Origin of the sequence: Kitasatospora sp. NPDC088160 (assembly GCF_044741445.1) — a bacterium.
In the GTDB taxonomy this organism is placed as follows: Bacteria; Actinomycetota; Actinomycetes; order Streptomycetales; family Streptomycetaceae; genus Kitasatospora.
The window spans coordinates 1-57,671 of sequence record NZ_JBIUSS010000018.1; the positions used below are offsets into that span (position 1 = coordinate 1).

The 57,671-nt window shown below is 72.7% G+C and carries 43 protein-coding genes and 3 pseudogenes (1 of these 46 running past the window's edge); 18 read left to right on the plus strand and 28 right to left on the minus strand.

What is annotated here, in order from left to right:
* The first annotated feature begins 319 nt into the window (after nucleotides 1–319).
* The 4 genes from ACIOGZ_RS26270 (at nucleotide 320) to ACIOGZ_RS26285 (ending at nucleotide 1,335) form a co-directional block, all read left to right on the plus strand.
* Nucleotides 320–529 (plus strand): hypothetical protein, encoded by a 210-nt coding sequence (locus tag ACIOGZ_RS26270; RefSeq protein ID WP_363589683.1) that lies wholly within the window; start codon nucleotides 320–322, stop codon nucleotides 527–529.
* A 25-nt stretch (nucleotides 530–554) separates the two neighbouring features.
* Nucleotides 555–794, plus strand: coding sequence for a hypothetical protein (locus ACIOGZ_RS26275; RefSeq protein WP_400987570.1), 240 nt, complete (start codon nucleotides 555–557; stop codon nucleotides 792–794).
* 20 nt (nucleotides 795–814) lie between these two features.
* Nucleotides 815–955: a hypothetical protein gene (locus tag ACIOGZ_RS26280; protein ID WP_363589687.1), complete on the plus strand. Its 141-nt coding sequence runs from the start codon at nucleotides 815–817 to the stop codon at nucleotides 953–955.
* Between the two features lie 89 nt (nucleotides 956–1,044).
* Nucleotides 1,045–1,335 (plus strand): hypothetical protein, encoded by a 291-nt coding sequence (locus ACIOGZ_RS26285; protein WP_363589689.1) that lies wholly within the window; start codon nucleotides 1,045–1,047, stop codon nucleotides 1,333–1,335.
* Nucleotides 1,336–1,497: 162 nt separating this feature from the next.
* Here the strand turns inward: ACIOGZ_RS26285 and ACIOGZ_RS26290 are convergent, their stop codons facing one another.
* From ACIOGZ_RS26290 to ACIOGZ_RS26315, 6 genes and pseudogenes are all read right to left on the minus strand, one after another.
* A complete protein-coding gene (locus ACIOGZ_RS26290) occupies nucleotides 1,498–3,054 on the minus strand; it encodes a lipase family alpha/beta hydrolase (RefSeq protein ID WP_400987754.1) in 1,557 nt (518 codons plus the stop codon).
* Between the two features lie 283 nt (nucleotides 3,055–3,337).
* Nucleotides 3,338–3,808: a hypothetical protein gene (locus ACIOGZ_RS26295; RefSeq protein WP_400987571.1), complete on the minus strand. Its 471-nt coding sequence runs from the start codon at nucleotides 3,806–3,808 to the stop codon at nucleotides 3,338–3,340.
* 7 nt (nucleotides 3,809–3,815) lie between these two features.
* Nucleotides 3,816–4,236, minus strand: a pseudogene (locus ACIOGZ_RS26300) (precorrin-6A/cobalt-precorrin-6A reductase).
* Between the two features lie 5 nt (nucleotides 4,237–4,241).
* Nucleotides 4,242–4,721: pseudogene (locus ACIOGZ_RS26305) on the minus strand (SAM-dependent methyltransferase); the annotation flags it as partial.
* Between the two features lie 201 nt (nucleotides 4,722–4,922).
* Nucleotides 4,923–5,585 (minus strand): hypothetical protein, encoded by a 663-nt coding sequence (locus tag ACIOGZ_RS26310; protein ID WP_400987572.1) that lies wholly within the window; start codon nucleotides 5,583–5,585, stop codon nucleotides 4,923–4,925.
* Nucleotides 5,586–5,777: 192 nt separating this feature from the next.
* Nucleotides 5,778–6,155: a hypothetical protein gene (locus ACIOGZ_RS26315; protein ID WP_400987573.1), complete on the minus strand. Its 378-nt coding sequence runs from the start codon at nucleotides 6,153–6,155 to the stop codon at nucleotides 5,778–5,780.
* A gap of 168 nt (nucleotides 6,156–6,323) precedes the next feature.
* Here ACIOGZ_RS26315 and ACIOGZ_RS26320 point away from each other — a divergent pair, with 168 nt between their 5' ends.
* Nucleotides 6,324–6,740, plus strand: coding sequence for a hypothetical protein (locus ACIOGZ_RS26320; protein WP_400987766.1), 417 nt, complete (start codon nucleotides 6,324–6,326; stop codon nucleotides 6,738–6,740).
* A gap of 258 nt (nucleotides 6,741–6,998) precedes the next feature.
* Here ACIOGZ_RS26320 and ACIOGZ_RS26325 read toward each other — a convergent pair.
* Nucleotides 6,999–7,345 (minus strand): annotated as a pseudogene (locus ACIOGZ_RS26325) (transposase); the annotation flags it as partial.
* Nucleotides 7,346–7,668: 323 nt separating this feature from the next.
* On the opposite strand from ACIOGZ_RS26325, the gene ACIOGZ_RS26330 reads away from it, so the two are divergent.
* Nucleotides 7,669–7,854 (plus strand): hypothetical protein, encoded by a 186-nt coding sequence (locus ACIOGZ_RS26330; protein ID WP_363620788.1) that lies wholly within the window; start codon nucleotides 7,669–7,671, stop codon nucleotides 7,852–7,854.
* A gap of 774 nt (nucleotides 7,855–8,628) precedes the next feature.
* Here ACIOGZ_RS26330 and ACIOGZ_RS26335 read toward each other — a convergent pair.
* The 10 genes from ACIOGZ_RS26335 to ACIOGZ_RS26380 form a co-directional block, all read right to left on the minus strand.
* On the minus strand, nucleotides 8,629–9,885 hold the full coding sequence (locus tag ACIOGZ_RS26335; RefSeq protein ID WP_363633430.1) for an MFS transporter: 1,257 nt from the start codon (nucleotides 9,883–9,885) through the stop codon (nucleotides 8,629–8,631).
* 90 nt (nucleotides 9,886–9,975) lie between these two features.
* The gene (locus ACIOGZ_RS26340) at nucleotides 9,976–10,737 is read right to left on the minus strand and encodes a glucose 1-dehydrogenase (RefSeq protein ID WP_363589296.1); all 762 of its coding nucleotides are present in this window, start codon (nucleotides 10,735–10,737) and stop codon (nucleotides 9,976–9,978) included.
* A gap of 52 nt (nucleotides 10,738–10,789) precedes the next feature.
* On the minus strand, nucleotides 10,790–11,032 hold the full coding sequence (locus ACIOGZ_RS26345) for an acyl carrier protein (protein WP_363589294.1): 243 nt from the start codon (nucleotides 11,030–11,032) through the stop codon (nucleotides 10,790–10,792).
* 83 nt (nucleotides 11,033–11,115) lie between these two features.
* Nucleotides 11,116–12,363 (minus strand): aminotransferase class I/II-fold pyridoxal phosphate-dependent enzyme, encoded by a 1,248-nt coding sequence (locus ACIOGZ_RS26350; protein ID WP_363620784.1) that lies wholly within the window; start codon nucleotides 12,361–12,363, stop codon nucleotides 11,116–11,118.
* The gene (locus ACIOGZ_RS26355; RefSeq protein WP_400987577.1) at nucleotides 12,360–14,333 is read right to left on the minus strand and encodes a condensation domain-containing protein; all 1,974 of its coding nucleotides are present in this window, start codon (nucleotides 14,331–14,333) and stop codon (nucleotides 12,360–12,362) included. Before ACIOGZ_RS26355 ends, ACIOGZ_RS26350 begins: the two co-directional genes overlap by 4 nt.
* A gap of 10 nt (nucleotides 14,334–14,343) precedes the next feature.
* The gene (fabF, locus tag ACIOGZ_RS26360; protein ID WP_363589288.1) at nucleotides 14,344–15,621 is read right to left on the minus strand and encodes a beta-ketoacyl-ACP synthase II; all 1,278 of its coding nucleotides are present in this window, start codon (nucleotides 15,619–15,621) and stop codon (nucleotides 14,344–14,346) included.
* The gene (locus ACIOGZ_RS26365; RefSeq protein ID WP_400987579.1) at nucleotides 15,618–17,333 is read right to left on the minus strand and encodes a thiamine pyrophosphate-binding protein; all 1,716 of its coding nucleotides are present in this window, start codon (nucleotides 17,331–17,333) and stop codon (nucleotides 15,618–15,620) included. Before ACIOGZ_RS26365 ends, fabF begins: the two co-directional genes overlap by 4 nt.
* A 5-nt stretch (nucleotides 17,334–17,338) precedes the next feature.
* Nucleotides 17,339–20,008, minus strand: a complete 2,670-nt coding sequence (locus tag ACIOGZ_RS26370) for an aldehyde dehydrogenase family protein (RefSeq protein ID WP_400987581.1) — start codon at nucleotides 20,006–20,008, stop codon at nucleotides 17,339–17,341.
* A gap of 223 nt (nucleotides 20,009–20,231) precedes the next feature.
* Nucleotides 20,232–21,143: a phosphotransferase gene (locus ACIOGZ_RS26375; RefSeq protein WP_363633424.1), complete on the minus strand. Its 912-nt coding sequence runs from the start codon at nucleotides 21,141–21,143 to the stop codon at nucleotides 20,232–20,234.
* A gap of 108 nt (nucleotides 21,144–21,251) precedes the next feature.
* Nucleotides 21,252–22,292, minus strand: coding sequence for a TetR/AcrR family transcriptional regulator C-terminal domain-containing protein (locus tag ACIOGZ_RS26380; protein WP_400987583.1), 1,041 nt, complete (start codon nucleotides 22,290–22,292; stop codon nucleotides 21,252–21,254).
* Nucleotides 22,293–22,457: 165 nt separating this feature from the next.
* Between ACIOGZ_RS26380 and ACIOGZ_RS26385 the strand changes: the two genes are divergently transcribed.
* Complete coding sequence (locus tag ACIOGZ_RS26385) at nucleotides 22,458–23,567, plus strand: FAD-dependent monooxygenase (RefSeq protein ID WP_400987585.1); 1,110 nt, start codon at nucleotides 22,458–22,460, stop codon at nucleotides 23,565–23,567.
* 516 nt (nucleotides 23,568–24,083) lie between these two features.
* Here the strand turns inward: ACIOGZ_RS26385 and ACIOGZ_RS26390 are convergent.
* Nucleotides 24,084–24,557: a MarR family winged helix-turn-helix transcriptional regulator gene (locus tag ACIOGZ_RS26390; RefSeq protein WP_400987587.1), complete on the minus strand. Its 474-nt coding sequence runs from the start codon at nucleotides 24,555–24,557 to the stop codon at nucleotides 24,084–24,086.
* A gap of 42 nt (nucleotides 24,558–24,599) precedes the next feature.
* Between ACIOGZ_RS26390 and ACIOGZ_RS26395 the strand changes: the two genes are divergently transcribed.
* Entirely contained in the window at nucleotides 24,600–25,502 is a 903-nt protein-coding gene (locus ACIOGZ_RS26395) for an alpha/beta hydrolase (RefSeq protein WP_400987589.1), read from the plus strand.
* Between the two features lie 51 nt (nucleotides 25,503–25,553).
* Here ACIOGZ_RS26395 and ACIOGZ_RS26400 read toward each other — a convergent pair whose 3' ends face one another.
* The gene (locus ACIOGZ_RS26400) at nucleotides 25,554–26,390 is read right to left on the minus strand and encodes an amidohydrolase family protein (RefSeq protein ID WP_400987591.1); all 837 of its coding nucleotides are present in this window, start codon (nucleotides 26,388–26,390) and stop codon (nucleotides 25,554–25,556) included.
* Between the two features lie 68 nt (nucleotides 26,391–26,458).
* On the opposite strand from ACIOGZ_RS26400, the gene ACIOGZ_RS26405 reads away from it, so the two are divergent.
* On the plus strand, nucleotides 26,459–27,271 hold the full coding sequence (locus ACIOGZ_RS26405; protein WP_400987593.1) for an MFS transporter: 813 nt from the start codon (nucleotides 26,459–26,461) through the stop codon (nucleotides 27,269–27,271).
* Between the two features lie 180 nt (nucleotides 27,272–27,451).
* On the opposite strand, the gene ACIOGZ_RS26410 is transcribed toward ACIOGZ_RS26405, so the two are convergent.
* Complete coding sequence (locus ACIOGZ_RS26410) at nucleotides 27,452–28,018, minus strand: hypothetical protein (RefSeq protein ID WP_363586658.1); 567 nt, start codon at nucleotides 28,016–28,018, stop codon at nucleotides 27,452–27,454.
* A gap of 369 nt (nucleotides 28,019–28,387) precedes the next feature.
* Nucleotides 28,388–28,882, minus strand: a complete 495-nt coding sequence (locus ACIOGZ_RS26415; protein WP_400844852.1) for an FBP domain-containing protein — start codon at nucleotides 28,880–28,882, stop codon at nucleotides 28,388–28,390.
* Between the two features lie 71 nt (nucleotides 28,883–28,953).
* Here ACIOGZ_RS26415 and ACIOGZ_RS26420 point away from each other — a divergent pair, with 71 nt between their 5' ends.
* From ACIOGZ_RS26420 to ACIOGZ_RS26435, 4 genes are all read left to right on the plus strand, one after another.
* Nucleotides 28,954–29,523, plus strand: a complete 570-nt coding sequence (locus ACIOGZ_RS26420; protein ID WP_063351909.1) for a TetR/AcrR family transcriptional regulator — start codon at nucleotides 28,954–28,956, stop codon at nucleotides 29,521–29,523.
* A 236-nt stretch (nucleotides 29,524–29,759) separates the two neighbouring features.
* Entirely contained in the window at nucleotides 29,760–29,888 is a 129-nt protein-coding gene (locus tag ACIOGZ_RS26425; RefSeq protein WP_363586656.1) for a hypothetical protein, read from the plus strand.
* Between the two features lie 2 nt (nucleotides 29,889–29,890).
* Complete coding sequence (locus tag ACIOGZ_RS26430) at nucleotides 29,891–30,331, plus strand: nuclear transport factor 2 family protein (protein WP_363586655.1); 441 nt, start codon at nucleotides 29,891–29,893, stop codon at nucleotides 30,329–30,331.
* A 268-nt stretch (nucleotides 30,332–30,599) separates the two neighbouring features.
* On the plus strand, nucleotides 30,600–31,343 hold the full coding sequence (locus tag ACIOGZ_RS26435; RefSeq protein WP_400987595.1) for a GAP family protein: 744 nt from the start codon (nucleotides 30,600–30,602) through the stop codon (nucleotides 31,341–31,343).
* Nucleotides 31,344–31,361: 18 nt separating this feature from the next.
* On the opposite strand, the gene ACIOGZ_RS26440 is transcribed toward ACIOGZ_RS26435, so the two are convergent.
* From ACIOGZ_RS26440 to ACIOGZ_RS26450, 3 genes are all read right to left on the minus strand, one after another.
* On the minus strand, nucleotides 31,362–32,342 hold the full coding sequence (locus tag ACIOGZ_RS26440) for an aldo/keto reductase (protein WP_363586653.1): 981 nt from the start codon (nucleotides 32,340–32,342) through the stop codon (nucleotides 31,362–31,364).
* A gap of 393 nt (nucleotides 32,343–32,735) precedes the next feature.
* A complete protein-coding gene (locus ACIOGZ_RS26445; protein ID WP_400987597.1) occupies nucleotides 32,736–33,608 on the minus strand; it encodes a universal stress protein in 873 nt (290 codons plus the stop codon).
* 270 nt (nucleotides 33,609–33,878) lie between these two features.
* Nucleotides 33,879–34,535 carry a 1,4-alpha-glucan branching protein gene (locus ACIOGZ_RS26450; protein WP_400810669.1) on the minus strand — a complete coding sequence of 219 codons (657 nt, stop codon included), beginning with the start codon at nucleotides 34,533–34,535 and terminating at the stop codon, nucleotides 33,879–33,881.
* A gap of 373 nt (nucleotides 34,536–34,908) precedes the next feature.
* Between ACIOGZ_RS26450 and ACIOGZ_RS26455 the strand changes: the two genes are divergently transcribed.
* The 3 genes from ACIOGZ_RS26455 to ACIOGZ_RS26465 all read left to right on the plus strand — a co-directional run bounded on the left by ACIOGZ_RS26455 (nucleotide 34,909) and on the right by ACIOGZ_RS26465 (nucleotide 51,333).
* Nucleotides 34,909–36,180, plus strand: a complete 1,272-nt coding sequence (locus tag ACIOGZ_RS26455) for an MFS transporter (protein WP_400987599.1) — start codon at nucleotides 34,909–34,911, stop codon at nucleotides 36,178–36,180.
* A gap of 169 nt (nucleotides 36,181–36,349) precedes the next feature.
* Nucleotides 36,350–49,864, plus strand: a complete 13,515-nt coding sequence (locus tag ACIOGZ_RS26460; protein ID WP_400987601.1) for a MupA/Atu3671 family FMN-dependent luciferase-like monooxygenase — start codon at nucleotides 36,350–36,352, stop codon at nucleotides 49,862–49,864.
* A complete protein-coding gene (locus tag ACIOGZ_RS26465; protein ID WP_400987603.1) occupies nucleotides 49,861–51,333 on the plus strand; it encodes a condensation domain-containing protein in 1,473 nt (490 codons plus the stop codon). The genes ACIOGZ_RS26460 and ACIOGZ_RS26465 overlap by 4 nt, the downstream gene beginning before the upstream one ends.
* Before the next feature lie 206 nt (nucleotides 51,334–51,539).
* On the opposite strand, the gene ACIOGZ_RS26470 is transcribed toward ACIOGZ_RS26465, so the two are convergent.
* The gene (locus tag ACIOGZ_RS26470) at nucleotides 51,540–52,466 is read right to left on the minus strand and encodes a DUF4232 domain-containing protein (protein ID WP_363632191.1); all 927 of its coding nucleotides are present in this window, start codon (nucleotides 52,464–52,466) and stop codon (nucleotides 51,540–51,542) included.
* 267 nt (nucleotides 52,467–52,733) lie between these two features.
* On the opposite strand from ACIOGZ_RS26470, the gene ACIOGZ_RS26475 reads away from it, so the two are divergent.
* Nucleotides 52,734–53,639 (plus strand): hypothetical protein, encoded by a 906-nt coding sequence (locus ACIOGZ_RS26475; RefSeq protein ID WP_400987605.1) that lies wholly within the window; start codon nucleotides 52,734–52,736, stop codon nucleotides 53,637–53,639.
* Nucleotides 53,640–53,723: 84 nt separating this feature from the next.
* On the opposite strand, the gene ACIOGZ_RS26480 is transcribed toward ACIOGZ_RS26475, so the two are convergent.
* From ACIOGZ_RS26480 to ACIOGZ_RS26490, 3 genes are all read right to left on the minus strand, one after another.
* Nucleotides 53,724–54,848, minus strand: coding sequence for a catalase family protein (locus tag ACIOGZ_RS26480; protein ID WP_400810679.1), 1,125 nt, complete (start codon nucleotides 54,846–54,848; stop codon nucleotides 53,724–53,726).
* Between the two features lie 55 nt (nucleotides 54,849–54,903).
* Nucleotides 54,904–56,256 (minus strand): Dyp-type peroxidase, encoded by a 1,353-nt coding sequence (locus ACIOGZ_RS26485; protein ID WP_400987607.1) that lies wholly within the window; start codon nucleotides 56,254–56,256, stop codon nucleotides 54,904–54,906.
* Nucleotides 56,257–56,411: 155 nt separating this feature from the next.
* Entirely contained in the window at nucleotides 56,412–57,002 is a 591-nt protein-coding gene (locus ACIOGZ_RS26490; RefSeq protein WP_400987609.1) for a hypothetical protein, read from the minus strand.
* Between the two features lie 240 nt (nucleotides 57,003–57,242).
* On the opposite strand from ACIOGZ_RS26490, the gene ACIOGZ_RS26495 reads away from it, so the two are divergent.
* Nucleotides 57,243–57,671: the 5' portion of a GAP family protein gene (locus ACIOGZ_RS26495; RefSeq protein ID WP_363620737.1), read on the plus strand. 249 nt of this gene lie beyond the right edge of the window; 429 of the gene's 678 nt are visible here — the first part of the coding sequence; its start codon is at nucleotides 57,243–57,245; the stop codon falls past the right edge of the window.

Sequence of the window (57,671 nt, forward strand, 5' to 3'; positions counted from 1 at the left end):
CGGGCCGCCCGGTCCGGAAGCCAGCCCCGTCGCCGTCCTGCACCTGCCTGGCTTCGGAACTCCACTGCCGGACCGAACTGCGAACTTCTGTCAAACAACCCCGGCCAGTTCGTGTCTGGCCGGTATCGCCGACTTGCTGTCTACGAGAGAAACGTTAGACCCACCCACGAGCAATGTCTACTCCGGCGCACACAGATTTTGCGACGCTCTGGGGTGAGGTAACCTTCCGCTGCGCGGCGGCGGCAACCCCCCGAGCCGCCGCCGCGCGCGGCCTTGGCCGCTGGGGCCACTCTTTCTCGACAAGCGGAGCCGCCCCCGTGTGGGCAACGACTACACCGCGTGGAAGCTGTTGCGGAAGGCGGCGTCCGACTGGACCGTCATCGACCTGCCTGCCATCGCGGGCAGCCCCGACGATGCCGTCGGCCGCAAGGTCGGCGAGTCGCTGTGGCTGGCCCGGTACGGCTGCAAGGCGCTGGTCGGTATCTGGCACGCCGTCGGCGAGCGGCTGTGGTGGTTGTTGTTCATGTAGAAGCCGCGCCCCGTCGAGGGGTGGGGTGTGGCGGCGGGCGTGGATCGACACGGCCCGGATCGTCCCCGTCGAGTTCTCGGGCCGAGGGCATCACGTCGGGCACTACCCGGAGCTGGAAGGACAGATGCTGGCCTGGGTCACCGGGATGGACAGCCCCGACAGGATGGACGCCGCGGTGTACGGCCCGACCGAGCTGGCCGGCGCCGGGCAGCTCGACGTACTCGCGCAGGGCATGGACGACAACCGCCTGTCCGGACGCCGCTGACCAACCCGGATGGGAATGGGGTGCGGGGGTGCAGCCCCAGGGCCGCACCCCAGACTGTCAACGCCGAGGTCGAGACCCTGCTCGCCGCCCAGAGGAACGGCGACGTCGTGATGGTGGCCGCTGCCCTGCAGTCGTCGGTGCTGCGGGAGCTGGACCAGTAGCAGAAGGGGCTCGGCAACCTCAACCTCGCCTATGCCTTCGCCGCGCTACTGACCCAGGAGTGCCCCCAGAGGGGTGCGACGTCCTCGGCGTGCCGGACCTGCGCCGGTTGGTGCGGGCGGCGACCGACGAGACCCTTCACGCCCGACTGGAGATCGCCGACGAGATCGGGATGCCGTTCGGCATCGCGGATGCCAAGGCCGAAAACGCCCGGTTCATCGCCGCCGTGCCGCTCGCGCAGGAGTTCGTGAAGCTCTGCCGCCTTCAGCCTGACGCCACCGCCGAGTTCGTGCGGCAGGCCCGCCGGTCCGCCGTGATGGTCGACGAGGTGTGGGCTGTGCTGTACGAGGCATGCGCCACGGTGCGCGGCCACTGCCTGTAAGCGGGATAGCGGACTTCGTCGCGGCGTGGAGGATTTCATCTCAGAAGTGCCTTGTCGATTGTGCGTGCTGGAAGCGTGAAGAACTCCCATCATCGCATGTCACAAGGCACTTCCTCGTTTCTGAGGGAACTATCCACGGGCATCAGGCCGGTGGATCCGGGTTCAGTGGACCGTCACGCTCGGCCCTTCGACAAGGGGGTCCAGGGTCGTGTAGTTGTCACTATCATCCCACGGTTGAACTTTCACGGTAATCCTGGGCGAACCATTGGGATTGTTCAGGGTCGGAGTGTAGAGTTGATAATCACCTGGACCATGAAGGGAGAGTGTGTCGACCTTTACTTCACCGGCCCGGGTGTTAAATTCCGCTTTATGATAGCCGGGCTCCTTTTTTATGCGACTACCCTTTTTCCTGAGTGAGAGGCCATCGCGACCCATGACGCACTCCACGTTGTCCCCCCACCCTTCGGGCGTATAGTACCAAAGGGCTTTCCCGGAAGGACTTCGATAGTGCCCGCATCCGCGGATCCTGAGGACCGGGGCAACCTCTTTTTCGGGGGTGACTTGCAGGCAGGACTGTAGCCATGCTTGAACCCAATTATCGCGGTAATGGGTCCTTGTCAGTTCATTGCACTTTGTCCTGTTTCGCGCCCTGGGGGCGTACTTGTCTTCTTCTCCGATGGTCGTTTCGGCGAGTGTGTCCAGGGTTTTCTCTTGCGTCCATGGGTCGTTATAGTATTCGCCATGGGGCAAGCATGTCGTGACGATATTTTCTGCCCCTCGGAGGGTGGAGGTCTTTCCGCCTCGCACATTCGGGCCCTTTCCTTCGTACGCCCAGGCGCCCTGTTCGGTAATTCCGAATACGACACCGTCGCACAGGCCAATCTGGGGCTTAAATTTGTTTCTGGTATTGAGGTAGACCGCCGGCTCGTCGTCTATGTTGGAGCGGAAGGTTGTGTACCTGGGGTACCCATCAGCCCCATGTGGCGCCTCGTCTCCCGAGTTCAGCGACCGCAGGAAAGCTGACCCGCTTGCCATGTCATGGCATTGAAAATCGCAATTCTCGGCAAGTTCCTTTGCGTAGCCAACCAGGATATTATGGTCCCCCAGGAATGCCCCGATTGCACGGACGGCTTCGGATGCTCCAACTCCCACGTCGGCCACGATTGTTCCATGGTGGGGGCTTCCCATGGATACGAAGTGTTTCACTTTTTCTGCTCCGCCCAAATTCTTGATATAGGCGCGTGCTACGAGACCTCCCATCGAGTGGGCCACAATATCGACCTTGCCGTCCGGTGACGTCTTTGCGATCTCGTTGACTTCCCTGGCGAAGCCTGCGGCGATGTGGTCGATTCCAGGATTGGGAGGATTGGTCTGGCCGGGCTTTGTCATCTTGCTGTAATCGTAGACGTGCAGTTCGCTTTCTTTGTATCCCTGTGTTTCGGCGTATCCTTTCATCCCGTTCCAGACCGCACCTTCGGAGTGCCAGCCATGGACGAAGATGATGGGCCGGTGTGGCCCGCTGGCGTATGCGCTCCGCTGGGCCTGATTCGGGGCGGCAGGCGCTGGTAGTGCGCTAGCGGGTGTGGCCGTCGCCATCGAAAGGCAAAGGGCGCCGGCTGTCACCGCGGTCCACGCGGGGCTCGGCCGCCTCCTCTGCTGGACGGTGATATTGTTCAGGCTGGCCGGCAGGAGCCGGGCCTTCAGTTCACTGTGGATCATGTTCAGCAACCTTTCGCTGTAGCTTGGGTCGGAACTTTCACCGTGCACACTGAAGATGCCAACACGCGACCGCCCCGACAGCGGCCGCGCATAATGAAGCACGCTTCATGAAACTCCCTTTCCTTCATTGATGTAGGCCAGCTTCCAAATACTCCTCAATGTGGACGAAAATTCCTCACATGCGGAATGGTGTCGCGCATGATGGTGCGGCCAAACAGTGATCATCAGGCCGAGATCCACTTTCGCAACGTGCCCTCGGCGGTGGGGTGGGACGTCTGGCGCACTACCTGGACGCCGCCGCAACGCTGTCCCGCAGCACCTTGATGGCGGGCGTCCACGTGTTCACCCCGTCCAGGGCGTGCAGCCAGTGGCCTTGTGGGGTTGGTGGGCAGCTGCTGGGCCGGTCGCCTCCGGGGGTGCCGTAGGCGAGGGCGGCGACCGTGCGCAGGTCGACCTGGGATCCGCGTGCGCGGGTGGCGTCGTGGACCAGCCGGGACATCGCCTGCCGGCCGGAGCGGCCGAGTTCCCGCATCGTGGCCCGCACGGTGGTCTCGTGGATGCCGCCGCGTCGGGTGAGGTTGCCGAGGACCGTGCCGATGCTGGGGCCGCCGACACGGTGGGCCTGTCGGTCGGGTGCGGTGACGGTGAGTGCGGCGTGGACGGCGAGGGCGACGGCGAGGGCGTTCTCCTCGGCGAGGACCTGATCGCGGTGTTCGCTAAGTGGAACATAAATGCACCATCCTGGATCTGGCAAGGCGAGATCAGCCGAGTGCGGCAGGGACCGGCGGACGCCGCACGATGATCACGGGCAGGTGGAGTTCGCGTGCGGCGGTGAGTTTGGGTGCGGTCGCGGCGCCGCCGCTGTCCTTGGTGACCACGACGTCGATGCGGTGCTCGCGCAGGAGTGCCCGTTCGCCGTCGAGCGTGAACGGCCCCCGGTCCAGCAGGACTTCGAAGGACGGTGGCAACGGGGGCTCGGGCGGGTCGACTGACCGGGCGAGGAAGTGGACCCCGTCGAGGTGGGCGAAGGCCGCCGATCCTCACCTCTCCGGCGGGCAGCCGGGGTTGGGCGACCCGGCCGGCCAGCGAACTGGTGACCCGCAGGGACGGCGGCTCGGCGAGTGCGGCGGCCAGCGCCCGCCCCTCCGTCGTCCCGCCGAGGATCAGGACGTGCCGGGTCATGGGGTTCACGCCCCGCAGGGCTCGTGCGGGCGTTCGCGCTCCGCCGAGTAGAGGTGGCTGTCGCGGAACTGCTCGGCGGCCAGCGTCCGTCCGACCAGGATGACGGCGGTGCGCACCACGCCCGAGGCCTTGACCTGCCCGGCGATGTCGGCGAGGGTGCCGCGCAGCACCAGCTCGTCCGGGCGGCTGGCCATCGCGACGACGGCGGCCGGGCAGTCGGCGCCGTAGTGCGGGAGCAGTTGCTCGACGACGTCGTCCACGTATCCGGCGGCCAGGTGCAGTACCAGCAGGGCGCCGCTGCGGCCGAGGGTGGCCAGGTCCTCGCCCTCGGGCATCGGGGTGGCGCGCTTGGCGATCCGGGTGAGGATGACGGTCTGGCCGACGGTCGGGACGGTCAGCTCCCGCTTGAGCGCGGCCGCTGCGGCGGCGAAGGCGGGCACGCCGGGGACGATCTCGTACGGCACGCCGGCCGCGTCGAGGGACCGTCATCGCCGCGAAGGAACCGACCGCCGGCACTGTCGGCCGGACCTGGCAGGCCCTCGATCCGGGCGGGGCCAGCACCGTGGAAGTCGCACGGATGACCAGGCTGGACGAAGTAGTTCTGTCCTGACCGGTCCAGGTGCGGTCTCGGTCTCCGGTGGGGCCGGTTCACAGAGCGGTCCCACCGGACGTCGTCGTGGTGTCGGTTACCCGATGCTCTCCGCGACGTGGATGAGTTCCTCGTTGGTGAGTCGTGGGGGGCCGCCGGTGGTGACGACGAAGGTGTAGGTGCCGTCGGACCAAGTCAGCGAGTGGGGGTCGCCTTGGGAATCCGAGTGCGTGATGGTCGCGGGGTGGCCCTTGACGGTGGCGGCCTTGCCGGGTGGTGGTGTGCTGCTCCGGAGGGTCTGGCTGATGATCAGAGAGCCTGCTTCGGGACCGGTGCCCAGCCGGTAACCGACGGCCCAGGCCGGGGTGTCGGTCGGGATCGCTTCCAGGCCGGGCAGGAAGACCATCCTGCCCGCGGGGTAGGGGTAGTAGTTCTCCGGCAGGGACGCGGGCCGGAGAAGGTCGCGCTCGTCGAAGTGGACGGCGGGCTTGCCCGTGGCGTCGTTCAGGGTCCTGGTGCCGAGTGGTTTGTTCAGGTGAGTGGTGATCTGCGCGAAGCCGCCCGGGTCGCAGAACCCCGGACGGACCGTGTGCCGCAGGGAGACCTTCACCACGCCGGTGGACTCACGGGTCACGAGCTCCGGTCGGTCCTCGCAACCCCAGCCGATGTTGAGTGTCAGGGTTTGGCCGTCGGAACTGACCAGTAGCGGGTAGCCGGCCACGGCGCCTTCGTGGACCTTGCTCTCCGGGCCCCGGTTCATCCATGCAGTGATTGCGAACCCGCTACCGAGAACGGCTATCGCAGCCACGGCGGTCAAGCGATTCCGTCGCCCGCGCTTCGACTTCTGGCGGACGGTACTTGGCGTCACGGGCCCTCCCCGGCAGTCATGGCCATGCTTGCGGTAGGTCGCGCCTGCCGGATGCAAGCCCGGCAGGCGCGACCACTCCGGCCTTCACCAGAGGTACAGGAAGGTCCGGATGTCGTCGCAGCCGTCGAGGGCCCGTCCGTCCACGTCCGCCGGGTCGGCGGCGGCCCGCTGCGCCAGGGAGCGCGCCAGGTCGAGGGCTTCGTCGCTGAGGCGGCCGAAGCGGCGGGCGATGTGGCTCAGGCACAGGACGGTCAGCCCCAGCAGGGGACTGCCCGGTGCGGCCCGTGTGCCGGTCTGCACGCAGCAGTGTTCGGCGAAGTCGCGGTCGTCTCCGTGCAGGGCGATCCCGACCAGGGCCTCAGCCGTGTGGTCAGCTGCGGATCGGCCGTCCAGAGCCCCTTCCAGGGCTTCCGTCACCACCTCGCGAGCCGGCGCGGGCGGGTTCTCCAGGGTCCTGTGCATGCCGCGAGACTACGGCCTCCGCCACGGTCGCGTTGCCCAACAACCAGTGGTGAGCGATGGGTTGGGCGGAGTGGCGCTGGAGTGCGAAGCCGGCGGCGCCTGGGCGTGCGCGCCGGGCCGCGGTCGGGAACGGCCGTCGTGTCCGTCGAGGCTCCTGGGCTCGCGACCATGACCCCCACCACCAACCCCCCTGAGCAGCGGCACGTCCGTATCCAGGCGACCGGCCCGACCGCGCGTCTGGAGATCGACGGCCAGGACCTCGCCGACCAGGTCCGCTCGTACGAGCTGCGGCACACCGTCGGGCAGCTCCCCGAACTCCAGTTGCTGCTGCGCCCGACCGCCAACCCCGTGTGGGAGGGCGCCGCCCGCGTCGTGGTCGGCGAGGACCCGGACCCGGACCCGGATCCGGCGGACGCGGCGTTCCTGGCCGCCCTCGGCCCCGCCGAGACCGAGCGGGCGCTCCTCGCCCGGCACGACCTCCTCGACGGCGGCGCGCACGAATTCACGAGGGCGCTGCTCACCCAGCTGGGCGAGTGGGCGCTCGGTGTGCGGCAGCCCGGCGAGCACGGGGCGGTGGACGGCTGATGGCGCAGGTGACCAGCAACGCCGGGGTCCTGGCCGTGCAGCTGGAGTCGAGGGCCGCCGTCGCGGTGCCGGCGGCCACGGCGGTGGTGCGGCACCACGCGATGATCCTGGAGACCGCGATCCGTGCCGGCGCATCGGGCCGTCCTGGGCCCGGCGTTCAGAGCGGCGAGTACCGGAGGTCGTGGACCACGGAGGTCCACGCCACCGCCACCGGCGTGGAAGCGATCGTGGGGACCAGCCGCCCGCAGGCCGCGCGCCGTCGATGCGGACCATGTCCGCCAGCGCGTGGGCGTCGCCCTTGTCGCTCTTGGCCCCCGAGGTGCCGTACCTCTCCTTGAACCGGGCAGCCTGGCGGGGGTTGGCCGCGTGGACGCGGTAGCCGGCGGCGATCAGGGCCTGCACCCACGGGCCCCGGTCGGTCTCGATGCAGACCGTCACCTGTGCGGGCTCCAGGTCCTGGCCACCGTGGCGGGCGACGAGGCGTGCAGCTTCGCGATGCCCTCGGAGCCCTCCGGTAGTCGTGCGCTCGCCAGCTTCCGGCCCGTCTCGTTCTGCAGCTCCACGTCGTGGTGGTCTTCGGCCCAGTCGTCGCCGATGAACAGCACTGGTCTTCTCCAGCTTCTCTTGGCGTTCTGTGTGTGCAGCCTGCGGAAGGCGCGGCTCGCGTTCTCATGGATCAAGTGCTCACGCCCAACCTTCCTGGCGGGTACGTGATCCCATCAGCAGTCAGGCCCCCCGGCCGACCAGAAGCGGCACGGTCTGACCTCAGAGCTCACGATGGCTCCGAAGAAGGAAGTGCTCACCTGCTGGCGGCTACGGGCCGAAGTCTCTCCTACGGCCCGACGGGGCCCATTAGAAGGAGCTGCTGCTTCCGGCGAAGGGGCTGGGCTCCTCCGGGGGACTGAGCTCGCCCGGGTGGCTGGGTGCAGTGAAGAAGCTGGGTTCCCCCGAGGGGCTGAGCTCGCCCGGAGGGCTGGGTGCGGCCGGGGAAGCGGGCGTGGCCGAGCGGCTGGGCGCGGCGGAGGGGCTGAGCTCGTCGGAGGGGCTGGGTGCGGCCGGGGAACCGGGCGTGGCGGAGGGGCTGAGCTCGTCCGAGCGGCTCGGGTACGGCTGAGGGGCCGGCTGTGGGCGAGCGCCGCTGGGTGCGGCGGAGAGGCTGAGCCCGTTCGAGGGGCTGGGCGTGGCGGAGGGACTGGGTGCGGCCGGGGAACCGGACTTGGCGGAGGGGCTGGGCGTGGCCGAGGCGCTCGACGTGGCGGAGGGACTGGCCGTGGCGGAGGGGCTCGGGCGGGGGTCGTGGGGGCAGAGTACGGCAGGGTCTTTGAACCCGTAGCTCAGGCCCCAGTCCCTGTCGCAGCCGCCCCAGTAGGTCCTCACCCAGCCGCAGTAGGGTCCGCCGTAGCTGAAGCAACGGGGCACCGAGTCCTCCGAGTCCTCCGAGTCCGGATTCGTGGAGGGAGACCAGGATGATTCGGCTTCGCTCTGCGAGGTGCCGAGGGCGTTGACCGCGCGGACCTGCGTGGCATCGGAACTCTGGGACGTCCCGCCCGTGAAGAGGACGGCCAGGCCAAAGGCTGAGGCGGAAGCCGCCACGATTGAAGCGGCGAGAACGCGGCGGGTGGAGCGCATGGCTGGTCCTCTTGGCTGCGTGGTCTGTGGCACGTGGGAATGCACTCCGGGCACGGGCACCGCCGCTGTGAGCGCCGGAGTTAAACATATGGTCGGAAGACCTTTTCATCGCCGACGAAGCGCCAGTCAGGCGGCCTTGCTCCGGTTTTTCACTCGAAGAGGCTCGCCTCGACCCACGTGCCGCGACCGCGCGCAGATCTTCGCCCACGGGGGCCTCGGCCGGGCCCGGTGATCGGCGGACGACCGGCGATCGACACGGTCAGCGCAGGGAGCGGACCGCCGGGCTCGTGGCGACCAGGCCGGCGCAGGCCAGGACGGCGCTGCCGCAGACCAGGAACAGCGTGGTCGTGCCGTAGGGGAGCAGGGCGCCGGCGATCACGTAGGAGAACGGGTCGAACGCCACCGTGGCCAGCACGACGAGGCTGAGTACCCGGCCCAGCAGTTGCTCGGGCACCCGCTCCTGCAGAGTGGCCACGACCACCACTCCGAGGAACCCGGATCCGAGGCCGATGAGCGAGACGACCGCCGTCGCGGCGACGACATGGGTGACGGCGGCGAGTCCGGCCATGCCTGCGCCGATCGCCGCGACACCGCCGACCACGGTCCGGCCGCGCCGGGCGGGCGGCCGCCACCCGGCCATCAGTGATCCGGCCAGCGAGCCGGCACCGAAACCGGAGAGCACGACGCCCAGAGATCCCGCGCCGCCGAGGCGTTGATCGGCGAGCACCGCGCCGCCCACGAGCACGGGGCCCACGACCGCGATGTTGATCAGGGCGATGGCTGCCAGCATCCCTCGCACCAGCGGTTCGTGCCAGGCGTACCTCAAGCCCACGCCGAGGGCACGCGCACTGCTGAACTGCTCGCCGTCGACGGTGGCCGGACCGGCGTCGTCCCCGGCACCTCCGCCGCGTCGTACCACGCGGATCAGCGTGCTGAGGACGACGGCGGCCAACGCGGCCATCGCCACGATCCCACCGAGCGTCGCGGCGAAGCCGACTGCGGCGATGCATCCGGCGGCCACCGCCGGGCCGACCAGGTCGCCCCCCGACTCCGCGCCCTGCACCAGCCCGTTGACCCGGGAGAGCTTGTCGGTCGGCACGACGGCGGGTAGCAACGCCAGGGCCGCCGGGAAGTAGGCGGCGTCGGCGGCGCCGAGCAGCCCGCCGAGCAGCGCGACCGTCGTCAACGACGGTGAGGTGAAGGTGACCAGGGCGCCGAGGGCGAGCAGGACGGCGACCCGGAGCCAGGCGGCACTGGCCACGACACGGGCGGGACCGAGGCGGTCGACCAGTACTCCCGCAGGAGGCAGGAGCACCGCTCGCGGCAGCGCCACGGCCACGAGCACCAACCCCGTGGCGATTCCGGGTTCCGACAGGTCGAGCACGAAGAGCGTGAGCCAGACGATGAACAGGGCGTCGACCACGGCCGCCAGCCCTTGACCCACGATCAGGCGGCGCAGGTGCGAATCGCCGAGCGGTTCGCGCGGAAGGGGCGGGGCGGTCGGCTCCGTCGTCATCGGTGGCTCTCCGGGGCTCGGGTACGGGGCGTCAGCCATGGCGTGGCGGCGGCCCACCGGCGACGCCGGCGGGTCCGGCGCCGGGTGTCACTATGCGATGTGGGTGCCCCCGTCGACCGTCAGGGTGGTGCCGGTGATGTAGGACGCCGCGTCGGAGACGAGGAAGACCAGAGCCGCAGCGAGCTCCTCGGGACGCCCGATGCGGCCTGAGAGCACCCGCGGCATCATCGCCTCCAGGTAACCCTCGGCGTAGCCGTCGGTCATCGCGGAGGTGAAGAGGCCCGGCGCGAGGGCGTTCACGCGAATGCCCTTGCCGGGGGTCCACTGCTGGGCGAGATCGCGGGTGAGTCCGAGGATCCCGGCCTTCGACGCCGAGTAGGCGGCCTGCGGCAGCCCGCCCGTGACCAGGGCGAGGATGCTGGAGACGTTGACGATGGAACTGCCGGGCAGCATCACCGCGCCCGCGGCCTGGGCCATCCAGTAGGAGCCGTTCAGATTGATGTCGATGACCTCGCGGAACTGCTCCGGGGTCTCCTCCGCCGCGGGTTGCTCACTGCTGATCCCGGCGTTGTTGACGAGAATGTCCACCCGCCCGAATGCCCGTACGGCCGCGTCGACCAGCCTGCGGCAGTCCTCCGGCTCGGCGACGTCGGTGCGCACGGCGACGGCCCGGCGGCCGAGCTTCTCGACGGCCGCGCGCACGGTCTCCAGCCGCTCGGTGCGCCGCGCCCCGAGCACGACGTCGGCGCCGGCCTCCGCCACCGCGGTGGCGAAGGCGACGCCCAGCCCGGAGGAGGCGCCGGTGACCACGGCGACGCGACCGTCGAGCCGGAAGCGATCGAGGACGCTCATGGCTGCCCGACCTCCTGGGGAGCCTCGTGGGGAAGGGTCGTCCCGGCGGAGGTCACCGGTGCTCGGCGACGTAGTTCACCGCGTCGCCGACGGTCCTCAACCCCGTGACCCGGTCGTCCGGGATCTTCACCTCGAACCTGTCCTCGACCGCCACGGCGATCTCCATCATGGCCAGGGAGTCGACGTCGAGGTCGTCGGTGAACGACGTCTCGGCGCTCACCTCGGCGGAGTCGATGCCGAGGACCTCTTCGACGATCTCGGCAATGGCGTTGAGGATGTCGATGTTGTCCACCACGGGTTCCTTCCTCTGGGGATGGGGTCGGCGTCGGTCATCGGTCGGTGGGGCGAGCCTCGGTGCGGCGAGCGTCGGTGGGGACGTCAGAGCCCGAGGCGTCGTCGGTAGGCGAGGAGGGTGTGCAGGAAGCCGTCCATCTGCTCCTCGGTGTGGCCCGCGTGCGGGAACAGGCGCAGGAGCGCCTGGTTGCGCGAGACGGCCGGGTAGGAGAAGACGGGTACGAGGTAGCCGTCCTCGACGAACCACTCCCGCATCTGCAGGGCGGCGGCGTCGCTTCCGATCGGCACCGAGAGCATGTACGACTCGGTCGGCGTCGTCGCCGTGCCGGCCTCGTGCATCTGTCGGCGAAGGCGGGCGGCATGCGCCAGGTAGTCGTCGACGATCCCCGGATCGCCGGCGAGGACGCCGATCGTGCGGTCGGCGGCGTAAGCGGTCGGCGGCTGGATGGCGGCGGTGAACATCGAGGTGCCGGAGAGCAGTTCGAAGGCGTCGATGGCCGCCGCCGGCCCGGCGATCGCGCCGCCTTCCAGACCGATGGCCTTCGACAGTGACACCATGACGAAGTCGGCCCGCTCCCGGATCGCGGCGGCCTCCCGGGCGTAGGGACGGTTCTCGGGTCCGTAGACCATGAAGCCGTTCGCGTCGTCGATCATGCTGACGGCGCCGTGACGGTCGCACTCGTCGAGGATCTCCACGATCGGTCCCATGGTGCCGTCGGCCGAATAGATGCTCTCGGCGATCACCACGGTTTTGTGGGTGCGGACCCGCTCCAGGACGCGGGCCAGGTCGGAGACGTCGTTGTGCCGGAACGCGTGGACGTTGCGGCCGTAGCCGAGCCCCTGGAGGCCCTTCCAGATGCTCCAGTGGACGTCGCGGTCGACGACGAACACGGTGTCGTGGTTGCGCACCTCGATCCCGGCGTCGAAGTGCGCGGAACTGCTCATGGCGTGGACGAACCCGATGTTGGCCAGGAGCCCCGTGGCGAAGCTGATGGCTCGCTCCTTGCCGGTGTGACGGGCGATCGTCTCCTCCAGCACCTGGTGCGGGCGGCAGATCCCCTGGGTCATCCTGGATCCGCTGGTGCTCAGGCCGTGGGCGAGCGCCCCCTCCGCGAAATGACGCCGTACGGGGACGTGGCGCTCCAGATCGAGGAAGCTGATGCTGGCGAAGTTCACCAGCTCGCGGCCGTTGCGGACGATGGTCGGCCCGACGGGACCGTCCACCACCGGCGGGCGGTAGGCCGTGTCGTGGGTGTTCGCCTCGACGAAGGCGGCGAAGGCCCACGGGGCCAGGCGGTCCGCGGACGGGCCGGCGGTGCGGGACGCGGTCATGGCGAGGTTTCTCCTCCACGATGGGCGCGGGGCGGTGAGGGCTCCAGGGCTGTGGCGAGGTGGCCGAGCGAGGCCGTTCCGGCCAGTTCGTCCGACGCGATCCCGGTGAAGCCGAACCGGTGGAGCAGCGCCAGCAGACGGGGGACGGCGACCAGGGTGACGCCGTGGTCGGCGAGGCAACGGTTCATGTCCACCGCGTCAGGGCTGTCGGAGGAGCCGTCCGGCGGATCGCCGGGTGCGACAGCGGCCACGGCGGCGGCCAGCGCCCGTTCGGCGCCCGTCGCGGGCGGGCGCGACGGGACCCGCGGCGTTCCCGCGCCGGTGGTGGCGGTGCGGGACCGGTCGGACCCGGGGCCGGCCGGGGACAGGACGTAGCGGCCCGGGGCCGCGATGCCGGGCACTTCGTCGAGGTGGTCCAGGACGTGGCGGTGCAAGTCGTCGGGGGTGACACCGGGGGCGGTGCGAGCGCGTGCGACGAGGTGCGGTTCGCCTTCCCCCGCTGCGTCCCCGCTGGGCGCCACCGTCACGTCGAGCACTCCGGGGTGGCCGCGCAACACGGCCTCGACCCTGGCCGGGCACACCCATCCCTGCGGGGAGCGCCACCATCCGGCGGCGGCCGGTGTCGGCGGGCGCGCCGGAACCGGGCACTCGGCACCGTCGGCGAGCGCGCGCAGGAAGGCGCACAGACGGACGGGCAACGCCACGGCCTGCCCGGCGTCGAGCAGGTGGTCCCCGACGGTGACATCGAGGGTGACGACCCCCGCGTCGAGGCTGAGGTCGACGTACAGCGTGTCGCAGGGCTCGTCGGGTGCGCTACGGATCCAGGTTGCGGACCCGTCCGGCGGAGCGTACTGCGCGGGGACCAGGTACCCGGGGACCAGGTAGTCGCGCGGCCACGAGTAGCAGTTGTACTCGATGGTCGGTACGGTCACGACACCCCGGCGACGGTGCATCCGCGCCTCGGCGGCGACCAGTTCCGCGGGGCGCCACTGACCGTGCCGGTAGGCGGCGGAGGAGGCGGCGGCGACCGAGGCGACCACCTCGCCGAACGCCGCGCCCGGGCGGAGGTCGATCTGCACCGGAACCGTCAGGGCCCGGACGCCGACGCTGTTCCGCAGAGCGGCCCGGGCCCGGTTGGAGACGACCACGGACGCGAGGAACCGGTGCTCACCGGTGCGGGTGGCGACGTCGTGGGCCAGCGCCGCGAGCACGACGACCTCCGGACCGACCCGATGGCGCCGGGCGACGCGGTGGAGGTCGTCGTACGCACCCGCCGAGCGGTGCTGGAGGCGGTGGCGCCCAGCGCCGTCGTCGGTCCCGCCGAACGGGGCCAGCACACCGGTCGGGTTGCTCGCGAGCCGCGTGAGCCACTCGCGCTCCGCCGCGCGGGCGCGTTCCACGGGCTGGGCGGCGACCGTGTCGAGGGGATGCTGCACGCGTGCCTCCGCCGGTGCGCCGACGCCGCGCAGTTGGTCGTGCAGCTGGTTGATCAGCACCGCCAGCCCCCACCCGTCGATCACGACGTGATGGGCGGCCAGCAGGACCGCACGCGGCCTCCCCGCCTCCAGCAGCACCCTGGCGCGCCAGGGCGGGTTCCGCTCGGGATCGATCGGACGGGCGGCCAGCGCGGCGGTGGCGGCGTCCAGGGTGTCGGCATCGACGGCGCGGACGTCGACGTGGTCGACCGGCAGCGGCGCCCAGTCCGCACGGTGGACGTGTTGGACCGGGCGGAGCGGGTCGACCGTGGTGCGCAGCGCCTCATGGCGGGCGGTGAGGGCCGCGAGTGCCGCGTGGACGTCGGCGACGGTGGCCGGGGGCGGGACGTGGCAGTGGTCGGCGAGGGGCGTCGGGTTCACCCGCCGTGGTGCGGGAACGGTGCGCTCGAACCAGTGCCACTGCTGGACCCAGGTCAGCGGCCCGCTGCGGTTGACGGTGGCGGCGCTCGGGGGCGGCTCCGGGAGGCGGTTCACGGCCGGGCCCTCATACCGCTCGGACCACGAGAGCGGCATTGTGGCCGCCGAAGCCGAACGAGTTGCTGAGAGCGATCCGCATCCGCTCGTGGTGCTGCGCCCGGTGCGGCACGAAGTTGATGTCCGGGTCGATCGGGTCGTCGCAGTTGATGGTCGGCGGGACGTCACCCGTGCGCAGGACCTGGATCGAAGCCACCAGCTCGACCGCTCCGGCGGCACCGATCATGTGCCCGGTCATCGACTTGGTGGAGCTGACCGGGATCCGGGTGACACGGTCGCCCAGCACCGTGCGCAGGACGGCCGTCTCGGTGGCGTCGTTCAGCAGCGTTCCGGTGCCGTGCGCGTTGACGTAGTCCACGTCCGCCCCCGTGATGCCCGCGTCGCGCAGCGCCGCCTCGACGGCGAGGCACGCGCCGCGTCCCTGCGGGTGCGGGGCGGTCCAGTGATGAGCGTCGGAACTCGCTCCGTAACCCGCGAGTTCGGCCAAAGCCGTGGCCCCTCGCCGGTCGGCCACCTCGGCGGCCTCCAACACCACCACGGCGGCCCCCTCGCTCATCACGAACCCGTCGCGGTGCGCGTCGAACGGCCGGCACGCCGCGGTCGGGTCGTCGTTGCGCGTGGACAGCGCGCGGGCGTTGCCGCTGCCCGCGAGGTCGACGGTGGTGACGCAGGCGTCGGCGCCGCCGACCAGGACGACGTCGGCCTCCCCGTTGCCGATCATGCGCATCCCCGCGCCCACCGCGTCCGCGCCGCTGGCGCACGCCGTGCTCTGGGCCCGGCTGGGCCCCTGCGTGCCGAGACGCATGCTGATCTCGCAGGCGGCGCTGTCCATGGCGGTGGTGACCTGGGTGAACGGGCTGATGCCCCGGGGCCCTTTGTCGCGCAGCGTGTTGGCGGCGCGGTAGATCGACCCGACCGGGCCGTAGCCACTGCCGATGATCACGGCGACCCGCGGCGCCAGGCGGTCGTCGACGACGAGTCCGGCGTGCTCGCACGCCTCCAGTGCCGCGGCGAGGGCGTACTGCGCGTACGGGTCGGCGCGGCGGCTGACCGTCGGCGGCATGTAGCGGCCGGGTGTGAAGCCGCGCACCTGGCCGCCGATCCGGACTCCGAGACCGGTCACGTCGATCGCGTCCACGGTGGCGATGCCGCTGCGGCCGGCGAGCATCGCCGCCCAGGTCTCGCCGACACTGTGGCCGAGCGGCGTCACCGCCCCGTACCCGGTGACCACCACCTGGCGCCGGGGTCGGCTGGGCCCGGCGTCGCCCCGCTCTCCTGCGTTCGTCACTGGGGAACCACCTCGGCGTCGCGGATGCAGGGGAGGATGTCGTCGGGTGCGACGGGCACCATGAGCACGGCTGTGCCTCCCCGGGAGCAGAACCGCCGCGCGGCGAGAATCTCAGCGGTCAGCGCGGCCTTGTCGCGCAGCACTCGACAGTGGATGTCCGGCCCGTCCACCACGGGCGGCGGTGCGCCCGGACGGGTGAAGGGGTGGCGTTCGGCGTCGAGACCGAGGCGGGCGCGTTGGGCGTCCAGCCAGCCGTAGCCGCCGTTGCACAGCACCACGTACAGCACGCCGCCGTGGGCCGGAGCGGTGACGGCGATGTCCGCGCGGGCCGCGAGGAACGCTCCGTCTCCGATGAACGCGGTGACCTCGTGGTCCGGGGCGGCCCGTTTGACCCCGATGGCCGCGGCCGCGCCGAAGCCCAGGGGGGTCTGCTCCGACGGCACGACGGACCCGCCACCGACGTGGAAGGGGAAGCCGTAGGACCACATGTCCTGCAGCCCGTTCTCCTGGACGAGCACGCGGGGCTCGCCGGCGGTGGCATCGAGCGCGGCGAGCAGTTCGGCGATGCGGATCCCCGGGAGTGTCGCCGCGCGGACCAGTTCCGCCTCCGCCTCAAGTGACATGGCCTTGCGGGCGACGGCGATCCTGTTCGCCCACACCTCGGTCGCGGCCGCGCGCTCGGCCTCGCCGTCCTCCTCCAGCGCCCGCGACCAGCCGAGCACGGCGTGCCGGGCGTCCCCGAGCACCCGCGGGCCCGAGAACTCGGCCGACAGGCCGCCCGGGTCCACGTTGACCTGCACCACCGCGACCGGGGGCCACGGTGTTCCGCCTTCGACGACCGTCTCCTCCAGCCGTCCGGCGAGCGAGACCACCAGGTCGCAGGACGACCACAGTTCGCGGGCGGGGGCCGCGGCGTAGAGGCCCGCCACGCCGCAGAACAGCGGGTGGTGCTCGTCGACGGCACCGCGGCCGGACGCGGTGGTGAAGAGTGCCGCGCCGAGGCGTTCGGCGAAGCGCTCGACCACGCCACCGCCGTTGCGGTGCCGCATTCCGCCGCCCACCAGCACCACCGGACGCCGGCTCTCGCGGATCGCCGCCAGGGCCGGCCCCGGCGTCACGGGAACGGATTCGAGGACCAGTGGTTCGGGCAGCGTCGGCCACGCTCCGGTGACGAGGACCTCCGCCGTGCGGACGTCATCGGGTACCTCCAGGTACACGGGCCCGGACGGCGGCCCCACAGCCCGGGTCAGCGCCGTCACCGCCGCGGGGACGACCCGGTCCGGGTGCCCCACCCGGTGCGCCCACCGCACGAGCGGCGCTGTCACGGCGACCTGGTCGAGTTCCTGGAATCCGCCGCTGCCCCGGCGGCGTTCGGGCACGCCGGCGGCGAGCACGAGGACGGGTGCACCGGACTCCCGCGCTTCGAGCAGCCCCGTGGCCGCGTGGGTGACAGCCGGGCCCTTGCCCAGTGCGCATACGGCGATCCGGCCGGACTGCAGCGCGTAACCGGTCGCCATGTACATCGCGTTGCGCTGGTCACGGCACGGCACGAGGTCCAGGCCGGCGGCGTCGAGGGCGCGGAGCAACTCCAGATCGTCGCCGGGCAATCCGAAGCAGGTGTCCACCCCGTTCGCCACCAGCAAGTCGACGATTGCGGACCACGCGTCGGCGTACCGTTTGCTCACCTGGCTCACCTTGCTCACCTTGCTCACCTGGGTCACTCCCCACTCGCCGTGACGGGCGCAGCCGCCGGGAGGGTCTGCGCCACGGCCTGCGACATGAGCAGCGGTTCGGCGTGCCGCTCGCCGCCGTAGGAGATGTAGTTCGCCCGCATCCCGAATCCGCCGAACGGGCGGTTGCCGTCCTCGGCGTCGAGCAGCGTGTGGTCGACACAGGTCTGGTGACGCCTGGCCAGGACATCCACCGTCTGCGGATCGTTCCCGTAGACCATCGCTCCCAGCGCGCGTTCGCTGAAGTAGGGGTTCGACAGCCGTTCACGCAACAGCCTCGCGCTGGGGTAGGCCACGACGTTGAACACCGGGGCGAACATCTCCTCGAGGGGGATCTTGTCGTCGAAGCCCCAGAGCAGCACGGTCGGCTCGATCTTGCGGGACGGCAGGTCGATGCGCCCGCCGTGCCGGATGCGGCGGGCATGGTGCACCAGGTAGCCCGAGCAGTTCACCAGCGCCGAGTCGTAGAAGATCGGACCGTAGTCGGCGCCGGGGTCGCCGTTCTGCCCGAAACGCAGTGAAGCCAGTTCGGCGGACAACAGGTCGACGAATTCCTCGGTGCGGCCCTTAGGTGTGAACACGACGTCGGGACCGAAGCAGTCCTGTCCCGAGTTGTAGAGCCGGAGCCTCGTGACGTCGTGCACGGCGCGGGTGAGGTCGGCGTCGGGTGCGACCACGAAGGGATTGATGCCGTTACCGAAGAAGAGGAGGAGTTGGTCCTCCGCCAGCCCCTCGCGGACGGTCTCGGCATTGGTGTAATTGCCGGTGAAGACGATGAGGTCCGCTTCGCGTACCGGTCCCGTCACGAACTTGCGCTGGCTGAGCTCGGAAAGGCTGATGGGCAGGCCGTGAACCGGTGCCAGCAGGTCGTGCAAGCGCCGCATCTGGCTTTTGATCTCGGAGGACGGCCGAAAGGTGATTCTTTCGCTGTAAAGGGATGCTATGAGCATGTAGAGCGCGTAGGAATGGAGCGGCATGTTGGAGGGCATGAAGACCGCGACCCGAGGCACGCGGCCGGGCCGGACGCGACGGATCTCCTCCTCCGCTCCGTCCAGGGTGGCGAGGAACGAGCGGATCTCCGCGCCGGCGGTGTGGTGGGGCGAGATCTCGGTGAGGATCCCCATCACCGCGTCCTCGTGGTCGGCCACGTACCGGCGCACTGCGCGCAGCGCGTCGACGCGGTCGGCGAAGGGGATGCGGTAGCCGCTCGCACCGCCGGCCGAGCCGGTGGTCGAGCCGGACGCGGTGACGTCGGTGGTCGTCCCGGGTGATGCGGACAGCGAGCTCATGGCGATCTTCTCCAGAACGGCCCGGTCGGGCTTTCCCGTGTTCGTGAGGGGCAGCGAGGGAAGCACGACGATCTGATCGGGCTGCTCGTAGCGGGCGAACACAGGGCGCAGCAGCCGTTTCCAGTGCGCAGGCTCGTGAGCGTCCGGGTCCGCGATCACGAACACCAGGCGGCAGCCCAGACGGGCGTCGGGGACCGCGACGACCTCCGTCTGCGCGCCGGCCGACTCGGCCAGCTTGGCGAGGTGGTCGGGATAGAGCGTGTGACCGTCGCGGTGCGCGGCGTGCTTGCGCCCGACCGGGAAGACGCGGCCGGCGTCGTCGATCAGGCCGATGTCGCCGGTGCGGTGAACGGGACTCGAAGCCGGAACGATCTCACCGTCAGTGCCGAGGTGGCCGGTCATCAGGCCGTCACTGCGGACGACGAGCTCGCCGAGCCGGCCGTGGGGAAGCGGCCTGCCGTGGTCGTCGTGGACTTCGACGACCACACCGGGCAGCGGCGTGCCGCATCCGACCGGATCGGTCGGGGGCGCCAGCGCGATGTTTCCGGCCTCGGTCGCTCCGTAGCCGTCGAGCAGGTGCCGGCCCGTGCGGGCGTGGAACCGGGCCGCCAGGTTGCTCCCCAGTGGCGCGCCGCCCACGCACCAGGCTCGTACCGTCCCCAGCGCGTTCACGAGGGCGGGGCGACGGTCGAGCAGGTTGAGCAGGCTGTAGTAGGTCGACGGGGCCCCGTCGACGATGGAGAGGCCGTGGTCCACGCCGACCGCGAGCGCACGGTCCAGGCGCGTGGTCGATCCGTAGACCACGAGCGTGCCTCCGCCCAGCCACCAGCAGAGGACCAGTGACAGACCGTACTGGTGGGAGTACGGCAGGATCGGCAGGAAGACGTCGTCAGGCCGGTACCCCATGCGTTCCGCACTGAGCGCGAGGTTGTCCAGGATCGAACGGCCGGAGCGGACGATGCCTTTGGGGCTGCCGGTCGTCCCCGACGACCAGGAGATCGCGGCGTCCTGACGCCGTGCCCAGCTCGCGACGTCGGGCACGGTCGCGGTGTTCGAAGCGGGGCGCGGCGCCGCGGTGCGGCCCGCACCGTCGCTGATTTCGAGCACCACGCGCGCCTGGGTGCGGATCTTCGATCGCTGTGACGGGGTGGCTCGATGATCGGCCAGGACCACCGAAGCGTCGAGGTGAATGAGCGCGAGCAGGGTGACGACCCATTCCGGGGAATTGGCCCCGCTCATCATCACCCGTGAACCGGGTTCGACGCCACGGCGTGCAAGAAGTTCGGTGGCGGCGAATACGCGGGCCACGATTTCGTCGGTCTCCCAGATGCGCCCGTCGGGCGAGATCAGTCTCCTGGAAACGGGCAACTTGTGCTCCTCAAAACCAGGTGGTTCAAATTGACTGTCCCATAACTGCGGAACGGTGTCGAGTGCTTCGACGAAATTCCGCTACCTGTGCAGGGTGATTGGGTGCGCAGTGACGAAAGAGGCATATGAGGAGCGAGATATTCTCAATATAAATAATTTCATATTGCTATTGAAGGTGAGGGTGGCCCCGCCACCCCGGCCCGCGCTCCGGACCGGCCCTGGCTCAGCCCAGGGCGTCCAGCAGGGCGGTGACGTAGGCGTCCAGCCGCTGCTCCACGGCTCGCGTCGTCAGCTCCGTCCGTCCAGCCTCCTGCCAGGGCTGCGCCACCGACCGTACTTCCTCCGAGCACGCCAGTCCGTCCCGCACCCGCCAGTACAGCCGCTCGCTCGCGGTCACGGCCAGCACCCCGCCGGCCTCCTCGTACGCCTCGGCGAACCGCTGACCCCACTCCGGGCCGTGCAGCAGCGCGAGATTGGTGGAGCAGTGCGCCACGTCGAGATCCGCCGGGCCCCAGGAGGCCGCCGCCCAGTCGACGACGCCGGTGATCCGCGCACCTGCCGGCCCTGGGGGCGGCACGTCGAACAGCACGTTGCCGGGTTGGAAGTCCCGGTGCAGGAACCGCCCTTCACCGGGCGGCGGGGGCCTGCGGATCACGTCGATCGCCGCGGCCCATGCCGCCGCGTCGGCGCCCTTCGGCACCACGACGGTGTCGGCGGTCGTCAACGCCACATAATCCCGGGGCCGTTCGGCGGGCCGCAGCGCGTGGATCGCCACGAGCTGACGGGCCAGCAGGGGGACGCGTTCCTCCACCCCCTCATCGTCGAGGACCGTCCGGCCCGCCAGATGCGTCATGAGGAGAGACGGATGCTCGCACTGTGCGGCGCTCGGATCAACCGCGACCAGCGCGGGAGCCGGCACGCCGGTCCCCGCCAGCAGGGCCAGGGCGCCGGCCTCCCTGTCCAGCCAGTCCTCGGCGCGTTCCACGGAGAACGGGTCGACGAAACTCCGCAGCACCAGGTCGCGGGTGCCTCCGTCCCGCGTGCCGATGGTCAGCCTCCGCATTTCGGCGGTGATGCCGCCGTGCAGCGCCTCGATTCCGACGATCCGTTCGCCGGCCTCCAGGTGCCGGCCCACCCAAGCCAGTGTCAACGGCCGCACGGCTGAGATCTCATGAGGGTCGGTCACCCTTCCACCTCATCATCCGGGCGGCAGCACGCGCAAAGGACTTCAGCGGTACGACGGTCAACGGTCAGCCGCAGGCCGCCGCGATGCCGCCGGACGGTGAGGTCCCCCGATCGCGGCGGTACCGCCCGTGCCGGCTTCCTGGCCTTCGACGATGGAAGTCAGGCCGTCGAGGAGCGTCTTGAGGCCGAATTCGAAGAGCGCGTCGAGACGCAGGTCGTAGCCGTCCTCGAAGGCTCCGACCGCCTTGGTGAAGGCCGGGAAGCGGCCGGATTCCACCAGTTCCTGGAGGGCGGGGGCGCGGCTGTCCATCCACTGGTCTTCCGACTGGCCCGTGGCGGCTTCGGCGTGCGCCTCCATCTCCAGGTGCACCGCCAGGCCCTGGACATGGCTGTAGAGCAGGACGTGGATGTCGAACAGTGTCGTGGGGTCGAGTCCGTGGCCGTCGAGGGCGCCCAGCACCCACTCGCCGTGGACCATCAGATTGGGTACGAGCAGCGGGCGCGTGAGGCAGCCGAGCTGGGCCAGCCACGGGTGCTGCCGGTACAGGCTCCACAGGGTCCGGGCGCCCAGCTCGATGCGGGTACGCCAATCCTCGGGGGCTTCCGCGGGGTAGGACTTCTCGCCGAACGCGGCGTCGGCCATGCGCAGGACGAGGTCTTCCTTGCTCGGGACGTACCGGTAGGTCGACATCGCCGCGACGCCGAGGCGGGCCGCGACGCCGCGCATGGAGAGCGCCGAGAGCCCTTCGGCGTCGGCGATCTCGATGGCGGTGCGGACGATCCGGTCGAGGCTCAGCTCCTGCTCCTGCGCCTGCTCGGAGTCCGGGGCGGGTGACGGGCGCCTGTGGGCCGGCACGGCGGGGGCGGTTCCGGCGACGACCGTGCCGACCCGGGGTCGGGCCTCGACAAGTCCCTCCAGGCGCAGGGTGGTCAGGGCCTTGGTGGCGGTGGCGAGCGCGACGCCCCATTCCCCGGCGATCTGCCGGGTCGAGGGAACCCGGTCCCCGGGAGCGAGTTCACCGTCCGCGATGCGCCGCCGGATCGCGGCGACGATGCGCAGATAGGGTGGATCACCGGCTGTGCCTGTGGCCTTCGTCACGACCTGCCGCCTTCCTCTCCTGTGCTAGTGCAGAGGGTAGCAGCGGCGATGTCGAACCGAAGGTGTCTGCCCTAGTACACGGCGTGCAGATGGCCGGTTGAACGGTCTACGCGTACGACGTACGTTCAGGGCGCGTACACCGTACAGAGCACTGGGGAGCTTCTCATGCAGACCGTACTCGTCTCCGGCGGCGGAATCGCCGGGCCCGTCCTCGCCTACTGGCTGCGCCGCCACGGCTTCGCGCCCACTGTCGTCGAACGCGCTCCAGGCCAACGCCCCGGCGGCCAGGCCGTGGACATCCGCGGTGTCGCGCTGGAAGTCGTGGAGCGGATGGGCCTGCTGGAGCAGGCGAGCCGCGTGCGGACCCGGATGCGCGGCATGTCGATCCTCGACCCCGACGGCCGCGAGGTCGGCCGCTCGACCGAGGCGACCTTCAGCAGCGGACGGCTCGACAGCGAAGACCTCGAGGTGCTGCGCGAGGACCTGGTGAGGATGGTGCACGAGCACACGCGCGCAGGCGTCGAGTACCTCTTCGGCGACAGCGTCACCGCGCTGGACGAGGACGAGACCGGCGTGCGCGTCGACTTCGCGCACGGACCGTCCCGCACCTTCGACCTCGTGGTCGGGGCCGACGGCCTGCACTCCACCGTACGGCGCCTGGCCTTCGGTCCGGAGGAGCACTTCGCCCACCACCTGGGCAGCTACCTCTCGGTGTTCAGCGCGGACAACTTCCTCGCCCTGGACGACTGGCAGGTGTGGCTGCGGGGCGGCGACACGGGTTTCGGCATCATGCCCGTACGCGACAACACCGAACTCAGGATCGCCTTCGGCTTCGAGTCCGCGCCCCTCGCCCACGACCTCCGCGGCGGGGGCGCCCTCCGGCAGCTCGTCGTGGACAAGCTCGCGTCGATGCGATGGGAAGGGACCCGCTTGGCCGAGGCCGCCCGGACGGCCCCCGACTTCTACTGCGACGCCATGGCCCAGATCCGCATGGACCCGTGGTCGCGGGGCCGGGTGACCCTGCTCGGAGACGCCGGCTACTGCCCTTCCCCCCTCTCGGGGCAGGGCACCAGCCTGGCCCTCGTGGGCGCCCACGTGCTGGCCGACTGCCTTGCCCGGGCCGGCGGCGACCACCGCACCGCGTATGCCCGCTACGAGCGGCGGATGCGCCCGTTCGTCACCCTCAACCAGGCCCTGGCCACCGAGAACCCCGGCGGACCCGCCTCGGAGGAATCCGTCGCGCACGCCAAGAACGCACTCTCGCTGGACGACTGAGCCCTGCCCTGGACGGGCACCGAAGCCGACAGGGGAGGGCTTGAAGCGGTGGCGAGGCCTGCCCGACGCAGGCGTCGGCCCCCTCTACCAGGAGGGGGCCTCTACTGCTCCTGCGACTTACACTCTCGTTCCTGACGCCTGCAATGCTTTCGAATGCCTTCGTTGGTGCCGTCCGTGCTCACTGGCCGGACGGAGCGTCGCGTACGACGCGGCGAGATGCTGTTCCGAGAGCGACCCCCGCCGGGGGCCTCCGTCCGTGCGCAGTCGGACCGGACGGTTTGTTTCGTTTCACCCGGGTGTGCTCGGGATGGGCCGCTCCTCCGGACGGGCGGTGACGCTCCCGAACTCCCTGCTTTCCGTGGGGCTCTCGCCCTACGCGGCTTCCAGGGGACAGCTCCAGCCTGCGCCTTGCCGGCCGCGGAGGCAACCCCAGCCGGGCCTTCACCGAAGGTGACGGCGGAGGAGCGCGGTGTCGCCGGGCCGCACGTGGCCGGGCAGTTGACCGGGCTTGCGCCTTCAGCCGGTGGGGGTGCCGACCTGGTCGCGTTCGAGCGCGGAGCGCAGCCGGCGGAGGGCCCGGGCGGCGGCTGCCGTCGTGGACTGGTCGAGGGCGCCTTCGACCAGTTCGCTCAGGCCCGCGGCGAAGGTCGCCTCGGCGGCGTCCAGGAGCTGTGAACCGTCGTCGGTCAGGGCCAGGAGCGAGGACCGGCGGTCCGCCGGATTGGCCTGGCGGACGACCCAGCCCTGCTTCTCCAGGCGGTCGACGCCCTTGCTGGTCGCGCCGGCTCCGATGGCGAACTCCGCGGCGAGGTCGGCGACTCGGGCCCCCGGGTGCTCGCGCAGGAACCGCAGGAACTCGAACTGCGAGGTCACGATCCCGTGCCGCTCGCGCAGGCGGTCGTTCAGCGCGTTGTACAGGCGCGTCTCGCAGCGGACGAGATCCGCGAAGAATCCTTGGAGGTCGGCGATGCCATCCGATGTATATTCCACGGCATATAGTGTAGAGGAAGTCATTCCATAGGAGGAGCGCAGATGAGCAAGGAACAGCTCGCCAAGATCGACGCGATGCTCCGCCGGCCCCGGCCGGAGGGCCGGCGCTCCGTCGAGGAGCTGCGCGCCGGGTTCAAGGCGCTGATGGACACGATGATCGTGCCGGACGACGTCCGCACCACTCAGGCCGCGCTCGGCGGCCGGCCCGCCCTGCACGTCACACCGGACAGCGGCGCGCGCCCGGGCACGATCCTGTACTTCCACGGTGGCGGCTTCGTCTTCGGCTCTCCCGAGACCGCGCTGTCGTTGACCGCGCAGCTCGTCTCGAGGACCGGGTTCGACGCGTACTCGGTGGACTACCGGCTGGCCCCCGAGCACCCGTTCCCGGCTGGTCTGGAAGACAACCTGAGCGCTTACCGCGCCCTCCTCGACAGCGGCCTGGACCCGTCCGCCATCGCGTTCGCCGGGGACTCCGCCGGCGGCGGTTACGCGGTCACCACCGCCCTCGCCGCCCGCGACGCGGGCCTGCCGCTGCCCGCCGCGATCGTGGCCTTCTCCCCGGGCCTGGACGCCACCCGGAGCGGGGAGAGCATGACGACCAAGGACGGCATCGACCCGATCTTCACCCGCGAGGCCGTGATGCACACCGGGGCCATGTACCTCGCCGGCCAGGACCCCGCGCAGCCCCTCCTCAGCCCGGCCCTCTTCGCCGACCTGACCGGCTTCCCCCCGCTCCTCATCCAGGTGGGCGCCAACGAGATCCTCCTCGACGACTCCACCCGCCTCGCCGCCCGCGCCCGCGACGCCGGAGTCGACGTCATCCTCGACATCACCGCCGACGCCCCCCACGTCTTCCAGGCCTTCGCGGGCGGCCCCCTCGACGAAGCCGACCAGGCACTCGACCGCGCCGCCCTCTTCCTCGCCCAGCGCATCCCCGCTCCCTGACGCTCCGCGCCCTCACCGGCCGCCGGGCCGCTGGCGTGGCCAGGTGATCGTTCAGGCCGGTGCCTGCGGTCCGGCGGCTGCTCGTCGCCGGGGCGACCAGTTCAGCAGCCGGGCCGGGTTCACGGTGACGGCGGCGCGCAGGACCGACGGGTCGAGGTGCGCGGCCGGCCAGGCGAGGCACTCGGCGAACGCCCTGTTGCATTCGTGGCGGGTCCAGGGCCAGTCGCTGCCCCACAGCAGGCGCTGGTGGCCCGCTTCCTCCAGTACGCGCCGCAGCATGAGGCCCGCCGCGCCGGGGGCGCAGCGGTAGGGCGCGGAGGCCTTGATCCACACGTGGTCGCGCGTGGCCAGATCCAGTACCGCGCGGTCGGCGCCCTCGGACGCGCCCGGCAGACCGAGGTGATCGATCACCACGGGGGACGGCCAGCTGCGGAGGGCGGGCGCGATCGCCGCCCACTGTTCGCCCGCCGCGTGCACCTCCAGGTGCTGCCCGCGCCCGGCCAGCAGTGCGGCCACCTGCCGCCAGTGCGGCCCGGCCAGGTCGGGCACCCGCTGGCCGATCAGGTTGAGGCGGATGCCCGCGACGCCGTCGAGGGCGAGCGGGGCGAGCGCGTCCGGACGGCAGGGGTGGTCGTGGTCCAGCACGATGACGGCGCGGAACCTGGCGGGGTGCCGGGCCAGGCAGCCGAGCAGGAACTCGTTGCGCGATCCCAGGAAGCTCGGCTGGACGAGGACCGCGCCGCCGATGCCGTGCCGGTCGAGCAGCGCCAGGTACGTCGCCGGGAGGGCGTCGTAGTCCGGCACGTAGCGGGGGCGGTCGGCCCTGGGCAGGCCGCGGTGGAACACGTGGGCGTGGGTGTCCACCGACTCGGCCGATTCGCAGATCACCCGTCGATGGTAGGTCCGGGGGGCCCAGGACCGGGGGCCTCTGGACCTTCACCTGACCGACTGTCATATTGGCCCTCACCCTCGCCGCCTACTCGGTGCTGGTCGCCGTCCTGCCGCAGGCCTGGGCGTGGCGGGCGATGTTCTGGCTCGGCGTGCTGCCCGCCCTGCTGGTGCTCGCCCTCCGCCGCGGGATCGCCGACCCCACGGCCGACCAGCGGCGGCGGGAGAAGGCCTCGCCGACGGAGATCTTCCGCCCCGGCCTGCTGAGGGTCACCGTCTTCGGCGCGCTGCTCGGGCTCGGCAGCCACGGCGGCTACTACGCCCTCACCACCTTCCTGCCCACCTACCTCCACACCACCCGGCACCTGTCGGTGATGGGCAGCAGCGGGCACCTCGCGGTCTTCATCGCCGGCTCGTTCCTCGGCTACCTCGCATCCGGGTGGCTCTCCGACCGGATCGGCCGCCGCCGCAACGTCGTCCTCTTCGCCCTGTGCTGCCTCGTGACCCTCGTTCCCTACCTGCTGCTGCCACTCGGCGATCTCGGCACCCTCATCGCGGGCGCGCCGCTCGGGTTCTTCTCGGCCGGCATCCCCGGCGGACTGGGCGCCCTGTTCGCGGAGTTGTACCCCACCCGCGTCCGGGGTGCCGGGCAGGGCTTCTGCTACAACCTGGGCCGCATCGTCAGCGCCGCTTTCCCCGCCCTCGTCGGCTACCTCTCCGGACGCCTCGGACTCGCGGCGAGCATCGCCCTCTTCGCGGGGCTCGCCTACGCACTGGCGGCCATCGCCGCCACCTGCCTCCCCGAGACTCGAGACCGCGAACTGCCCCATGACCCGGCTCCCGTGGCCTATCCAGAGCGAACCGCCAAGCTCCCCAGGTAGGGGGCGGGCTGCGCGGACGCTCGGGAGCGTCCGCGCGGCCCAGGGGTGGGGCAGCGTGAGCCTGCGGATCCTGACCTGACCGGCTCTGCCGTCGCGCCCCTTCCGGGGGGAACGCCTCACGACATTCAACCGGCCGAGGTCGCGCCGGCACCGACCTGGTGGACGTAGGTGGTCACAGTGTCAGGAGGCCTCCTCGACGGTGTCGGAGAGGCGGTGGGCGGTGGAGGTGTCGACGCCGAGGGCGGCGAGCAGGTCGAGGACGACGGTGAGGGGTGGGGCTCCGGCCAGGCGAGCGGCTGCAAGGTGGGTGGGGAGGCGGTCGGCGGCGATCAGGGCTGTCCACTGGGTGGCGGAGAGGGCGAGGTAGTGCAGGCCGGGGGGATCGGCCAGCAACGCCAAGTCCGCGGTGGGGCAACGGGACAGGTCGAGGGAACGCAGTCCGGGGAGGGTGCGCAGCGGGGCGAGGTCGACGGGTGACGGGACGTCATTGAGGTGGATCGCCTGGACGCCCGGCGCGAGCCGTTCGTCCAGGGCTGAGGCCACCAGCTGGCGCGAGTCGTCCCCGGACTGCTGCGGGGCGTGCGGATCGGGCTGGCCCAGGATCTGGCCGAGCCAGGCGGTGACGGAGGAGGCGACGTAGCGCGGGCCGCCGTTGTCCGGAAGAAGGAGCCCGGACGGCTCGGCACCACGTACCCGCCGCCGGACAGGCCGACGCTCCCTCGGCTCCCGTGCCCGCGCGGCACGCACTTCGTCCAGCCCTCCGGCGCCTGTGCGACGACCTCCGCCGTGATCTGCCGCGCCGCCTGTTCCACCGTCAGGTCCACACCCACCCTTTTCGTCCCACTGTTCGGACGATCATGTCAGCAGGGTGTGACAGAGCGACCGGCAGTCGGCGCCGACGAGCCGCTTGCCGTCTCCGATCTCGTCAACGCCAACCCGGCCGACCTTCTCGGTCACGGCGCGGGCGTTTTGCGTCGGACGTCTGGGCGAACCCGTACCCGGGACCCACCGCGGCCACCAGCTGGCGTGCGGGTTCCGGCTCCTCGGCGCTCAGGATTCCGGGAACCCGCGCGTGTTACCGCGAACCGGAGCGATGCCCGCCATGGGTCACGCGGGTCACGCGGGTGACGCGGTGACCTTGGCGACGAAGCCGGCGACGTTGGCCACGGTGCGCCGGATCTTCTCCTCGACGGTGAGCGACTCGTGCAGCCGGGTACCGGTCTCCCGCTTGCCGCGCACGTAGAGCGAGCAGGCGAGGTCGCTGCACATGTAGGCGCCGACGGAGTTGCCCTGCTTGCCGGCCTTCCCGGCCAGGGGTGCGACCAGCAGCGAGACGCCCCCGGTGTGGGTGGTCACGCAGAGCGAACAGATGCTGCGGCGGGCCTGCCAGGAGGCGGCACCGGAGGAGCGCAGCGCGACCGCCACCGCGCGGCCGTCCGACTCGGCCGCGAGGTAGGCGCGATCGGGCGCCTGCGGGTCGCGCCACCCGAGGAAGTCCAGGTCGTCCCAGGGCTGTTCGGCCAGGTCGCGGGGGATGTGCAGTCGCTTCGCCTCGCCCTTGGTGCAGTTCACGAAGGCGGCACGGATCTCTTGGTCGGTCAACGGCTTCATAGGAGCCAACGTAAATTACCTAGGACTATTAGGCAAATGTATAATGGCCTCAGTCGATCGGAGGGAAGGCCATGGCGCGCGTAGGACTGAACGCGGAACGACTCACCCGGGCGGGAGCGGAACTGGCCGACGAGGTCGGCTTCGACAAGGTCACGGTCTCGGCGCTGGCACGACACTTCGGCGTCAAGGACGCGAGCCTGTACTCGCACGTCAAGAACTCCCAGGACCTCAAGACCAGAATCGCCCTGCTCGCACTCGAGGAACTCGCCGACCGGGTCGCCGCCGCCCTGGCCGGACGCGCCGGCAAGGACGCCCTGGCCGCCTTCGCCAACGCCTACCGCGACTACGCCCGCGAACACCCCGGTCGCTACGCCGCCGCGCAGCTCGAACTCGACCCCGAGACCGCGCGCGCCAGCGCCGGCGTCCGGCACTCGCAGATGACGCGCGCGATCCTGCGCGGCTACGACCTCGCGGAACCCGACGAGACCGACGCCGTCCGGCTGCTCGGCAGCACCTTCCACGGTTACGTGGCCCTGGAACGGGCCGGGAGCTTCCAGCACACCCCGCGCGGCACGGAGGACACCTGGGCGCGCATCCTCGACGCCCTCGACGCACTGCTGCGCAACTGGCCGGCGGCCTGACCGCCCGCTCGCAGGCCGCCTGCGCCCCGGGGCGGCCGGTAGGAGGCCATCACCGCGAGGCGGGTGAGCCGGAGTCCGCCCCGGGCCCGGCGGCAGGTGGCCGGCGGTCGGCGCCGGTGTCGGCGTCGGCGTCGGCGTCGGCGGCGCGGCCACACCGGCCCTCTGACGGGGTGACCCCAACCACCCCGAAGAACTCAATGGCGGGCGTCCGCTCCCGGGCCCCTCACCATGGAGCCATGACCGGATCACCGCACACCACACTCGTTCTCGGCGGCACCGGCCGCACCACCGGTTGCATGCCGACCGCGTTCCGGGAGTTCGCGCAGCGCAACGCCCACGCCTGGACCGCAAAGGCGGGTGCGTGACCATGACCATCGGGAACCTCGAGGACTTCGCGGCGCTGGACCCGTTCTTCCGGATCATCCAGGAAGGCCTCGCCGGTCTGGTCGACGGCGGCCACTTCTTCGACCTCCTGGCCGAGGACGTCGTCGTCGAGTACGTGGTCTCCGTCCCCGGCTACCCGCGCCGAGTCCAGGGCCGCCAGGCGGTCGCCGACCTGTACCGGGGCTACGGCGACGCGATGGTCCTGACCGGCGCGGACGAACTGGCCGTCCACCGGGACCCCGACACGTCCGTGGTCGTCCTGGAGTACGCCGTGCACGGGCACGCCGTCCACACCGGGCTCCGCTACGACAACCACTTCGTCTCAGTGATCACCGTCAAGGACCGCCGGGTGACGCACTGGCGCGACTACCTCGACCCCGTCGCCGTCTTCCGCGCCCTCGGATGGCCGTCCGATCGCCACTGACGGAGCGAGCCGCGGTCGCGCACGGGTGACACTGCCACGGCCGTGTCCCGGGCCGACCCGGCCGCCCGGGCCCGAGGCCAGCACCCGTCCCGAGTCCTGGCCTGTCGCGACGGGCACGGAGCGGCCGCGCGGTAGACATGGAGACCATGGAGCGCGCGCGAGACGACGTCTCGGACCCGGACCGGGCCATGCCGAGGCCCGGTCGCCCCCGGGCCTGGGCTGGACTCTGGTACCCGGGCCGTGTGCGGCGGCGGGAGGAAGGTGGTCCGTGAACGTCGTGTTGAGCGAGGTGACGCCGCTCGCCCTGGCCATCGCGCTGTCGCCGCTGCCGATCGTTCCGGCGCTCTTCCTGCTGTTCACTCCCCGGCCCAGGGCGACGGGCGGAGCCTTCCTGGCCGGGTGGGCGGCCGGGATCCTCGTGGTGGCGTCGGTGTCCACGGCCCTCGCGGCCGTCATCGAGACCCGCGAGGAGACGCCCACCTGGGCGTCCTGGACGAAGGCCGGCCTCGGCGTGGTCCTCCTCCTGCTCGCCGGGCGGCAGTGGCGCTCCGGCTCCAAGACGGGGACCCCGGCCTGGATGCGGAGCCTCACGGATGCCACGCCGGCCAAGGCCCTGCGGCTGGGCCTTCTGCTGTCGGCAGCCAACCCGAAGAACATCCTGCTGTCCGCGGCGGCGGGGCTGACCATCGGCTCCGCCGAACTGGGTCCGTCCCGTGGCGTCACCGCCGTGGCGGTGTTCACCGCGATCGCCGTTTCCACCGTCGGGCTTCCCCTGCTGCTCCACATCCGCGGCGGGGGAGCGGGTCCTCACTCCGCTGGGCAGGGCCAGGACGTGGTTGGAGACCCACAACAGCGCCGTCACCGCCCTGGTCCTGGCCGTGATCGGCGTGCTCCTCGTCGTCGAGGGTGTCACCGGACTGTGACCGGTACGAGGACCGCCTCCGCCGCGGCTGCCTCTCGGACCGTACGGCCCGGCCCTCCCGGCCGTCGCACGATGCGGCAGGAGGGCTGAGGCCGTGAGCGCGCGAGGCTAGAAGAACGTGGGCCGGCGCGGGACGTAGGGCTCTTCGAGGGAGTCGGTCTCCTCGGCGGTGAGCGTCAGGTCGAGCGCGGCGACGGCGTCGGCGAGGTGGTGCGGCTTGGTCGCGCCCACGATCGGGGCGGAGACCACCGGGTTCTTCAACACCCAGGCCATCGCGACCTGTGCCATCGACACACCGCGGGCCAGGGCGATGCGCTGGACAGCCTCGACGACGGCCCGGTCGCTGTCCAGGAAGATCGGCCGGTCCTGCTGGTCGACTGTCCGGTTGAGCTCCGCACGTGGCGTGGAGCGTTCGCCCCAGGGCCGGGTGACCAGCCCCCCGCCCAGGGGGCTCCACGGAATGCTTCCCACGCCCTGGTCGGCGAGCAGGCCGAACATCTCGCGCTCCTCCTCGCGGTGGATCAGGCTGTACTGGTCCTGCATGGAGACGAACCGGGTCCACCCGCGGGCCTGCGCGGCATGCTGCATCTTGGCGAACTGCCAGGCCCACATCGACGAGGCACCGATGTAGCGGGCCTTGCCCGCCTTGACCACATCGTGCAGCGCCTCCATCGTCTCCTCGACCGGCGTCTGCGGGTCGAAGCGGTGGATCTGGTAGACGTCGACGTAGTCGGTGTCCAGGCGCCGCAGCGAAGCGTCGATCTGTTCCATGACGGCCTTGCGGGACAGCCCCGACCCGCCCGGTCCCTGGTGCATCGGCGCCCACAGCTTGGTGGCCACGACGATGTCCTCACGCCGGGTGTACTTGCGCAGCGCCCGCCCGACGACCTCCTCCGAGGTGCCCAGACCGTAGATGTTCGCGGTGTCCCAGAACGTGATGCCGAGTTCGACGGCCTGGCGGAAGACCGGCTCGGCCGCGTCGTCGTCGAGCGCCCAGGTCGTCCTCCTGGCCGGGTCGCCGAAGCTCATACAGCCCAGGGCGATCCGGCTGATCCTGAGCCCCGACGTTCCCAAACGCGTGTACTCCATGGCGTACTCCTCTTCCTCGGTGACGTGGACGTGTGTACCTGCTCCGAAAGGCCGCCGCGCTCACTCCCCCCCCACCGTGAACTCACCCTCGGCTACGAGGCCCTGGAACTCGCCGCGACACCGGACTGACCCTCATGGCCTACGGCGCCGAACCCGCCATACCCGCGTGCGACGCCCTGAACCTGCTGGCCGGCTGGGCCGCGACGATGGATCGGGACCATGATCTCCGGCTCGGAAGCTCATCCCTCTCCCACCCCGCGGCCCGGCACCTCCGCCTGACCTCGCGCTCTCATCGCGCGTCCTCCCCGGCGACTGGTCAAGGGCGATCGTCGGCATTCATGGGGTCTGCTCTGTCGTGGGAGGGCCGGAGCGGCCGGCGGCCCTCGCGAGCGGTCAGGTGTCCGGGACGACGGCGACCGGGCAGCGGACGTGGTGGATCGCGGCGTGCGCCACCGGGCCGAGGTGGGCGCCGAGAGGCATCCGCCGGACGTGGCGGCCGAGGACGACCAGCCGGGCCGTCTCCGACGCTTCCACCAGGACGATGGCGGCGTTGCCCCGGACGAGCTCGGACGTCACGGTCACCTGGGGGTAGCGGGCCAGCCAGAGGGCCAGGGCGTCGGCGAACCGCTTCCGCTCGGAGGCGGACAGCTCCTTCTCCAGCCCTCCGATGGCGTCGAACGCCATGTGCTCGCTGCCGGCCGGCGGCGCCCAGACGTGGACGATCCGCAGGGGTGCCGAGCGGTGGGCGGCCGCCTCGAAGGCGAACGCGAGGACGTCGTCCGGCGGATGCGCGAGGTCGATGCCCACCAGGACGGGGTCGGTGGCGGCGTCCCGCTCGCCCTCACCGGCCCGGACCAGCACCACCGGGCAGGTGGCCCGGCGCAGCACCTCCTGGCTCACCGAGCCGACCAGGAAGCCGCGCACGGGCCCCAGCCCCCGGGAGCCGAGCACGAGCACGCTGGAGGTCCGGCCGGCGGTCTCCAGCGCCTTGGCCGGGTCGTCGGGGACCTGGCGGGAGGAGACCTGGAGGCCGGCGTGCGTGGCGCGCAGCTCCGCCTCGCGGGCGGCCAGGGCGTCCCGGCTGCGGTTGTACACCTCGTTGGTGCCGACCGAGTCCCGCTTGGGCCAGGGCCAGGCCTGGAGGAGTTCGAGGGCGAGCCCGCGGCGCAGCGCCTCCCGGGCGGCCCACGCGGTGGCGGCGTGGCTCTCCGGCGAACCGTCGAAGCCCGCGACGACGGGACCGTTCACGGTGACGGGACCGTTCACGGCGACCTCCCAGGGGTCGGGTCCGGGCCGGTCGGGCCCGCAGCGAGTCGAGGGCGGCGGCGACCGTTCGACCGCCTGCCGGAAGGGGCGGTCGAGCCGGACGCCGCGACCGTGGTCCATGCCGCGTCCCGCAGGTCGTACGTGGCCCGGGCACCCCGGCCAGTATCGGCGGGAGCCGCTGCCGGCGCCTCCCGGCGCAGGGCCGCGCCCCGGGCGGTCCGGCCCCGGCTCGGCGGATCGGCCTGGGAACGTGGGTGGTCAGAGCACCGGTCAGGCGCGCGGGGCGGTGTGCAGGACGGCGAACAGGCCCCGTGCGCGCGTGCCGTCGGGCAGCTGCCAGAGGCCGCCGAGGTGGCCGGCCGTCTCCGGGGCCGGGAGGGCCGCGTCGTCCGCGGCGGGGTGCAGCACCCGGTGCAGGCGCAGGGTCGCGCCCCGGGGTGCCGACAGCTCGGTGCCCTCCTGGTCGTCGTCGACGGCGGTGGGGCTCAGGGGAGTGTCGCCGCGGTAGGAGCGGGTGACCTCCAGGTCGGGGGTGTCGCTGATGTTCTGGTCCTGGGCTTGGACCCGGCCCTCGATCAGGGCCGACAACTGGGCGACCAGCACCGGGTCGTGGCAGCCGTCGTAGGCCCAGCGCCGCCCCAGCTCGCCGTGCTCCATGGTGCCGACGAGCGCGTGCTCCGCTCCGTCGAGCGGGGCGCCGCGGTAGGTGAGCGGGACGAAGTAGGTGGCGGGGGCTGGGCCCGAGGTGTCGGTGACCACCATGAACTCGATCCCGACCTCGCCCTGCGGGTCGTCCAGCCGGAAGCCGCCGGCCTTGGCCAGGTCCGGGGCTCCCGCGCCGCCGCGGTACCAGGGGCGGGAGGGGAGCCAGGAGGCGAGCAGTTCCAGCTTGCTCGGCTGGAGGGTGGTCTGGTGGATGACGGACATGCCGGGGGTCTCCTCCGTTGTGCGAATGCGATGGTCATACCCTCCCACCCATGCGGGGCTGACGGGCGGGCAGGTTCCGCTGCGACGTTCGTTGCCGTTCCGGCCCGGTCCTGGTCCTGGTCCTGGCCCAACTCGCCTCCCCGTCCTCCGCCGTCCACCGGCGGGTCTCCCGCCCGGCACCCGCGCGGCCGTCGGGCGGTAGGGCGTACCGGCACCAACTCGCCAGTCTGGCTGGAAAGATGGTTTCGGGTCGGCCGAACTTGCGATCTTTCGGACAAGCAGGCGATCAAGGTCTTGATCTGCTGAGGGGTCACCCTTAGATTGCAGTGCAATGTCACACTGAACCGACCGACACGGCGTGCCTGGGGGACCGGTGCCGGACACTGCACAGCAAGTACCGCACCAGAGCGCCGACAAGCTGCCCCGGGTGTTCTACCGGCTGGCACTGGGCGACGCCCTGTCCACGTACGGGAGCCAGCTCGACCTGGTGGCGCTCAGCCTGTTCGCCTACGAGGCGGCCGGGAACGCGCTCGGCACGGCCGGGTACCTGATCATCCGGCTGGCCGGCGGCCTCGTCGGCGGCCTGGTCTCCGGGCGGCTGGTGGCCCGGACCGACCGGCGGCGGCTGATGACGGGTTGCGCGCTGGCCCAGGCGCTGGCCCTGGTCGTGGTGGCCCTCGCGCCGGTCCCGGCACGCATCCCGGTGCTCTACTCGCTCGCGCTGGTCTTCGGCGGCGCGGCCGCGGTGTGCGCCGTCGCGCTGCGGACCAGCATCCCGGAGATGGTCGGCTCCGAACGCAGGGCCCGTGCCAACAGCCTGATGGCCAGCTGCCGTTCGGCCGCTATGGTGCTCGGCTTCGCCTCCGCCGGCGTGGTGGTGGCCTGGGCCGGGTTCCGCGCGGCGCTGCTCATCGACGCGTCCAGCTTCCTGGTGTTCGCTGCGGTGGTGCTCCGGCTGCCGCTGCGCACCCGGGCCGAGCCCGCCGAGCAGCCCGCCACAGAACCGGCTGATCCCGCCGGTCCCGCCGCGGGGGCGAAGCGGCGCGGGAGCCGGTGGCAGGCGCTGATCGTCCTGCGGGCCGCCCCGGTGGTCGGCGCGATGGCGGCGATCCGGCTGCTGGACGCCTTCGGCTCGGCCGCGCACAACATCAGCCTGCCGGTCTTCGCCAACCAGCACTCTCCCGGCAACCCGGCCGCGCTGCTGGGCATGTTCTGGGCCACCTGGGCGGTCGGCAACCTCGGCGCCCAGCAACTGGTCTCCCGGCTCCTGCTGCGCCGGGGCATCGAACCGGGCGAGCGCGCCTTCGCCCTGGGCACCTGTCTGATGTCCGGCTGTTTCATCCTGGTCTTCACCGGACTGCCGACCCCGCTGTTCCTGCTGGCGGCGGTCGGTGCCGGGCTCGGCGACGGCTTCACCGAGATCTCGTACACCACCCGGATCCAGGCCCTCGCCGACGAACGGCGCGGCCAGGCCTTCGGGTTGCTGACCTCCGCCGAGAACGTCGGCATGGGCACCGGGATGCTGCTGAGCGGATCGCTGCTGGCGCTGCTCAGCCCGCTGACCGTGGTCGGCGTCTCGCACGCCGTCCCGATCGTGCTGGCGCTCGGCTTCCTGGTCGTGGTCGCCCGGTCCCGCAAACGCTGAACCCTCCACCCCGCCGCAGTCACCCCACCGCACCCCACCACAAGCACCGCGCCACCGGATCCGCCGGCGCCACCGCGCCGCAGGCACCAGCCCGATCCGCTCACCCGCCGTACCCCGGGGCGGTCCGTACCCGCGCGCCCCGGCACCGATCCGAAAGGTGCCGTACCTGATGAGCTCCACCGGTCCCGACCGCGCCCGGCTGCGTGCCCTGGAGGCCCGGCTGCTGCTGCGTCCCGAGGTCGCCGACTGCGCGCTGCTGCCGGTCGAGCGCGCCGACGGCCGCCGCGGGCTGCTGGCCTACCTGGTGCCCGCCGCCGACACCGACACCGCCGCGCTGCGCCGCCGGGCCGCCGCTGCCCTGCTGGACGCCGACCCGAGCGCCGAGGTGCACCTCCTGGACGGCATCGTCCGCACCCCGCAGGGCGAGCCCGACCGCGCCGCACTGGCGGCCGCCGCCGCCCGGCCACCCGCCGAGCCCGGGCCCGCCCTGCGCCACCTGCGCGAACTCACCGCGCACTGGCGTCCGTTCGGCGACACCGGGACGACGACGGGCCCCGCCCCGGACGGCCCGACGGCCGCCCCCGAGGGCGCCGGGACCGAGGCGGTCGGCGCCCCGCTGCCCGACCCGGCGCCGGACGCGCCCCGGACGCTGCCCGAGGCGCTGCTGCGCGCCGCCGAGCGGCACCCCGGGCGCGGCCTGCACCTGGTCCGGGCCGACGGCGGGGCGACCCGGCTGACCTACCGCCGACTGCTGGAGCAGGCCCGGGAGACCCTCGCCCTGCTGACCTCCGCCGGGCTGCGGGCGGGCGACCGGGTGATCCTTCAAGTCCCCGACCCGGAACGCTACTTCCCCACCCTGTGGGCCTGCCTGCTGGGCGGGGTGCAGCCGGTCACGGTGGCCCGCCCGCCAGCCTACGACGAGCGCAATCCCGTGCTGGAGAAGCTCTGGCACGCCTGGCAGACCCTGGAGGAGCCGCCGGTACTCGCCTGCGGCCCGGCCGTGGCGGGCCTGGCACGGCTCGGGGAGCTCTACCCGGCGCCCGGGCTGCGGGTCATCGCGGTCGACCACCGGCCCGCCGATACCGGTGCCGCCACCGTCACCGGCGCCGCGCTCGACACCATCGGCGTGCCAGGCGCCGAGCACGCCCCGGACCCCGGCGACGTCGCGATCCTCCAGCTGTCCTCCGGCAGCACCGGCCGGTCCAAGGCGGTGCAGATCACCCACCGCGGCATCCTGGAGTACGTGGCCGGCGCCGCCTCCCAGGGCAGCTCGCCCGAGGACGTCACCGTCAACTGGCTGCCGCTGGACCACGTCGCCGGGCTGCTGATGTTCCACCTGCGGGACGTTGCGCTGGCCGCCGACCAGGTGCAGGTGCCCACCGAACTGGTGCTCGCCGACCCGCTGGTCTGGCTGGACACGCTGGAGCGCTACCGGGGCGCCCACTCCTGGTCGCCCAACTTCGGCTTCCGGCTGGTCGCCGAGGCGGTCCGGGCCGCTGGCCCCGGCCGGCACTGGGACCTCTCCGCGCTCAAGTCGCTGATCAACGCCGGGGAGCAGTGCACCGAGGCGGTGCTGGACGAATTCCTCGCCGCCACCGGGCCGTTCGGCGTTCGCGCGGACCACATCCTGCTCGGCTGGGGCATGGCCGAGACCTGCACCGTGATCACCTACAAGCGCTACCACGAGGACGGCGCCCGCCGCCTGGTGCGCACCGACTCGCTGACCGGACGGCTGGAGCCCACCGACCCCGCCTCGCGCGAGCGCGGCACCGGCTTCCTCAGCATGGGGCGTCCCGCGCCCGGCACCCGGATGCGGGTGGCGGGCGAGGACGGCCGGGCCCTGCCCGAGCACTGGGTCGGCCGGCTCCAGGTCAACTCCGGCCGGGTGACCCCCGGTTACCTGAACAACCCGGCCGCCGACCGGGAGTCCTTCGTCGGCGACGGCTGGTTCGACACCGGAGACCTGGCCTTCCTGGCCGACGGGGAGGTGGTGCTCACCGGCCGTCGCAAGGAGATCATCATCGTCAACGGGGTGCACTACTTCTGCCACGAGCTGGAGGACGTGGTCGCCTCGGTGGCGGGGGTGCGCTCCGGGCACGTCGCCGCCTTCGGGGTCCCGGACGACCGCACCGGCACCGAGCAACTGGTGGTCGCCTACGTGCCGAACGACCAGGACGCCCCCGCACCGCCCGTGGCCGCCGAGGTCCGGCGGCTGCTGGCCGCCCGCCGACAGCCCGCCCCCGCCCTGGTGCTGCCGGTGCCGCCGTCGGAGTTCCCGCGCACCACCAGCGGCAAGATCCAGCGCACCGCGCTGCGCCGACGGCTGCTCGACGGCGAACTCGACGAGCACATCGTGGCCCTGGACCTGGCGGAGGCCAACTCCCGGACCCTGCCGGACTGCGTGCGCCGACTCGCCTGGGAACCCCGTCCGGTGCCGCAGGCCCCGGCGGCCGGAACGGTCCCGGGTGACGGGGCTCCTGCGGGGCCGACCCTGCTGCTCGGCCCCGCCGGCCCCGGCACCCTCGCCGAGGCGCTGCGCGCCGCCCTGCCACAGGCCGTGGTGGTGGACCGGCCGCCGACCACCGACCCGGGGGAGTGGCTGCGGGCGCTCGGCGAGGAACGCCCCGCGCGGGTGGTGCACCTGTGGGGCGCGGGGCCCGAGGGCGCGCCGCGGCCCTCGGACGCCGCTGCGCGGGACGAAGCGCTGCTCGCCCTGCTGCGGGCCCTGGCCGGCCGGCCGCCGATCGGCGAGCTGGTCACCGTCAGCGCCGGGTTGCATGCCGTGCTGCCCGGTGAACTCCCCGACCCAAGTGCGGAGTTGACGGCGGCGCTGATCGCCGGAGCCCGGGCCGAGCAACTGGTGCCGGCCGCCCGGCACATCGACCTGCCGGCGGGCGCGCCGGCCGCCGAGCAGGCCGCCGCGCTGCTCGCCCTGCTGGCCGAGGCCCGGCCGGAGCCGGAGTGCGCCTGGCGCGAGGGCCGCCCGTGGGTGCCCCGGCTGGGACCGGCCGGGACCGTGACCGGGACCGCCACCGACCCCGACGCCGGGACCGCAACCGAGGGCTGCTCACTGCTCACCCCCGGCGCCCGCTACCTGGTCACCGGCGGCCTCGGCGGGATCGCCGCCGAGCTGCTGCCCGGCCTGCTCCGCGACCACGGCTCCCGGCTGCTCGTGATCGGCCGCACCGACCTGGACGCGCCGACCGCCGAGGCGGCCGAGCGCCGCGCCGCGCTGCACCGGCTGTCCTCCTACGGCGGCCGGGTCGACTACCGCCGCGCCGACGTGACGGACCCCGAGCAGCTGGCGGCGGTGGTCGCCGAGGCCGAACGGGACTGGCAGGCGCCGCTGGACGGCGTGCTCCACCTCGCCGGCAGCTACCGGCTCGCGCTGCTCGCCGACACCGGCCCCGACGGCTGGCGCGAGGCGGTGCGCGCCAAGACGACCGGCACGGACCACCTCGTCGAGCTGGTCCGGAAGCGGCCCGGCGCCCAGTTCGTCGGCTTCTCCTCGATGGTCGGCTTCCAGGAGGCCGTCGGTTCCACGGCGTACGCCGCCGCCAACCGCTACCTGGAGAGCGCCGTGGAACGGCTGCACCGGGAGACCGGGGCCCCGGCCTGGACGATCTCCTGGGGCCTGTGGAGCGGGGTCGGCATGAACCGCGCCACCGACCACGAGCAGGCCGCCGCCGACCGGGGCATCGCCGTGCTGAGCGCCGCGCACGGCCGCCGACTGGCCTCGCTGCTGCTGGCCGCCGCCCCGGGCCGCTGGTACGCCGGGCCCGACCCGAGCGCTCCGGCCGCGCGCCGCCGCCTGCTGGTCACCGCACCGCGACCGGTCCGCGAAGCGCCCGACGAGCGGCCGACCGCCGCGCGGCCGACCGACGAGCGGGCCCCGCAGCGGGCCACCGAGCCGCCCGCAGCCGTACCGTCCGCCGCCACCGGGCCCGCCGGCCCCGTCCACCCCGCCACCCCTGCCGCCGCCGAGTTGCGCCGGGCCGTCCTGGACGCCTTCGAGGCCGTCCTCGACACCCCACTCGACCCGGGCCGCCCGCTCGCCGAACTCGGCATCGGATCACTCCAGTTGATGCGGGTGCACGGCGCGCTCGGCGCCGTCCTGTCGACGCCCCCGGCGCCCACCGAGCTGTTTCGGCACCCCACCGTGGACGCTCTGATCGCGCACCTGGCCGAAGCGCCCACCGCCGCCACGACCACCGCCGCCACGACCACCGCCGCCACGACCACCGCCGCCACGACCGCCGCCGCCGCGCCCGGCGCCGCCCGGGACGGCGGCCCGGACGGCGGCGACCGCCGGGTGGCCATCGTCGGCCTGGCCCTGCGCTTCCCCGGCGCCGACACCCCCGAGCAGTACTGGCGCAACATCGTCGACGGCGTCCGCAGCACCACCCGCTTCACCGAGGACGAACTGGCGGCGGCCGGCCTGCGCCCGGCGGAGTACCGCCACCCCGACTTCGTCCCGGTGACCGGCGCGCTGCCCGACACCGACCGCTTCGACGCCGAGGCCTTCGGCATCAGCGGCACCGAGGCGGCGCTGATGGACCCCCAGCAGCGCCTGCTGCTGGAGATCTGCCGCCAGGCCCTGGAGAACGGCGGCTACGACGCCCCCGACCCGCGCCGCCGGGTCGGGGTCTTCGCCGGCACCGGGATGACCCTGTACGCGCTGCGCAACTACTACCAGCACACCCTGGCCGCCACCGCCGACCCGGCCGAGCCGGTGGCCGCGCTCCAGACCGCGATCGGCAACCAGGCCGACTTCGCCGCCACCAGGGTCGCCTACCGGCTGGGCCTGACCGGGCCGGCGATCGGCGTGCAGACGGCCTGCTCGACCTCGCTCGTCGCGGTGCACCTGGCGGTGCAGTCGCTGCTGGCGGGCGACTGCGACCTGGCGCTGGCCGGGGCCGCCGCCCTGCACATCCCGCAGGCCGCCGGATACCGCTACGAGGAGGGGTCGATCCTCTCCCCGGACGGCGCCTGCCGGGCCTTCGACGCGGCGGCCGGCGGCACGGTCGGCGGCAACGGCGTCGCGGCCGTCCTGCTCAAGCGCCTGGACCGGGCGCTGGCGGACGGCGACACCGTGCACGGCGTGATCCTCGGCTCGGCCGTCAACAACGACGGCGGGCTCAAGGTCGGCTACACCGCGCCCAGCGTGGACGGGCAGGCCGCCGTGGTCGGCCGGGCCCTGGACCTGGCCGGGGTGCCGGCCGAGAGCGTCGGCTACATCGAGGCGCACGGCACCGGCACCCCGCTCGGCGACCCGATCGAGTTCCGGGCGCTGTCCCAGGCGTTCCGCGCCCGCACCGAGGCCGCCGACTTCTGCTCGCTCGGCTCGGTGAAGCCCAACATCGGCCACCTGGACACCTGCGCGGGAATGGCGGGGCTGATCAAGGCCCTGCTGGTGCTGCGGCACGGCACGATCCCGCCGCTGGTCAACTTCAGCCGCCCCAACCCCGCGCTGGAGCTCGCGGGAAGCCCGTTCCGGCTCTCCGCCGAGCGCCGGGACTGGCCGACCGGCCCCACCCCGCGCCGGGCCGGGGTCAGCGCGCTGGGCGTCGGCGGTACCAACGCCCACCTGGTGCTGGAGGAGGCGCCGGCCGCGCCCGGCATCGCCGACCCGCGCCCCGCCCCGACCGTGCTGCCGCTGTCCGCCCGCACCGAGCAGGGCCTGACCGCCCTGGCCGGCCTGCTCCGCGACCGGCTGGCCACCGGGCCCGCCCCCGCCCCCGGCGACCTGCCGCTCACCCTCGGCGGCGGCCGCCGCGCGCTGCGCCACCGCCTCGCCGTCACCGGCGCCGACCCCGACGAGCTGCGCCGGGGCCTGGAGGCCCACCTCGCGGGCCGCACCTCCGGCGTCGCACCCGATGCGGGCCGCACCGCCGGCGTCGCACCCGATGCGGGCCGCACCTCCGGCGCCGTACCTGTGACGGGCCGCACCTCCGGCGGCGTACCCGTCCACCGCGAGGCCCGGCGCGGCGACGTGCAGCCGGTGCTGCTCTTCACCGGCCAGGGCGCCCAGTACCGGGGCATGGCCGCCGAACTCCACCGCGCCTTCCCGGTCTTCCGGGCCGTGCTGGACGAGTGCGACCGGCTGCACCGCGACGCCTGGGGCGAGCCGCTGCTGCCGCTGCTGCTCGACGCCGTGCCCGAGGGCGCCGACGACGCCTGGACCACCGAGGCGGCGCAGCCCGCGCTGTTCGCCCTGCAAGCGGCCTACCTGCGGCTCTGGCAGGAGCTCGGGCTCCGTCCGGCCGCGGTCGCCGGGCACAGCGCCGGCGAGTACGCGGCCTTCCACGCGGCGGGTGCGCTCGACCTCGCCGACGGGATGTTCCTCACCGCGTTGCGCGGGCGGCTGATGCACCGGGCGACCGAGCCCGGCGCCATGACGGCGGTGATGGCCGGCCCGCAGCGGCTCGCCGCACTCGGTGACTGGCTGCCCGGGGTGGAGCTGGCCGTGGTCAACGGCGCCGGCCAGTGCGTGCTGACCGGCGCGCCGCGCGAGATCGCGGCAGCCGAGGCCGTGCTGGCCGCCGACGGCGTGACCACCGAACGGCTCGCCACCGACCGGGCCTTCCACTCCCGCCTGCTCGACCCGGTGCTCGACCCGTTCCGCGAGCAGCTCGCCCGGCTGCGCCTGCGGCCGTTGACCGTACCGCTGGTGAGCAACCTGGGCGGCGAGGTGCTGGCTCCCGGCACCGTGCCCACGCCCGACTACTTCGTCCGGCAGACCCGGGAGACCGCGCGCTTCGACCTGGTCCTGGCCGCCCTGGACGGGCAGGGCCACGAGCTCTTCCTTGAGCTCGGCCCGCACCCGACGCTCACCGGCATGGGCCGCCGGGAGCTGCCGCACCGCCACTTCGTGGCCGGCGCCCGGCGCGGCGCACCGCCGGAGCGGCAGTTCGGCGTCGCGGCCGCCGCGTTGTGGTCCCACGGCGTCCCGCTCGACTGGGCACGCTTCGCCGCCGCCCGCGACTGGCCGGACGGCCCGGCCCGCCGCGTTCCCCTGCCGACCACCGTCTTCCAGCGCCGCCGCCACTGGTTCACCGCCCCCGACCGGCCGACCACCGAGGACTCCGCCATGCACCAGGCACCGCCGCCCCAGCAGCCCGTTCCGTCGTCGTCCATACCCGAGGCCGTATCGACGCCCGGCCCGGTGCCCGTCGTATCGGCACCCGCCGCAGTGACGCCCGCAGTGACGCCCGCAGCGAGCCCCGAGCAACTGGCCGAGGAGGCCGTGCTGCGCCAGGTGCTGGAGCAGACGGCCCGCCAGCTCGGCCACGACGAGGGGTCGGTCGGAGCCGACGAGCCCTTCTTCGACCTCGGCGCCGACTCGCTCTCGATGATCAACATGATCCGGGACCTGGAGCGGACCTTCCGGGTACGGGTCTCGATGCGCGAACTGTTCGAGGCGGCGGACACCCCGGCCCGGCTGGCCGGGCTGATCGCCGGCCGGCTGGAGCCCGCCGTCCGGGACGCGCTGCTACCGGCCGCCGCGCCGGAGCCGGCGGCGGCTCCGGCACCGGTCCCTGCCTCCGCCCCTGCCTCGGCCCCGGAAGCGGCACCGATACCGGCACCGATACCGGCTCCGGCACCCCCGCCCCAGGTGGTCGCGGCAGCCGCCGTCCCCGCTCCGCCCGTCCACCTCGCTCCGCCCGTCCCGTCCGTGCCCGCGTCACCGCCCGCGCTCGCCCCGGTGGCCGACGGCGCCGGCCTGATCGAGCGCCAGCTCGACCTGCTCGGCCAGTTCTCCGACCTGATGCGCGACCAGCTCGGCCTGCTGGCCGGGACCGGGGCGGCGCCGCCCGCGTTCCCCGGGGCTGCCGCCCCCGTCGCCCTGCCGCCGGCCGTCGCCCAGGTCGCCGCCGTCACCCCGGCCGCCGCTGCCCCCGCCGTCACCTCCGCCGCCGCCGCCGCACCCGCGTCGGCCACCCCGCCCGCCCCGCAGGTGCACGGCCCCCGGGTGACCGTCTCCCGGGAGTCCGGCATGGCCTCCGGCGGCCTGACCGACCAGCAGCGCGCCCACGTGGACGAGCTGGTCGCCCGCTTCACCGCCCGGACCGCCGCCTCCAAGGCGGTCACCCGCCGCCACCGGCACACCCTCGCGGACAGCCGCGCCGTGGTCGGCTTCCGCTCCGCGACCAAGGAGATGCTCTACCCGCTCGCCGCCCGCCGGGCCCGGGGCTCCCGCCTGGAGGACCTCGACGGCAACACGTACGTCGACATCACCATGGGCTTCGGCGTCCTGCTGTTCGGCCACGACCCGGAGTTCGTCTCCGACGCCGTCCGCGAGCACCTGGCCGGCGGACTGAGGCTGGGCCCGCGCGGCCCGGAGACCGGCGAGGCCGCCGAACTGCTGGCAGAGCTGACCGGCACCGAGCGGGTCGCGTTCGCCAACTCCGGCACCGAGGCGAACGCCGGGGCGATCCGGCTGGCCCGCGCGTACACCGGCCGCGACAAGATCGTCATGTTCGAGGGCTCCTACCACGGCCACTTCGACCACACCCTGGGCCGGACCGTGGGCCGCGGCGCCGACCGGGAGACCGTCCCGGTGTCGATCGGCATCCCCGGCAGCGCGGTCGCCGACCTCGTGGTGCTGCGGTACGGCGATCCGGAGAGCCTCCAGGTGATCGAGGAACTCGGCGACCGGATCGCCGCCGTGCTGGTCGAACCCGTCCAGAGCCGCCACCCGGGGCGCCAGCCGGTCGAGTTCGTCCGCGCGCTGCGCGAACTGACCGCCCGCCGCGGCATCGTGCTGGTCTTCGACCAGATGCTCACCGGCTTCCGGCCGCACCTGCGCGGCGCCGAGGGCTTCTGGGGCGTGACCCCGGACGTCTCCACCTACGGCAAGGTGCTCGGCGGCGGCTACCCGATCGGCGCGATCGCCGGGCGCGCCGACATCCTGGACGGGATCGACGGCGGCCACTGGGACTACGGGGACGACAGCTACCCGCCCAGGGACACCACCTTCTTCGGCGGCACCTACATCCAGCACCCGCTGGCGATGACCGCGGCGGGCGCCGTGCTGCGCCACCTCAAGGCGTCCGGCCCCGGCTTGCAGGAGCGGCTGAACGCCCGCACCGACGAGCTGGCCGCGACCCTCAACGGGTTCTTCGAGGAGGAGGAGTTCCCGCTGCGGCTGGCCCACTTCGGCTCGCTGTTCCGGTTCGAGCCGCGGGCCGACATGGAACTGCTCTTCCCGCAGCTGCTGACCCGCGGGGTCTACGTGTGGGAGTGGCGCAACTTCTTCCTCTCCACCGCCCACACCGACGGCGACCTGGAGTTCGTGGTCGACGCGGTCCGCGACTCGCTGCGCGACCTGCGGCGCGGCGGCTTCTTCCCGGCCTCGCCCGGGGTACGGCTCCCGGCCCCGCGCCCGGCGGCCGCACTCCCGGAGCCCGCGGCGGACGACCGTACGAGCACCGGCACCACCGGCACCACCGGCACCACCGGCACCACCGGCGCCGGCCACACCGAGCCCGCCGGGACGCCGTACCACCCGGTCAGCGACCCGCAGCGCCCGGTCGACTTCAGCCTCTACTTCTTCGGCGACTACCCCCTGGACTCCCCGGAGGACGAGAAGTACCGCATCGTCCTGGAGAGCGCCCGCTTCGCCGACCGGCACGACTTCCACGCCGTCTGGCTGCCGGAGCGCCACTTCCACTCCTTCGGCGGGATCTTCCCCAACCCCTCGGTCCTGGCCGCCGCACTGGCCCGGGAGACCACCCGGATCCGGCTCAACGCGGGCTGCGCGGTCCTGCCGCTGCACCACCCCGTCCGGGTGGCCGAGGAGTGGTCGGTGGTCGACAACCTGTCCGGCGGCCGGGTCGGCCTGGGCTGCGCCAGCGGCTGGCACCCCAACGACTTCCTGTTCTTCCCCGAGAACTACGGCGGCCACAAGGAGCTGATGCACCAGCAGATCGACACCGTCCGGGCGCTGTGGCGCGGCGAGCCCTACCGGGGCCGCAACGGCAAGGGGGAGCCGATCGAGGTGACCCTGCACCCGCGCCCGCTGCAGGAGCAGCCGCCCATGTTCACCGCGATCGTCGGCAATCCGGACAGCTTCCGCGAGGCCGCCCGGCACGACCTGGGCATCATCACCAACCTGATGACCCAGGACGTCGCCCAGCTCGCCGAGAACGTCGCGCTCTACCGGCGCACCCGGGCCGAGCACGGCCTCGACCCGGAGGCCGGCCGGGTGGTCGTGCTCGTCCACACCTACCTGGGCGCCGACCTCGCCACCGCCCGCGAGCAGGCGTACCGCCCGTTCTGCCACTACCTGCGCTCCTCGCTCTCGCTGTTCGGGCAGATGGCCAACAGCCTCGGCCTGACCCTGGACTTCGAGAACACCCCGGAGGAGGACCTGGAGTTCGTGCTGGAGCGCGCCTACGAGCGGTACTGCGCCTCCCGCGCGCTGATCGGCACCCCGGAGAGCGTGCGGTCCGTCCTGGCCGAGCTACGGGCGGCCGGCGCGGACGAGATCGCCTGCTTCGTGGACTTCGGGCTCGCCCCCGACCTGGTGGCCTCCGGCCTGCCGCAGATCGACGCCCTGCGCCGCTCCGCCCAGCGCGGCGCCCCGCTGTCCTACGCGCAGCAGCGGATGTGGTTCCTGCACCGGATGCTGCCCGACACCGGGCAGTACAACGAGGTCAAGGCCATCGAGCTGGACGGCCCGCTCGACCCGGCCGCACTCGACACCGCGCTGCGCGCGCTGGTCGAACGGCACGTCGGGCTGCGCACCGCCTTCCGCGAGCAGGACGGCGAACCGTTCCAGCAGGTGCTCCCGGTGCCCGAGGGCCCGCTGCTGGAGCGGGTCGCGGCCGACGGGCCCGAGCACGAGGCGGTGGCCGCGCTGGTCGCCGCCGAGGGTACCCACCGCTTCGACCTGACCGAGGGCCCGCTGTTCCGGGCCCGGCTGCTGGAGACGGGGCCCGACCGGCAGGTCCTGGTGCTGTCGATGCACCACATCGTGATCGACACCCTGTCCACCGTGGTGATCACCCGGGAACTGGGCGAGCTGTACCGGGCCGCCCGGGAGCAGCGCCCCGCCCGGCTGCCGGTGCTCACCACCACCCCGGCCGCCGAAGCCGCCCGGGAGCGGGCCGCGGTGGCCGCCGGGGCGTACGACGAGAGCCTCGCGTACTGGCGCAAGGTGCTCGGCGGCGACCTGCCGGTGCTGGCCCTGCCGACCGACCGGCCGCGCCCGGCGGTGCCGGACGGCCGGGGCCGCTCCCACGTCCGCCAACTTCCCGCCGAACTCTCTGACGGCCTGCGGGACTTGGCCCGCAGCCGCCGCTCGACCCTGTTCATGGTGCTGCTCACCGCCTTCGCCGGGGTGCTGCAGCGCTACGGCGGCCAGGACGAGGTGGTGCTGGGCACCCCGGTGGCCAACCGGACCGAGGGCACCGAGGACCTGGTCGGATTCTTCGTCAACTCGCTGGCGCTGCGGCTGGACCTGTCCGGGGAGCCGGACTTCGCCGAGGCGCTGGACCGGGTCCGCTCCAGCGCGCTGGACGCCTACGAGCACCAGCAACTGCCCTTCGAGGTCCTGGTCCAGGAGCTCAACCCGCAGCGGGACACCAGCCGCAACCCGCTCTTCCAGGTCCTCGTCGAGTTCGAGAACCACGCCGTCTTCGAACTCGACCTGCCCGGGGTGACGGCCCGCCCGCTGGACCACGTGGTGGACCGCTCCGCCTTCGACCTGTCGCTCTTCCTCACCAACCTGCCGGACGGCATCCGCTGCCACGTCGAGTACGCCGAGGCCCTGTTCGACCGGGCCACGGTGGACCGGCTGTTCGACGCCTTCCAGCGGCTGCTCACCGCCGCCGTCGCCGACCCGGCCCGCCCGCTCGCCGAACTGACGGCCACCCCGGCCGACCCCGCCCTGGAGTGCGGGCCCGAGGCGCAGCCGGCGCCCGCGCACCCGCTGGCGGCGGTGGCCGCCGTCGCGGCCGCCCGTCCGGACGCCCTCGCGGTGGTCGCCGCCGACGGCACCGGGACCGACTACCGGACGCTGCACGCCCGGGCCGGCGAGCTGGCCGGCCGGCTGCTGGGCGCCGGGGTGCGGGAGGGCAGCCGGGTGGGCGTGCTGCTGCCGCGCTCGGTGGACCAGGTGGCCGCGCTGCTGGCCGTGCTGCGCCTCGGCGCCGTCCACGTGCCGATCGACCCGCTGCAGGGCCCGGAGCGCTGCCGGCTGATCGCCGCGGACAGCGCACCGGCCGTGCTGCTCACCGCCTCGGACACGGACCTGATGGGCCTGTCCCTGCCGACGGTCCTGACGGACTCCGATGCCGAGGTCGATGCCGAGGCCGTCGTCGCCGCCGAACTGCCGCCGCTGCCCGCCCCCTCCGCGCAGGCCCCCGCGTACCTGCTGTACACCTCCGGCTCCACCGGCCGCCCCAAGGGCGTGCTGATGCACACCCTCGGCCTGTCCGCGCTGCTGGCCTGGAACGTCGCCGAGCACCCGGCCGCCCGCACGCTGCAGTACGCCTCCTGCGGGTTCGACGTCAGCGTCCAGGAGGTGCTCACCACGCTGGCCGGCGGCGGCACCCTGCTGCTGATCGAGGAGGAGACCCGCTACGACGTGACGGCGCTGGCCGCCGTGGTCCGCGCGACCCGGGCCGAGCGGCTGCACCTGCCGTACACCCCGCTGGCCGCGCTGGTCGACGCCCTCGGCGGCGAACCGGTGCCCGACCTGCGCGAACTGATCACAGGCGGCGAGCAGTTGCTGCTCACCCCCGGGCTGCGGGCCTTCCTCGCCCGCAACCCCGGCTGCCGGCTGATCAACCACTACGGCCCCACCGAGACCCACGCCGTCACGGCCGGCGAGGTCGCCCCGGACGGACCGGACCACGCGGCGATCGGCCGCCCGGTGCCGGGCACCCGCATCCTGCTGCTGGACGCCGCCGGGCGCCCCGTCCCGCCCGGGGCGGTCGGCGAGATCCACGCGCTCGGCGTCCAGGTCGGGCTCGGCTACCCCGGCCGGGAGCAGGAGAGCGCCGCCGTCTTCACCGACACCCCGGACGGCCGCCGCTACCGCACCGGCGACCTCGGCCGCTGGCGGCCCGACGGCACCCTGGAGTACCTCGGCCGCGCCGACCGCCAGGTCAAGGTGCGCGGCTACCGGATCGAGCCGGGCGAGGTCGAGACCGTGCTGCAGTCCGTCCCGGGCGTGCGCGGCGCGGCCGTGACGGCCCGCCGCACCGAGACGGGCACCACGCTGGCCGGGTACGTGCAGTGCGCCGCCGCCGAACTGCCCCGGGTCCGCGACCACCTGGCCGACCTGCTGCCCGAGCACATGGTGCCGGGGCTCTGGGCCGCGGTGGCGGCGCTGCCCTTCACCGCGCACGGCAAGCTGGACGCCGCCGCCCTGCCGGAGCCGCTGCCGCTGGGCGCGGGCCGGGCCGCCGTCGCCCCGGCCACCGAACTGGAACGCACCGTGCAACGGCTGTGGGAGGAGGAGCTCGGCCGCCCCGCAGGCGTGGAGACCTCCTTCTTCGACCTCGGCGGGCACTCGCTGGCCGCCACCCGGCTGCTGAACCGGGTCCGCGAGGCCACCGGGATCCGGACCGGCGTCCTGGACTTCTTCCGCCGCCCGACCATCCGCGCCATGGCCGCCCAGCAGCCGCAGACCGAGGACCGCCAGGCCCCGGCCTACGAGGAGGGCACGCTGTGACGACCCCTATCGACGATGGCTGGCACCGGCTCGTCCGGCTGCTCGACGAGCGCGAGATCGTCCTGCGCACCACCGGCGACCGGCTCGGCTACCTCGCCCCGCCCGGCGCGCTCGACGAGGAGGCCACCGGGCTCGTCCGGGCCCACCGGGAACGGCTGCTGACCACCCTGACCGGCGCCGGCACGGCCCTCGCCGCCGCGCCCGCCGGGGTGGCACAGCGCCGGATGCACCGGGCGCACGACCGGGCGGCGGACCCGGCGGTGTGGAACATCACCCAGCGGATCGCCCTGCGCGGGCCGCTGGAGCCCGAGCGGCTGGCCGCCGCGCTGACGGCGCTGACCGGGCGCCACGAGAGCCTGCGCACCAGCTACCGGGACACCGACCTGGGCCTGCTCCAACAGGTGCTGCCGAACGCCCCGGTGCGGCTCCCGGTCGCCGACCTGCGCACGCTCACGCCCGGTGCGCGGGACGCGGCGCTCGCCGAGGCCACCCGGGCCGAGAGCGACCGCCCCTTCGACCTGGCCACGGCCCCGCTGCTGCGCGCCCGGCTGCTGCGGCCCGCCGATGACGCGTGGGTGCTGCTGCTGACGCTCCATCACATCGCGGTTGACGGCTGGTCGTTGGCCACTCTGCTGGCCGATCTGGGCACGCTGTACCGCCCGGACGGGCGGCTGCCGGAGGACCCGGGCCGGATGACCGACCACGCCTGCTGGGAGCGGACCGTGGTCACCCGCGCCGCCGTCGCCGAGGCCGCCGACCACTGGGCCAAGACCCTGGACGGCGTCGCGTCGGCGGTGGACCTGCCCACCACCCGCCCCCGCCCCGCACAGCGCTCCGGGCGGGGCGCCACGGCTGCCTTCCGCCTCCCCGCGGCACTGGCCGAGGCGGTGGGCCGCTACGCCGCCGCCCGCTCCACCACCGCCTCGGCCGTCCTGCTCGCCGCCTACGCGCGGCTGCTGGGCGAGCTGAGCGGCGCGGCGGAGACCCTGGTGGTGCTCTCCCACGCCAACCGCACCCGGCCGGCCGACGAAGGGGTCGTCGGCCTGCTCACCTTCGGCCTCCCGATCCGGCTGCCCACCCGCTCCCCGGGCGGGTTCGGGGCGTCGGTCGACACGGCCGCGACGGCGATCGCCACCGCCCTCGACCACGCCACCGTCCCCTTCGGCCTGCTGGTCGAACCGCTGCGCGAACGCGGCGTCCGGCTGCCGGACGCCTACCCGCAGGTCCTGCTCACCGTGCAGAGCACCCCGCCCGCCGTCCTCGACCTCCCCGGCCTGACCGCCGAGGTCGAGGACGTGCCGGGCCCCTCGGCCCGCTCCGACCTCCTGCTGCTCCTCACCCCGGACGCGGACGGCTACGAGGGCCTGGCCGAGTACGACGCCGACCTGTTCGACCCGGACACCGTGCGCTCCTGGCTCGACACCCTGGTGAACGACCTGGCCCGGCACCTGACGGACCGGCCGGGCTGACCGGGCGGACTGGCCGACCGGCGGCTGACCCGGCCGAGAGGGCCGATGACCGGGTCAGCGCCGGGCCGGCTCCGCTGCGGGGGCCTGCCGGGGGAGTGGAGGCACTCTCGGGCAGTGCGGTCGGAGACCGGAATTTTCCGTGGAAAATTCTCCCAGCACGAGAGCACGCCGGGGAGAACCACCGGCGCCCCGCTCAGACGCCCCGCTCACGGACGGCTGTCCTCCCTGGTCCAGGCGCCGACGCCGAGCCGTCCCGTGGTACCCAGGTCGATCTCCGGGACGACCATCACCGGGGCCGCGTCGGGGGTGGCTCGGACCCGCACGTACGGGGCGTTCACTGGGCTGCCCGCCTCCACGGTGTTGCGCCACACCAGCGTGGAACGGGCGCCCTCTCCGGGGCGCAGCACGATCTCCTGCGGCGGGTCGTCCGCGCCGGTGCCGCCGGCGATCCCGGCGCCGCCGGACAGGAAGCGCACCCCGTCGACCGGCCGGTGCCCCACGTCGAGCAGTTGCAGCTTCGGGTAGCCGTTGACGGACACCGCGGACGTCCCGCAGTTGCGCAGGTGCAGGCCGACCGCGCGCAGGCCCATCGCGGCGTCGCCGTCATCCGCGTACAGCCGCAGGCCCGAGGCCGGGCAGGGGCCGCCCGGCCGCGAGGCCTCGGCGCTGGGCACACTGCGGACCTGGACGATCTTCACCAGCGGTCCGGCGCCCGGCCGCGCCTGCCCGTGCCCGTCCAGCTCGATCCGACCCTTCGCGGTGGCCCCCGGAGCGAGCGAGGTGACGACCTGCGTCACGTTGTCCAGCGCACCCCCGGCCGCCGAGAGCCGGCTGAACACCGCTGTGACATCAGAGGTCTCGTCCTCCGGATTGGTGACCTCGTACTCGGCGCAGGCCGCACTGGCGGCCGTGATCCGCACCCCGCCCTGTGCGGGCCCGGGCGACGCCTGCGCATCGCGGGACGACGACGGCGACGGCGCCCCGCACGGCCCGGCACTGCCGGAGGCCGCCGGAATCCCCGTCGCCCCGTCTGCGCAGCCCACGAGCAGGGCCGCGCAGGCCGCGACCACCACAACCGCGGCAGCCGGCCGGCGGGCCGTCAGGTGATTCCCGGCGTTCTCGAACTGATGCATCAGCCGATGCGATCACGAACCACCCGGAACGACTATGAGCTGCGCCACTGCCCGCGGAACAGGACCGCAACGATCCGCCCGGCACCCGCCGAACCGAGCCCGGTCGGAGCTGCGGGCGCCCCTTCGCGCCGGCTGGCACCGTTGCCATCGGTGACCGGACCCCGCTGCCCGATGGTCCGAACCGGTCGCCTTCCGGCGCGGGGCGTGGTCTGCCGCGCGCGGTGGGGGATGTTCCGCGCCGGAGGCGACCCACAGAAAGGATTCTTCATGGTGGAGCACGTGTTCGCGCGCGTGGTACGGACGGTGACCGTCTCGGCCCTCGCCCTGGCGACGAGCGTCGGTGCGAGTGGTACGGCCGGCGCCGCCTCGCCGGAGGACCACCCCGTCGAGGTGAGCATCGGAGCCTCCGGTCTGCAAGCACCGGACACCGCGAAGGGCGGCCTGGTCAGTTTCCGGGTCAAGACGGACGACCCGAACGGCCGGCAGCTACAGCTGCTGCGTCCGCACGGGGGAGTGACCATCGACCAGGTCATCCGGGACCTCGCCGACGCGGTCAGCCCGTCGCCGGCCACCGCGAGCGCCGGGATCCGGGCGGTGAACGGTGAGGCGGACCTGCTGGGCGGGGCGCTGGTCACCTCGCAGGTGCACGAGCAGTTCACCGAGGAGGTCAGCCCCGGGCCGGTCTACCTGCTGGACCTCACCGCGTTCCGGGCGGACCCGGCCCACCCGGTCTCCAGGCTGCTGAACCTGGTCGGCACGAACGGTCAGAACGACAACCAGGTCCGCTTCGACGACGGCATCGTGATCGAGAAGGACACGGCCGAGGGCCCGCGTTTCCAGACCGAGGACGTCGACCACGCGCACCTGGCCTACCTGGTGCACGACGGGTCCGAGCAGATCCACGAGATGCAGCTGCGGCCGATCGGTGCGGACACCACCGACGAGCAGATCGGGGAGTACCTGAGGGACGTCGCGCTGGGCGGCCTGCCGGCCCGGTCCCCGTTCACCGGGCCGGCCACCGGCCTCGGCGCCATGTCCGGCGACCGCACCGCCTCCGTGCAGGCCCACGGCCTGCAGCCCGGACGGTACGTCCTGCTCTGCATGATTCCCGACGAGCGGACGGGCGTCCCGAACGCCGGCCTGGGCATGCGCAAGATCGTCACCCTGAAGTGACCGGCCGGGCCCTGGCACGCCGGCGGCAGCGGGCTGCCAGGGCCGACCGCCCCGGTCGGCGCATCTTCGCGATGGCGGGCCGGGTCAGGCGCCGAGCACGTCGTCGGCGCTGCGGGGTTCCGTGCGCGGCTGCTGGTTGAGCTTGTGGCGCGCGATGGAGGACCGCCGGTAGACCTCCTTGCGGGCCCGCATGATGTTGCCCAGGGGCGCGTGCTCGGCGGTGACCCGCCAGGGCGTGAAGGACAGCGAGTCCATCCTCTCCAGGTTCCCGGGGCCGGAGATGTCCTGCTGCGGCAGCCGCAGCTTGGCCACGGTGACGGACGGCGAGAGCTGCTCGGGCCACTCCACGGTGGTGTCCTCCACCGGCATGCGCTCCAGGTCGGTGCAGAGCTGGACCTGGATGTCGAAGGCGTAGGGCCGCTCCTGGAGCTCGGCTTGCAGGGCCGGCCGGAAGACCTCCGCCCCCGAGGCCGGGTCGATGGTGCGCCGGACCACCGCCGCGGCGAAGGCCGGGTCGGGGGTGATGCGCACCTTGGCGATGTAGTCCCCGTGCCGGACCGCGCCCATCGTCCAGTAGCTGGACAGCAGCAGGTTCGCCGGAGGCGTCTTCGACAGGCGGAGGAAGGCCAGGAACTCGTCCCAGGCCCAGTCGTCCTGGTCCAGCGTTCCTTTTCCGGTCACGAACTCGGTGAAGAACCGATGTGCGCCGGGTCGGCCCTGGGAGAAGTACGCCGGCGCGTTCAGGAACAGTTCCTGGATGAACAGGTAGTGCTCGACCGTGTTGCAGAAGAAGACCGGCCCGTTGATGTTGGCGTAGTCGAACGTGCCCGTGTCCGGTTCGTCCTCCAGCAGGGTCGGGCCGGGGATGTCGAACATCTTCAGCGCCAGTCCGGTGGCGGCGCCCAGACGCGCGTCGGCTCCGGCGTGGGGCGAGCCGTTGGAGAAGCGGATCAGCGCGTCGTGGGTTCCCGCAGTCGCGTAGATTCCCTGGGCGTACTCGGGGGGCAGCCCGTCCAGGATCTCCACTTCCCCTCGGACCAGCCCGTAGCCCTTGGCGTGGGCGTCGCGCAGGGCCCGTCCGGTGCCACCGGCCTTGACCGACTCGGCGATGTAGCTCTCGGTCTTCTCGATCACGGTCTGCACGTCGCGGTCGAAGTGGGGGTCGTCGTCTTCGACGTCGGGCGTGTAGCGGACGAACTGTGCTGTCATGACTCCGACCTCTCCTCGGAGAGTGCGACCGGACCTCAGGGGGTGGGAATCGCCCTCAGCCCTCCAGCTCGGCGAGCCAGCGCAGGGCGCGCAGACCCGGCAGGAAGCAGTACTCGCCGCCGCGGGTGACCACGAAGCTGGGCAGGTTCCTCAGACGACGCCGGACCGGCTTCTCGGGGATGGTGACGCTGCCGGTTCCGCCGTGATGCCCGGCCACCGGGTCCTTCTCGCCGGGGTAGCCGATGAAGTTGCCGTCGTTGACCCACTCGGCCTTGATGAACTCGAACTGCCGTTCCAGATGGGCCCCCATGAACACTCCGACCAGGCCGCGGTCGGCGCCGTCGTCCTCCAGCACGCCCTCGGGCAGCGGCGGGCCGTAGGTCGTGCCGCGCCGGATGAGCCGGTGCATCCGCGCGTCGCCGATGATGGTGGAATCACGGGGGTTGGTGCGCCGGATGTGCGCACCGGCCGGGCACCGGAAGCCGCGGTCGTCGTTCTCCCGGTACAGGAAGTCGTTGACGCGGCGCGGATCGGCCGCCAGCTCCGGATCATCGTGCTCCGGCGCCAGCGTCAGCGGCGCCCCGCTCGGCCAGCGCCCGACCATCTTCGCCGCCAGCAGTGCCTCCTCCTCGGCGCTGGAGCTGTTCGCGCGCAGGTACCGGCGCCAGGCCGCCACGTTGGTGTGGATCTTGCGCACGGCCACGTAGGTCCCGTTGCGTCCCAGGACGTCGGGGCTCGGCATGGGCGGCAGGCTGCCGGTTTCGTCGGCGTAGCCGAGGATGAACTCGCCGGCCTTGATGGGAACTTCCTGCGGGTTGGAGCCGGGCAGCCCGACGCCCTCGATGTTCGGATGGCTGATGCCGTCACGGAAGCCGAAGGTGGTACGCCCGGTCGGGAGCTGGTGGACCTCCTGCTGCCAGATCACCTGGACACCGGGTGTGTCCTCGTAGGCGACACGGGCCCGCGCCAGCTCCCTCTCCAGCTGCGCCGCGTCGGAGGAGAGGGCGCTCAACGCGATGTGGACCTCACCGGTTCCGAACGGTGCCTCCCAGTGGGCCGGTGCACTCTCGCCCGCGTCGCCGATCAGCCCGGCCCGAGCGGCCATGCCCTCGCGGAACGCCCGCGGAAAGCTGTCCAGCGACTCCCGGGGCACCCCCAGGGCCCTCAGCCCCTGGTAGGTGAACGCCACGGTCACCCAGGCATCCCGGCTCGGGTCCACGCTGGGCAGACCGCCCGAGGTCAACGGGAGCAGCCGGCGCAGCAGGGCGCGCCCGACGTGGCGGTCATCCACGCGCAGGAAGACGAACCTTCCCTCGTAGGGCACGGGCCGTGGACGCAGGGCCCCGCTCTGGACGTCGTCGATCTCGACGCGCACGCCCGCCGCGCTGCTGCCGTCCGCTGTGTTCATGGTCGCTTGTGCCTCTCCATACCTGTCTCCACACCTGTCTCCACACCTGTCTCTGCATCTGTCTCTGCCTGGACAGCCCGGCAACGGCCGACTCGCACCGGCCGAGTTGCTCCACCGATGGTGGGTGGGCTCCGACCGTCGGCCGTGCCCGGGTTCTATGCCGAGGCTTCCTCCAGCAGCTTCCGGAACGCCGGCGTGGCCACCAACTCCGCGTTGGCCGGGTTGTCCAGCGCCGCCCGGAACTGGGGGGTGTCCAGCACCTCCTGGAACGCGTCGTCCACGCGGTGGTCCTTGTAGATCTGCTGAACGGTGAGGTCGGGATAGGCGCTGACGAAGACCCCCGCGGGCTCCTGGTGGGCGACGAACCAGTCCTTCGCCCCCGGATCGGTGACGCCGGGGAACCCTTCGCTGTGCGAGAAGATCCTGTCGAAGCGGGACCCGACCACCGTCTGGGCGAAGTCGTCGATGTAGGTGTCCCAGGAGCCGTCGAAAACGCTGGCGAACATGAACCGGGTGTCGTTGTCGAAGATCACGTGCCGTGCGTCGTGCAAGGTGCCGATCTGGCGCACTGCCGCATGGACCTTCTCGTCGTCCGCCGAGTCGGCGAGCGTGGCCAGGTCCTCACGCAGCGCATCCGCGTGGCCCGGCTTGATCCTGGTGAAGACGGTGAACTCGCTGCAGACCCCATCCGACCTGCCCGGGCGTTCGGGGTGAGCCGATGGCGTTGCGCCTGTCGTCGCGGTCATCATGACGTCCTCCTGCCATGGTCGGTGCGAGGGTCGCCAACCGCCCGAACATGAGGCGCCATCGCCCTCACCTCTTCATCCTGACCCGAGCGCGACGGGGGCACCACCGGGCAACGAGCAGGCCGAGGCCCTCAGAGCTCCGAGAAGCTCACGAGGACAGCTTCGTCAGAGCGCGGGATCATGGAACATGGGCCTGCCGGGTTCGTCGTCACGCGCTCTGACTCCCGTCTGGAGGCAATCATGGGCAAAGTTCTCGGTGACGTCCTGGGTCTCGCAGCCGGCGTCGCGATCAGCCCACTGCCGATCATCGCCATCATCCTCATCCTCGCCACGCCTCGGGGACGCCTCAACGGAGTCCTCTTCGCCGTCGGCTGGATCCTGGGGCTCTCGGCGCTGGGCGCGGTGATGCTGGCGGTCGCTTCCCCCGCAGGCGCCTCTGCCCACGATCACCCGGCCACCTGGGTGGGAGTCCTCAAGCTCGTTCTGGGCCTGCTCCTCGTCCTCTTCGGCGCCCGGCAGTGGCACCGGCGCCCGAAGGATCCGTCGCAGGCCCAGCTGCCGAAGTGGATGAGCGCGATCGACCGCCTCACGCCGGTCAAGGTCCTCGCACTCGGACTGGCCCTGTCCGCGCTCAACGCCAAGAACGCCCCGCTGACCATCGCCGCGGGC

Bases quoted from the DNA above. Each gene is read 5' to 3' on its own strand.
- ACIOGZ_RS26290 (WP_400987754.1), bottom strand. From the start codon at position 3,054: ATGATCCACAGTGAACTGAAGGCCCGGCTCCTGCCGGCCAGCCTGAAC.
- ACIOGZ_RS26310 (WP_400987572.1), bottom strand. From the start codon at position 5,585: ATGAACCGGGGCCCGGAGAGCAAGGTCCACGAAGGCGCCGTGGCCGGC.
- ACIOGZ_RS26315 (WP_400987573.1), bottom strand. From the start codon at position 6,155: ATGCACAGGACCCTGGAGAACCCGCCCGCGCCGGCTCGCGAGGTGGTG.
- ACIOGZ_RS26320 (WP_400987766.1), top strand. From the start codon at position 6,324: ATGACCCCCACCACCAACCCCCCTGAGCAGCGGCACGTCCGTATCCAG.
- ACIOGZ_RS26335 (WP_363633430.1), bottom strand. From the start codon at position 9,885: ATGACGACGGAGCCGACCGCCCCGCCCCTTCCGCGCGAACCGCTCGGC.
- ACIOGZ_RS26340 (WP_363589296.1), bottom strand. From the start codon at position 10,737: ATGAGCGTCCTCGATCGCTTCCGGCTCGACGGTCGCGTCGCCGTGGTC.
- ACIOGZ_RS26350 (WP_363620784.1), bottom strand. From the start codon at position 12,363: ATGACCGCGTCCCGCACCGCCGGCCCGTCCGCGGACCGCCTGGCCCCG.
- ACIOGZ_RS26385 (WP_400987585.1), top strand. From the start codon at position 22,458: ATGCAGACCGTACTCGTCTCCGGCGGCGGAATCGCCGGGCCCGTCCTC.
- ACIOGZ_RS26395 (WP_400987589.1), top strand. From the start codon at position 24,600: ATGAGCAAGGAACAGCTCGCCAAGATCGACGCGATGCTCCGCCGGCCC.
- ACIOGZ_RS26415 (WP_400844852.1), bottom strand. From the start codon at position 28,882: ATGAAGCCGTTGACCGACCAAGAGATCCGTGCCGCCTTCGTGAACTGC.
- ACIOGZ_RS26420 (WP_063351909.1), top strand. From the start codon at position 28,954: ATGGCGCGCGTAGGACTGAACGCGGAACGACTCACCCGGGCGGGAGCG.
- ACIOGZ_RS26425 (WP_363586656.1), top strand. From the start codon at position 29,760: ATGACCGGATCACCGCACACCACACTCGTTCTCGGCGGCACCGGCCGC.
- ACIOGZ_RS26430 (WP_363586655.1), top strand. From the start codon at position 29,891: ATGACCATCGGGAACCTCGAGGACTTCGCGGCGCTGGACCCGTTCTTC.
- ACIOGZ_RS26440 (WP_363586653.1), bottom strand. From the start codon at position 32,342: ATGGAGTACACGCGTTTGGGAACGTCGGGGCTCAGGATCAGCCGGATC.
- ACIOGZ_RS26450 (WP_400810669.1), bottom strand. From the start codon at position 34,535: ATGTCCGTCATCCACCAGACCACCCTCCAGCCGAGCAAGCTGGAACTG.
- ACIOGZ_RS26460 (WP_400987601.1), top strand. From the start codon at position 36,350: ATGAGCTCCACCGGTCCCGACCGCGCCCGGCTGCGTGCCCTGGAGGCC.
- ACIOGZ_RS26470 (WP_363632191.1), bottom strand. From the start codon at position 52,466: ATGCATCAGTTCGAGAACGCCGGGAATCACCTGACGGCCCGCCGGCCG.
- ACIOGZ_RS26475 (WP_400987605.1), top strand. From the start codon at position 52,734: ATGGTGGAGCACGTGTTCGCGCGCGTGGTACGGACGGTGACCGTCTCG.
- ACIOGZ_RS26480 (WP_400810679.1), bottom strand. From the start codon at position 54,848: ATGACAGCACAGTTCGTCCGCTACACGCCCGACGTCGAAGACGACGAC.
- ACIOGZ_RS26485 (WP_400987607.1), bottom strand. From the start codon at position 56,256: ATGAACACAGCGGACGGCAGCAGCGCGGCGGGCGTGCGCGTCGAGATC.
- ACIOGZ_RS26490 (WP_400987609.1), bottom strand. From the start codon at position 57,002: ATGACCGCGACGACAGGCGCAACGCCATCGGCTCACCCCGAACGCCCG.